This window comes from Marinobacter antarcticus, assembly GCF_011049865.1.
Taxonomy (GTDB): Bacteria; Pseudomonadota; Gammaproteobacteria; order Pseudomonadales; family Oleiphilaceae; genus Marinobacter; species Marinobacter antarcticus_A.
On the sequence record NZ_DRGY01000121.1, the window covers coordinates 1 to 55,220 of the forward strand.

41 protein-coding genes and 2 pseudogenes are annotated in these 55,220 nt (G+C 55.7%); 10 read left to right on the forward strand and 33 right to left on the reverse strand.

The window, feature by feature from the left end:
* The 22 genes and pseudogenes from ENI00_RS14945 to ENI00_RS15050 form a co-directional block, all read right to left on the reverse strand.
* A pseudogene (locus ENI00_RS14945) lies at positions 1 to 305 on the reverse strand (heteromeric transposase endonuclease subunit TnsA); the annotation flags it as partial.
* 139 nt (positions 306 to 444) lie between these two features.
* Positions 445 to 2,277, reverse strand: a complete 1,833-nt coding sequence (gene glmS / locus ENI00_RS14950; RefSeq protein WP_304104127.1) for a glutamine--fructose-6-phosphate transaminase (isomerizing) — start codon at positions 2,275 to 2,277, stop codon at positions 445 to 447.
* 27 nt (positions 2,278 to 2,304) lie between these two features.
* Complete coding sequence (glmU, locus tag ENI00_RS14955) at positions 2,305 to 3,672, reverse strand: bifunctional UDP-N-acetylglucosamine diphosphorylase/glucosamine-1-phosphate N-acetyltransferase GlmU (protein WP_304104129.1); 1,368 nt, start codon at positions 3,670 to 3,672, stop codon at positions 2,305 to 2,307.
* Between the two features lie 142 nt (positions 3,673 to 3,814).
* Positions 3,815 to 4,237 carry a F0F1 ATP synthase subunit epsilon gene (locus ENI00_RS14960; RefSeq protein WP_304104131.1) on the reverse strand — a complete coding sequence of 141 codons (423 nt, stop codon included), beginning with the start codon at positions 4,235 to 4,237 and terminating at the stop codon, positions 3,815 to 3,817.
* A 48-nt stretch (positions 4,238 to 4,285) separates the two neighbouring features.
* Positions 4,286 to 5,680: a F0F1 ATP synthase subunit beta gene (atpD, locus tag ENI00_RS14965; RefSeq protein WP_304104133.1), complete on the reverse strand. Its 1,395-nt coding sequence runs from the start codon at positions 5,678 to 5,680 to the stop codon at positions 4,286 to 4,288.
* Positions 5,681 to 5,736: 56 nt separating this feature from the next.
* The gene (gene atpG / locus ENI00_RS14970) at positions 5,737 to 6,600 is read right to left on the reverse strand and encodes a F0F1 ATP synthase subunit gamma (RefSeq protein WP_304104135.1); all 864 of its coding nucleotides are present in this window, start codon (positions 6,598 to 6,600) and stop codon (positions 5,737 to 5,739) included.
* 73 nt (positions 6,601 to 6,673) lie between these two features.
* A complete protein-coding gene (atpA, locus tag ENI00_RS14975) occupies positions 6,674 to 8,218 on the reverse strand; it encodes a F0F1 ATP synthase subunit alpha (RefSeq protein WP_304104136.1) in 1,545 nt (514 codons plus the stop codon).
* A gap of 28 nt (positions 8,219 to 8,246) precedes the next feature.
* Complete coding sequence (locus ENI00_RS14980; RefSeq protein WP_304104138.1) at positions 8,247 to 8,783, reverse strand: F0F1 ATP synthase subunit delta; 537 nt, start codon at positions 8,781 to 8,783, stop codon at positions 8,247 to 8,249.
* A 15-nt stretch (positions 8,784 to 8,798) separates the two neighbouring features.
* Positions 8,799 to 9,269, reverse strand: a complete 471-nt coding sequence (locus ENI00_RS14985; protein ID WP_304104140.1) for a F0F1 ATP synthase subunit B — start codon at positions 9,267 to 9,269, stop codon at positions 8,799 to 8,801.
* 63 nt (positions 9,270 to 9,332) lie between these two features.
* A complete protein-coding gene (gene atpE, locus ENI00_RS14990; RefSeq protein WP_304104142.1) occupies positions 9,333 to 9,590 on the reverse strand; it encodes a F0F1 ATP synthase subunit C in 258 nt (85 codons plus the stop codon).
* Positions 9,591 to 9,663: 73 nt separating this feature from the next.
* On the reverse strand, positions 9,664 to 10,536 hold the full coding sequence (gene atpB / locus ENI00_RS14995) for a F0F1 ATP synthase subunit A (protein ID WP_304104144.1): 873 nt from the start codon (positions 10,534 to 10,536) through the stop codon (positions 9,664 to 9,666).
* A gap of 19 nt (positions 10,537 to 10,555) precedes the next feature.
* Complete coding sequence (locus ENI00_RS15000; RefSeq protein ID WP_304104218.1) at positions 10,556 to 10,951, reverse strand: F0F1 ATP synthase subunit I; 396 nt, start codon at positions 10,949 to 10,951, stop codon at positions 10,556 to 10,558.
* Between the two features lie 269 nt (positions 10,952 to 11,220).
* Complete coding sequence (locus ENI00_RS15005) at positions 11,221 to 12,096, reverse strand: ParB/RepB/Spo0J family partition protein (RefSeq protein WP_304104219.1); 876 nt, start codon at positions 12,094 to 12,096, stop codon at positions 11,221 to 11,223.
* An 81-nt stretch (positions 12,097 to 12,177) separates the two neighbouring features.
* On the reverse strand, positions 12,178 to 12,972 hold the full coding sequence (locus ENI00_RS15010; protein WP_304104146.1) for a ParA family protein: 795 nt from the start codon (positions 12,970 to 12,972) through the stop codon (positions 12,178 to 12,180).
* 34 nt (positions 12,973 to 13,006) lie between these two features.
* Complete coding sequence (gene rsmG, locus ENI00_RS15015; RefSeq protein WP_304104148.1) at positions 13,007 to 13,651, reverse strand: 16S rRNA (guanine(527)-N(7))-methyltransferase RsmG; 645 nt, start codon at positions 13,649 to 13,651, stop codon at positions 13,007 to 13,009.
* Between the two features lie 8 nt (positions 13,652 to 13,659).
* Complete coding sequence (gene mnmG / locus ENI00_RS15020; protein WP_304104150.1) at positions 13,660 to 15,546, reverse strand: tRNA uridine-5-carboxymethylaminomethyl(34) synthesis enzyme MnmG; 1,887 nt, start codon at positions 15,544 to 15,546, stop codon at positions 13,660 to 13,662.
* Between the two features lie 340 nt (positions 15,547 to 15,886).
* Entirely contained in the window at positions 15,887 to 17,194 is a 1,308-nt protein-coding gene (locus tag ENI00_RS15025) for an MFS transporter (RefSeq protein ID WP_304104152.1), read from the reverse strand.
* Positions 17,195 to 17,232: 38 nt separating this feature from the next.
* Positions 17,233 to 20,346 carry an efflux RND transporter permease subunit gene (locus tag ENI00_RS15030; RefSeq protein ID WP_304104154.1) on the reverse strand — a complete coding sequence of 1,038 codons (3,114 nt, stop codon included), beginning with the start codon at positions 20,344 to 20,346 and terminating at the stop codon, positions 17,233 to 17,235.
* A 2-nt stretch (positions 20,347 to 20,348) separates the two neighbouring features.
* Positions 20,349 to 21,443 (reverse strand): efflux RND transporter periplasmic adaptor subunit, encoded by a 1,095-nt coding sequence (locus tag ENI00_RS15035; RefSeq protein WP_304104157.1) that lies wholly within the window; start codon positions 21,441 to 21,443, stop codon positions 20,349 to 20,351.
* A gap of 35 nt (positions 21,444 to 21,478) precedes the next feature.
* Positions 21,479 to 22,030, reverse strand: coding sequence for a DUF3833 domain-containing protein (locus tag ENI00_RS15040; protein ID WP_304104221.1), 552 nt, complete (start codon positions 22,028 to 22,030; stop codon positions 21,479 to 21,481).
* 217 nt (positions 22,031 to 22,247) lie between these two features.
* A complete protein-coding gene (locus tag ENI00_RS15045; protein WP_304104159.1) occupies positions 22,248 to 22,925 on the reverse strand; it encodes a DUF2959 domain-containing protein in 678 nt (225 codons plus the stop codon).
* Positions 22,926 to 23,032: 107 nt separating this feature from the next.
* Entirely contained in the window at positions 23,033 to 23,752 is a 720-nt protein-coding gene (locus ENI00_RS15050; protein ID WP_304104161.1) for a Crp/Fnr family transcriptional regulator, read from the reverse strand.
* Between the two features lie 292 nt (positions 23,753 to 24,044).
* On the opposite strand from ENI00_RS15050, the gene ENI00_RS15055 reads away from it, so the two are divergent.
* Positions 24,045 to 24,359, forward strand: a complete 315-nt coding sequence (locus tag ENI00_RS15055) for a BON domain-containing protein (RefSeq protein ID WP_304104163.1) — start codon at positions 24,045 to 24,047, stop codon at positions 24,357 to 24,359.
* Between the two features lie 11 nt (positions 24,360 to 24,370).
* Here ENI00_RS15055 and mnmE read toward each other — a convergent pair whose 3' ends face one another.
* The 5 genes from mnmE to rpmH all read right to left on the reverse strand — a co-directional run bounded on the left by mnmE (position 24,371) and on the right by rpmH (position 28,462).
* Positions 24,371 to 25,774 (reverse strand): tRNA uridine-5-carboxymethylaminomethyl(34) synthesis GTPase MnmE, encoded by a 1,404-nt coding sequence (gene mnmE / locus ENI00_RS15060; RefSeq protein ID WP_304104165.1) that lies wholly within the window; start codon positions 25,772 to 25,774, stop codon positions 24,371 to 24,373.
* 105 nt (positions 25,775 to 25,879) lie between these two features.
* Positions 25,880 to 27,607, reverse strand: a complete 1,728-nt coding sequence (gene yidC, locus ENI00_RS15065; protein ID WP_304104166.1) for a membrane protein insertase YidC — start codon at positions 27,605 to 27,607, stop codon at positions 25,880 to 25,882.
* A gap of 4 nt (positions 27,608 to 27,611) precedes the next feature.
* On the reverse strand, positions 27,612 to 27,905 hold the full coding sequence (yidD, locus tag ENI00_RS15070) for a membrane protein insertion efficiency factor YidD (protein ID WP_304104167.1): 294 nt from the start codon (positions 27,903 to 27,905) through the stop codon (positions 27,612 to 27,614).
* A complete protein-coding gene (gene rnpA / locus ENI00_RS15075) occupies positions 27,905 to 28,312 on the reverse strand; it encodes a ribonuclease P protein component (RefSeq protein WP_304104169.1) in 408 nt (135 codons plus the stop codon). Before rnpA ends, yidD begins: the two co-directional genes overlap by 1 nt.
* A 15-nt stretch (positions 28,313 to 28,327) precedes the next feature.
* Positions 28,328 to 28,462: a 50S ribosomal protein L34 gene (rpmH, locus tag ENI00_RS15080; RefSeq protein WP_008172542.1), complete on the reverse strand. Its 135-nt coding sequence runs from the start codon at positions 28,460 to 28,462 to the stop codon at positions 28,328 to 28,330.
* Between the two features lie 672 nt (positions 28,463 to 29,134).
* Here rpmH and dnaA point away from each other — a divergent pair.
* The 5 genes from dnaA (at position 29,135) to gyrB (ending at position 36,762) form a co-directional block, all read left to right on the forward strand.
* Positions 29,135 to 30,601 (forward strand): chromosomal replication initiator protein DnaA, encoded by a 1,467-nt coding sequence (gene dnaA / locus ENI00_RS15085; protein ID WP_304104194.1) that lies wholly within the window; start codon positions 29,135 to 29,137, stop codon positions 30,599 to 30,601.
* Positions 30,602 to 30,673: 72 nt separating this feature from the next.
* Positions 30,674 to 31,777, forward strand: coding sequence for a DNA polymerase III subunit beta (gene dnaN / locus ENI00_RS15090; protein ID WP_304104196.1), 1,104 nt, complete (start codon positions 30,674 to 30,676; stop codon positions 31,775 to 31,777).
* A 9-nt stretch (positions 31,778 to 31,786) separates the two neighbouring features.
* Positions 31,787 to 33,058, forward strand: a complete 1,272-nt coding sequence (locus ENI00_RS15095) for an ABC1 kinase family protein (RefSeq protein ID WP_304104198.1) — start codon at positions 31,787 to 31,789, stop codon at positions 33,056 to 33,058.
* Between the two features lie 61 nt (positions 33,059 to 33,119).
* Entirely contained in the window at positions 33,120 to 34,262 is a 1,143-nt protein-coding gene (recF, locus tag ENI00_RS15100; RefSeq protein ID WP_304104200.1) for a DNA replication/repair protein RecF, read from the forward strand.
* A gap of 85 nt (positions 34,263 to 34,347) precedes the next feature.
* Positions 34,348 to 36,762, forward strand: coding sequence for a DNA topoisomerase (ATP-hydrolyzing) subunit B (gene gyrB / locus ENI00_RS15105; protein WP_304104202.1), 2,415 nt, complete (start codon positions 34,348 to 34,350; stop codon positions 36,760 to 36,762).
* Positions 36,763 to 36,857: 95 nt separating this feature from the next.
* Here gyrB and ENI00_RS15110 read toward each other — a convergent pair whose 3' ends face one another.
* The 3 genes from ENI00_RS15110 to ENI00_RS15120 form a co-directional block, all read right to left on the reverse strand.
* Positions 36,858 to 37,586, reverse strand: a complete 729-nt coding sequence (locus ENI00_RS15110; protein WP_304104203.1) for a VC0807 family protein — start codon at positions 37,584 to 37,586, stop codon at positions 36,858 to 36,860.
* 97 nt (positions 37,587 to 37,683) lie between these two features.
* On the reverse strand, positions 37,684 to 38,964 hold the full coding sequence (gabT, locus tag ENI00_RS15115; RefSeq protein ID WP_304104205.1) for a 4-aminobutyrate--2-oxoglutarate transaminase: 1,281 nt from the start codon (positions 38,962 to 38,964) through the stop codon (positions 37,684 to 37,686).
* A gap of 90 nt (positions 38,965 to 39,054) precedes the next feature.
* Complete coding sequence (locus ENI00_RS15120) at positions 39,055 to 40,788, reverse strand: ABC transporter transmembrane domain-containing protein (protein ID WP_304104223.1); 1,734 nt, start codon at positions 40,786 to 40,788, stop codon at positions 39,055 to 39,057.
* 169 nt (positions 40,789 to 40,957) lie between these two features.
* Here ENI00_RS15120 and ENI00_RS15125 point away from each other — a divergent pair, with 169 nt between their 5' ends.
* Complete coding sequence (locus ENI00_RS15125) at positions 40,958 to 42,763, forward strand: ABCB family ABC transporter ATP-binding protein/permease (protein WP_304104207.1); 1,806 nt, start codon at positions 40,958 to 40,960, stop codon at positions 42,761 to 42,763.
* Here ENI00_RS15125 and recD read toward each other — a convergent pair.
* Genes recD through recC form a run of 3 tightly spaced genes read right to left on the reverse strand, consistent with a single transcriptional unit; the run spans position 42,757 to position 52,366 of the window.
* Entirely contained in the window at positions 42,757 to 45,042 is a 2,286-nt protein-coding gene (gene recD, locus ENI00_RS15130; protein ID WP_304104209.1) for an exodeoxyribonuclease V subunit alpha, read from the reverse strand. The genes ENI00_RS15125 and recD overlap by 7 nt on opposite strands.
* A complete protein-coding gene (gene recB / locus ENI00_RS15135) occupies positions 45,039 to 48,776 on the reverse strand; it encodes an exodeoxyribonuclease V subunit beta (protein WP_304104211.1) in 3,738 nt (1,245 codons plus the stop codon). Before recB ends, recD begins: the two co-directional genes overlap by 4 nt.
* The gene (gene recC / locus ENI00_RS15140; RefSeq protein ID WP_304104213.1) at positions 48,773 to 52,366 is read right to left on the reverse strand and encodes an exodeoxyribonuclease V subunit gamma; all 3,594 of its coding nucleotides are present in this window, start codon (positions 52,364 to 52,366) and stop codon (positions 48,773 to 48,775) included. The genes recB and recC overlap by 4 nt, the downstream gene beginning before the upstream one ends.
* Before the next feature lie 201 nt (positions 52,367 to 52,567).
* Here recC and ENI00_RS15145 point away from each other — a divergent pair, with 201 nt between their 5' ends.
* The 3 genes and pseudogenes from ENI00_RS15145 to ENI00_RS15155 form a co-directional block, all read left to right on the forward strand.
* Positions 52,568 to 53,089 carry a DUF4864 domain-containing protein gene (locus ENI00_RS15145; protein WP_304104214.1) on the forward strand — a complete coding sequence of 174 codons (522 nt, stop codon included), beginning with the start codon at positions 52,568 to 52,570 and terminating at the stop codon, positions 53,087 to 53,089.
* Positions 53,090 to 53,145: 56 nt separating this feature from the next.
* The gene (locus ENI00_RS15150) at positions 53,146 to 54,873 is read left to right on the forward strand and encodes a VRR-NUC domain-containing protein (RefSeq protein ID WP_349740432.1); all 1,728 of its coding nucleotides are present in this window, start codon (positions 53,146 to 53,148) and stop codon (positions 54,871 to 54,873) included.
* Positions 54,870 to 55,220, forward strand: a pseudogene (locus tag ENI00_RS15155) (ATP-dependent DNA helicase); the annotation flags it as partial. The gene ENI00_RS15150 and the pseudogene ENI00_RS15155, both read left to right, overlap by 4 nt.

Consider the following 55,220-nt stretch of genomic DNA (forward strand, 5'->3'; position numbering starts at 1 on the left):
CCGATTTCCGGGTGCCGTATGTTGGCTTCTCCGGCGAGGCGCAGCGTGTCTTCTACGCGGAGGGGAAATTGCTCTCGAATGTCACTGACCGTTGAGTTCCATTCAAGCAAAAAGAAAGTCGCCAGCTCCATGTCGGAGAGAAAGTGATGAGTACGTTGCGTCAGATGACCCATTACTCGGTGTGAACGGCCCTGGGAGGGTAAATCTCTGACAGTGAGCCAGGGGCGGTAGTCCTTACCACTTCCCTTGCCTCGTCCTTCTTTAATCCACTTCCTGGCACGGTTGTCGAGCTTATAGTCGGTCATTCCCTAGATTCCTGAGAAGAATGACCTGACTTTGCCACAACGATTGATAGTTACCAACTCTATTATTAAGTTACCGACTTTATTATTAAGTTACCAACTTTATTATGATCCCACAATGAAACGCACTCAGTGATCGGCGCTACTCCACCGTGACACTCTTCGCCAGGTTTCTGGGCTGATCCACATCCGTGCCTTTGAGCACGGCCACATGGTAAGACAACAGCTGTAACGGCACGGTATAAACGATTGGAGCCGTGATTTCGTGCACTTCCGGAAGCTGTACCACGTGAATATTTTCTTCCGGTTTCACATCCGCTGCGCGATCCGCAAACACGAACAGTTCGCCGCCCCGGGCGCGAACTTCCTCCAGGTTCGATTTCAGCTTCTCAGCCATGCCGTTGTTGGGCGCAACCGTAATCACCGGCATTTCACTGTCAACCAGCGCCAGGGGGCCGTGCTTGAGTTCGCCGGCCGGATAAGCTTCCGCATGAATATAGGAAATCTCTTTCAGCTTCAGCGCGCCCTCCATAGCCACCGGAAACTGCGAGCCGCGGCCCAGGAACAGGGCATGGTTTTTATCGATGAACCGTCTGGACATCTCTGCAATCTCGCCGTCCAGCGCCAATACATCGCTGACCTGACCGGGCACCAGATGCAGGGCTTTGACGATCTCGGCTTCGCGCTCTTCGCTCAGGCCATTTTTACGAGCCAGTGCCAGGGTAAAGAGGAGCAACGCTACCAACTGAGTGGTGAAGGCTTTCGTAGAGGCTACGCCGATTTCCGGCCCTGCCTGGGTCATGATCACCAGGTCGGATTCGCGCACCAGTGAGCTGCCCGGCACGTTACAGATCGCCAGCGCAGCGCGGAAACCGGCTTTTTTAGCCTGCCGCAGCGCCGCCAGGGTGTCGGCGGTTTCACCAGACTGGGAAATACACAGAAACAGCGTGTCTTTCTGGATCACGTGTTTGCGATAACGAAACTCGGAAGCCACTTCCACTGAACAGGGCACGCCTGCCAGATCTTCAATCCAGTATCGAGCCACCATCCCGGCGTGATAGCTGGTGCCACAGGCAATGATTTGCACGTGGCGGATATCTTTCAGCAGGTCATTCGCCCCGGTGCCGAGCGCTTGCTCCAGTACCCGCGATTCGGTCACACGGCCTTCCATGGTGGCCTTGATCACTCTTGGCTGCTCGTTGATTTCCTTGAGCATGAAGTGCCGGTACTCGCCTTTTTCTGCGGCGTCCTGGCTGTGCTCGAATCGATTGATGCTGCGCTCAACCTGCACACCTTCACGATCACGGATATCAATACGATCGCGGCGAATATCCGCAAGGTCGCCTTCTTCCAGAAACATAAAACGGTCGGTCACCGGCAACAATGCCAACTGGTCCGACGCAATAAAATTTTCGCCAATGCCCACGCCCACTACCAGCGGGCTGCCTTCCCGGCACACCACCATGTGGTCTGGTTCATCGGCGTGAACCACCCCAAGGGCGTAGGCGCCCCGCAGGCGGGTAACGGAAATCTTCACGGCATCGTAAAGTGAGCCCAGTTCGCGATAGTTCTTTTCGATCAGGTGCACCACGACTTCGGTATCGGTCTGGGACGTAAACTCGTAGCCGTCTGCTTTCAGTTCGTCGCGCAGGGCCTGGTAGTTCTCGATGATGCCGTTGTGAACAATGGCCAGGCGATCACCGGACATGTGCGGATGGGCATTGAGCTGCGACGGCTCACCGTGGGTTGCCCAACGGGTGTGAGCAATGCCCAGATAACCGGACAGCGGGTTGCTTTCGATGGTCGCTGCCAGGGAGGCCACCTTGCCTACTTCCCGGGCGCGCTGCACGGCGCTGTTGCCGTTCAGTATCGCCATACCGGCGGAATCGTATCCGCGATACTCAAGGCGGCGCAGGCCTTCAAGAAGAATACCCTGAACGTCCCGTTCCGAAACTGCACCTACAATGCCACACATGCTGTTTTCACCTGTCCATACGTTCGTTCAATTGGGTTTTTTGGGCCGTTCCCAGCCCTCGATATTGCGTTGGCGGGCACGAGCCACCGCCAATTCGTTCTCGTCGACATCCCGGGTAATGGTCGATCCGGCGCCAACGGTCACTCCGGCACCAATACTGACCGGTGCGACCAGAGACGTATTGGAGCCAACGAAAACGCCGTCTCCAATCACTGTCTGGAACTTGTTAACACCATCATAGTTACAGGTGATGGTTCCTGCACCTACATTCACGTTCCTGCCAAGGGTAGCATCGCCAACATAGCTCAGATGATTGATCTTGCTGCCCTCTCCCACCAACGTTTTCTTGGTTTCAACGAAGTTGCCTACCTTGGTATTCGCAGCCAGTTCCGTGCCTGGGCGGATCCGTGCAAACGGGCCAACCTGGGCATTGGCACCAATCGTGGCGCCCTCGATTACGCTGTGGGCGCTGATCTGCGCGCCCTCTGCGATGATCGCATCACGGATAACACAGCCCGGCCCAATCGATACATTATTGCCAAGGCTCACCTTGCCCTCGAAGACCACGTTCACATCAATCAGAATGTCGTTACCAATGGTCAACTCGCCGCGCACGTCGATACGGGCCGGATCGGCCAGGGTAGCACCGTCTGTCATTAACCGTTCCGCTTCGCGTTTCTGGAACCACCGTTCCAGCTCCGCCAGTTGCAGGCGATTGTTGACGCCCTGAACCTCGAACGGGTCTTCCGGCTGGGATACGGCAACCTTTAGGTTGTGCTCCACCGCCATGGCGATGATATCGGTGAGATAGTATTCGCCCTGCGCGTTGGCGTTCGACAAAACCGGGAGCCACGCCTTCAGGTGCCTGGCGGCAACGGCAAGAATGCCTGTGTTGACCTCGCGAATGGCCAACTGGTCTGCACTGGCATCTTTCTGCTCAACAATGGACGTTACCTTGCCGGCCCGATCGCGCACAATCCTGCCGTAGCCCTGGGGGTTATCGAGGGTTACCGTCAACAGGCCAAGGGTGTTGTCATCCAGCGCCTCCACCATGGCATTCAGGGTGTCTGCGCGGGTTAATGGCACGTCGCCGTAGAGCACCAGAACACGTGCGTCATCTGGAAGGTGCGGCAGTGCCTGCGCAACAGCGTGACCGGTACCCAGCTGCTGTTCCTGAACCACCCAGTTTACGAGGGGCTCGGTGGTTGTCTCACGCACCTTGCCACCGCCGTGGCCAATAACCGTGTGGATCGTCTCAGCGCCCAGTTGCTTCGCGGTGCCAATAACGTGATGCAACATCGGGTGGCCAGCCACACAATGCAGAACCTTTGGCAGGGCGGATTTCATTCTTGATCCCTGGCCTGCGGCCAGAATCACAACGTGTAACGGGTTCATGGCTACATCAGGCTCCCGGATAGTAAACGGTGTAGTGGTTCAACAAAAAAAGCCGCAGCCCTCAAAGCTGGAAGAACAGGCGTCTGTCTTCCCACTATTCAGGATACGGCTTCGGTGTTCGGCACGTCCGAAACAAAAATGCCTAGCGCATTTTGTTACGCAGCTGCTGAATAGTACGAAGCTGAGCAACAGCCTCGGCCAACTCTCCAGCGGCACGGAAATACTCGAATTCACCAGACTTATTGGCCAGTGCGTTCTCGGCGTCTTTTTGCGCTTCGAGCGCAGCGGCTTCGTCCATATCTTTTGCACGAACCGCGGTATCTGCCAACAAAGTCACCAGGTTAGGCTGAACTTCCAGATAGCCGCCAGACACGTAAAGAATTTCTTCTTCACCGCCCTGCTTGATGATCCTGATCGGGCCTGGTTTGAGCTGAGTCAGCAGCGGCGCGTGACCCGGGGCAATACCCACGTCACCCTCAGAGCCGGCTGCGATCAGCATCTCTACCAATCCGGAATAGATCTTTGTTTCGGCACTCACCACATCACAATGCACGGTTATACCCATGTCTGTTGCCTCTTTGATCGATCCGGAAACAAGCGCAATGGCTCAGAATTACTTCTGGGCCTTGCTCTTCATTTCCTTCGCTTTCTCAACCGCTTCCTCGATCCCGCCAACCATGTAGAACGCCTGCTCAGGCATATCATCATAGTCACCGTTCAGAATACCCTGAAAGCTGCTGATGGTCTCCTTCAGGGAAACGTACTTACCGGGTGAACCGGTGAATACTTCAGCAACGTGGAACGGCTGAGACAGAAAACGCTCGATCTTACGGGCACGGGCTACGGCCAATTTGTCGTCTTCTGACAATTCGTCCATACCCAGGATCGCGATGATGTCTTTCAGCTCTTTGTAACGCTGCAGGTTGGTCTGCACGCCACGAGCCACTTCGTAGTGCTCATCACCGATGACCAGCGGATCCAGCTGACGCGACGTGGAGTCAAGCGGATCGATGGCCGGGTAGATACCCTTGGACGCGATATCACGGCTCAGTACCACGGTCGCATCCAGGTGCGAGAAAGTGGTGGCTGGTGACGGGTCGGTCAAGTCATCCGCTGGTACGTATACCGCCTGGATGGACGTGATGGAACCTGTCTTGGTGGACGTAATACGCTCCTGCAGCTCGCCCATTTCCTGGGCCAGAGTCGGCTGATAGCCTACCGCTGATGGCATACGACCCAACAGAGCCGATACCTCAGTACCTGCCAGTGTGTAACGATAGATGTTGTCAACGAACAACAGCACGTCACGACCTTCATCACGAAACTTCTCTGCAATGGTGAGACCGGTCAGGGCCACACGCAGACGGTTTCCCGGGGGCTCGTTCATCTGGCCGTAAACCATGGCTACTTTATCAAGAACGTTGGAGTCCTTCATTTCGTAGTAGAAGTCGTTGCCTTCACGAGTCCGCTCACCCACACCCGCGAATACGGAGAGACCGGAGTGCTCTTTCGCGATGTTGTTGATCAGCTCCATCATGTTGACGGTCTTGCCTACACCGGCGCCACCGAACAGGCCAACCTTACCGCCTTTGGCGAACGGGCAGATCAGGTCGATAACCTTGATGCCGGTTTCCAGCAAGTCTGCAGACGCTGCCTGATCGGCATAGCCCGGAGCTTTGCGGTGGATACCCCAACGCTCTTCTTCGCCGATGGGGCCCTGTTCGTCAATGGGACGACCCAGAACATCCATGATACGGCCCAGGGTCTTGGTACCAACCGGTACCGAGATTGCCTTACCTGTGTTTTCTGCTTTCAGGCCTCGCTTAAGGCCGTCAGTGCTGCCCATGGCGATGGTACGAACGATTCCGTCGCCCAGCTGCTGCTGAACTTCCAGAGTTGTTTCGCCACCTTCAAGCAGCAGTGCGTCATATATCTTGGGCACGGAGTCACGTGGGAATTCCACGTCGATAACCGCGCCAATGATCTGAACGATTTGTCCGCTACTCATGCTCGGTTCCTCGTTATCTTAAGTAGTCAATAAAACCAGTAGGATTGCGGGCCGGGTCAGACCGAAGCCGCGCCGCTCACAATCTCCGAAATCTCTTGGGTAATCGCTGCCTGTCGCGCCTTGTTGTAAGCCAACTGAAGTTCGCTGATGATGTCACCCGCGTTATCAGTTGCACTCTTCATGGCGATCATTCGGGCTGCCTGCTCACATGCCAGGTTCTCTACCACACCCTGGTAAACCTGGGACTCTATAAAACGTGGCAGAAGACCATCGAGGATCTGCCTGGCATCGGGCTCGTAGAGATATTCCCACTGGTTCTTGAGCTCTTCTTCGTCTTTGCTCTCGGGCAGAGGCAGCAATTGCTCCACCGTCGGGCTTTGGGTCATGGTGTTTACGAACTCGTTGCTGACCAGATAAAGCCGGTCAATCTTGCCTTCCGAGAACGCATCCAGCATCACCTTGACGTTGCCGATGAGTTTTTCAGAGCTCGGGCTATCACCCAGATGGGTCAAAGCCGCCACGACGTTACCGCCGTAACTCCGGAAAAAAGAGGCACCTTTCTGGCCGATAGCGCACAGATCGATTTCTGCCCCCTTGTCCTTCCACGCTTTCATATCACGGATAAGCGCTTTGAACAGGTTGATGTTCAGACCACCGCAAAGGCCACGGTCAGTGGACACCACAATATAGCCCACGCGTTTCACATCACGATGAACCATGAACGGGTGCTTGTACTGAGCATTCGCCTTGGCAATGTGCCCGATCACCTGCCGCATCTTCTCGGCATACGGGCGGGTAGCCTGCATGCGCTCCTGAGCTTTACGCATTTTGCTCGCGGCAACCATTTCCATGGCGCTGGTGATCTTTTGCGTACTCTTGATGCTTGTAATCTGATTACGTATTTCTTTGCCGACGGCCATAACTCACTGCCTTCTCAAGTTAGACGCTCGTTGCTATGAAAGCGGCCCGAGACCTGTGTCGCGGGCCTGTTTCTTACCAGCTCTGAGTGGTCTTGAATTTCTCAAGTGCAGCTTTAAGGCCGGCAGCGATTTCGTCGTTGAAATCGCCTTTCTCGTTGATCTTGGCGAGCAGGTCTTTTTGCTCGGAGCGCATCCAATCGAGCATCTGCGCTTCGAAGCTCACGACCTTGTCGACATCAACGTCATCCAGGAAGCCTTCGTTGGCTGCGTACAGAACCGTACCCATTTCACCCACAGACATCGGGCTGTACTGGTTCTGTTTCATGAGTTCGGTAACACGCTGACCGTGCTCAAGCTGCTTGCGGGTTGCTTCATCAAGATCCGAAGCAAACTGCGCAAAAGCGGCCAGTTCACGATACTGGGCCAAGGCCAGACGGATGTTACCGCCAAGCTTTTTCATGATCTTGGTCTGGGCAGCACCACCCACCCGGGATACGGATACACCGGCGTTCATTGCCGGGCGAATGCCCGAGTTGAACAGGTTGGTTTCCAGGAAGATCTGGCCGTCAGTAATTGAGATAACGTTGGTCGGTACGAACGCAGATACGTCACCGGCCTGGGTCTCAATGATGGGCAGCGCGGTCAAAGAACCGGTTTTGCCCTTCACTTCACCATTGGTGAACTTTTCTACGTACTCTGCGTTAACACGGGAGGAACGCTCCAGCAGACGCGAGTGCAGGTAGAACACGTCACCCGGATAGGCTTCACGGCCCGGTGGACGACGCAGCAGCAAGGAGATCTGGCGATAAGCCACCGCCTGCTTGGACAGATCATCGTAGATGATCAGGGCGTCTTCACCACGGTCACGGAAATATTCACCCATGGACGTACCGGAGTATGGAGCCAGAAACTGCATCGCGGCAGGATCCGCGGCGCCAGCCGCAACCACGATGGTGTGATCCATCGCTCCGTGCTCTTCCAGCTTGCGCACCACGGCGGCAATGGACGACTGTTTCTGCCCAATCGCCACGTAGACACACTTGATGCCGCTGTCTTTCTGGTTGATGATCGCGTCGATCGCGACGGCGGTCTTACCAATCTGGCGGTCACCGATAATCAGCTCACGCTGGCCACGGCCAATGGGCACCATGGTGTCGATTGCAATAAGACCGGTCTGTACCGGCTGATCAACCGACTGACGCTCGATAACGCCCGGAGCAACCTTCTCAACTGGCGCGGTCAGATCGGTACCCAGATCGCCTTTGCCATCGATTGCGTTACCCAAACCGTCAACAACGCGGCCCAGCAATTCCGGGCCAACCGGAACTTCCAGAATGCGACCGGTGCAACGAACCTTCTGGCCTTCTGCCAGATCTTCGTAATCGCCCAGCACAACCGCGCCGACGGAATCACGCTCCAGGTTCAGAGCCATGCCAAACGTGCCGTTGGCAAATTCAATCATCTCACCGGACATAACGTCGGCAAGACCGTGGATCAATACAATGCCGTCAGAAACCGACAGAATGGTACCTTCGTTCTTTGCTTCCGAAGAGATATCGAGCTTTTCGATTCTCTTCTTGATGATGTCACTGATCTCGGATGGATTCAGTTGCTGCATGCCAATATCCTCAAACCTTGTGCTGAAATCAGGAGCCCAGAGCGTCGGCCAGCTTGGTCAGCTTTCCGCGTACAGATGCGTCTATCACCATATCGCCGGTGCGGATAATCACACCACCAATCAATGACGAGTCTAAAGACGCCGCGAGTGACACTTGCCGCTCGAGTTTCTTGGAGAGTGCCTGGGCGAGCTTCTGTTGCTGTTCGTCCGTCAGCTCAAACGCTGCGGTCACGTTGATATCAACAGTGCGTTCCAGATCAGCCCGATACATGTTGAAAAGCGCTGCAATCTCGGTGAGAAGAGCGAGCCGGCCGCTTTCAGCCAGCACAGCAAAGAAATTGCGTACCTGTTCCGAGTCGCCTGCTTCAACGACCTCCAGAATCATGTCTGCTTTTTTCTGCTCTTCCAGCCCCGGATTGGTAAGAAGCTGTCGAATCTCTTTGTTCGCGGTGACCTGTCCGGCAATCGTCAGTACCCGGGACCACTCAGCAAGCTGGTCGTGTTCCCGGGCGGCGGAAAATGCTGCCTTAGCGTAAGGGCGGGCCAGCGTTCTCAGTTCTGCCATGATGAACCTCGTCGTTTAAAGTTCTGCCGCCAGTTTTTCCAACATCTCGTTGTGCTTGGAGGCATCGACAGAGGCTTCAAGAATCTTCTCGGCACCCGCAATCGCTATTACGGCAACTTCTGCACGCAACGCTTCACGAGTCTGATTCCGCTCCTGCTCAATTTCGGCCCTGGCCTGCTCGATCAGCTTCTGACCTTCTTTGCGGGCGTCATCTTTGGATGCTTCCACAATCTGGGCAGCGCGCCTGTTAGCCTGCTCGATCAGGCCAGCGGCCTGTTGCTTGGCTTCACGCAGTTCCTGAGCTGCCTTGTCTTGCGCCAGTTCAAGATCACGTGCTGCGCGATCTGAAGCAGCCAGACCGTCAGCGATCTTCTTTTGTCGTTCCTGCATTGCTGCAATGACCGGCGGCCAAATCAGCTTCATGCAGAAAACGACAAAGATAAAGAACGCGATGGCTTGACCAAGGATCGTCAAATTAATGTTCACGTCTTCACCCCTCGCCTGTTATGTAAGAAAACACCAGTCCGGAACATTCCGGAGGCGAGTCGATTAACCGGCGACCTGGCCGACAAACGGGTTGGCGAAGGTGAAGAACAGTGCGATACCAACACCGATCATGGGTACAGCATCCAGCAGACCTGCAACGATGAACATTTTGACCTGCAACATCGGGGTCATTTCAGGCTGACGCGCGGCGCCTTCCAGGAATTTTCCACCCAGAATACCAAAGCCGATAGCGGTACCTAGTGCGCCCAGGCCGATCAGCAATGCAACAGCAATCGCGGTCATTCCAACTACAGTTTCCATGATAACTCCCAGTTTTCAGTTTGGTTTTCAGTTTAACGGTTACGTATTTAAAACAACGGTTTTCAATGCAAAATCAGTGATTGTCTTCGTGCGCCATGCTCAGATACACGATGGTCAGTATCATAAAGATAAAGGCCTGCAACGTGATGATCAGTATGTGGAAGATTGCCCAGGGCACGGACAACGCCCACTGTGCCCAGAACGGCAGCAGAGCAATCAGGATAAAGATCAACTCGCCAGCGTACATGTTGCCGAACAGTCGCAGCGCCAGTGAAACCGGCTTGGCCAGAAGGCTGACACCTTCCAGCAACAGATTGATCGGGATCAACAGGACCTTCAAGGCAATGTTGTCAGAAGAGAACGGATGCATGGTGAGCTCACCCACAAATCCGCCCACCCCTTTGATTTTGATGCTGTACACCAGAATCAACGCAAACACTGACAACGCCATGCCCAGAGCCACGTTAATGTCGGTGGTCGGAACAATTTTCATGTACGGGAAGCCTGCCAGCGTGAACAGGTGCGGTATGAAATCAACCGGTATCAGGTCCATCAGGTTCATCAGGAAAACCCAACAGAAAATGGTCAGTGCGAGAGGCGCAATCACGTCACTCTTGCCGTGGAAGGTTTCCTTGACGCTGTTATCAACAAAGCCAACCATTATTTCTACAAAGTTCTGAAGCCCACCGGGAACGCCGGAGGTTGCGCGCTTGGCGACGAGACGGAACAGAAACAGGAATATGGCACCCAGGCCGATAGCCCACGCCATGGAGTCAACGTGAATTGCCCAGAAGCCCATTTGTGTGGCTTCACCGGAGGTTTGGGCAATGGTCCAGGTGGCTTCGGAAAGCACAGTTCCGTCAGGACGTACAGAGTCTGCCGGCAACTGCCCATAGGTCAGGTTCTGAAGGTGATGCTGGATATATTCGGATGTTGTGCCTGCCATATTGTTCTCTCAGGTCCTGTTAGCGTCGCTGCGTGCTGCTTACCAGAAGCGGCGTCAACCAGTTGGTGACCAGCATGATCGCAAATGTTAAAAAAAGTGCCGCTATATCAAGCGGCCGAATCCATTTGAACACCATCGTAAAAAAGATGGCACACAGAATGAGTTTGCCGGCCTCACCCTGATAAAAAGAACTCATGATTTTCCCAGCAGACCGCGCACCGGAATAGCGGAATGCCTTGAGCGCAAAATAACCATGAGGCAGCAAAAAAATGAGACCACCCAAGAGCGCTGAATAACCCGAAACCTGACCGCGCAACAAAAACGCCAGGCTGACCAGAACAAGAACTACACTTTCAATTGCCAACCATCGTGCGATCGGCGGGCGCAGAATCCCGCCCGGAGCTGCTTTAACCATCATTGTCCTGGAACTCGGTGCTGTTAACTGGTGCCGTTTAAAAAGTGAACAGACACATCGACACAAGCGCCGCAGATTATATGTGTTCAACTCACATGAATCAACAATCCCGGAGTAGCCACAGGGCTTGAGACCCCCCAGAAACAACGGGATTGAGCGTTATAGAACGGAAATAGGCGTCAGCTCAGTTTTTAACCACTACATGTTGTGTGTAACAGGCGTGATAAACTTTCGCAGAACACTCGAAATGTGCAGAAAAATTCGAAGATTTACCGGATATGGCCCAAAATCCCATCCAACTCGTCCAATGAACTGTACTCGATCACCAACTTGCCCTTGCCACGCTGCCCGTGATCAATCGACACTTTTGCACCCAGGCGCTCGGCAAGATCGTCCTGCAGAGCTCGAATATTGGGATCAACCGCCCCGGACCCTGCAGGCTTGCCCACCGCCGACTCTTGTTGAACCCGACGCACAAGCGCTTCCGTCTGGCGTACCGACAGGGATTTGGCCACAACCTGTCGCGCGACTTGCATCTGTTGTTCCGGCGAGAGCGTTAGCATGGCGCGCCCGTGGCCCATTTCCAGATCACCGTGCTCCAGCATCAACCTGACATCTTCGGTCAGGCCAATGAGGCGCAACAGGTTAGTGATCGTCGTACGGGATTTACCAACCGCTTCCGCAACCTGGGCCTGGGTCAGGCCAAATTCCTCCTGCAGGCGCTGAAGGGCGAAGGCTTCTTCAATGGGATTGAGGTTTTCACGCTGGATGTTTTCGATAAGCGCCATGGCGATGGCGGCTTCGTCGGGAACATCCCGGATAATGGCGGGAATGCTGTCAAGTTCCGCCATTTGGGTGGCGCGCCAACGACGTTCACCTGCGATCAGCTCATAGCGACCTTCCGCAATGGGGCGCACCACCACCGGTTGCATTACGCCCTGCTGACGAATGGAATCCGCCAACTCCTGCAGGGCACCGGGGTCCATGTCACGGCGGGGCTGAAAGCGGCCGCGCTGGATCAGATCGATGGGAACCTGTCGCAACTCACCGTCGTGGTCTTTCAGTTCCTGATCCAGGTTAACCCTGGATCCGGCTAGCAAGGCTCCAAGCCCGCGCTCGCCCAATCCTCGTTTCTTCGCCGCCATGGTGTCAGTCATTCTTCCCGTTAGTAGTCGTTATGTACATTTAACGTCGTTGTGCACGTTTGGATCAGGCCCGTCGCCATGTTACACCGCAACCTGCGCCGGTGTCTTTGTTGCCCCGTGGCGACGCACCATTTCTCCGGCCAATGCCAGATAAGCAATCGCGCCCTTGGACGCCCGATCGTACTTCAGTGCTGGCAACCCGTAACTGGGCGCTTCGGCCAGGCGCACGTTACGGGGAATAACGGCGCGATAAACCTTGTCGCCGAAGTATTCGGTGAGCTGGCCGGACACATCCAGAGTAAGGCTGTTCCGGGGGTCGTACATCGTTCTGAGAATGCCCTCAATCTCCAGATTCGGGTTCACCGTTTCCTTGATCTGCTCCACGGTGTTCATCAACGCAGCCAGGCCTTCCAGGGCGTAGTACTCACACTGCATGGGAATAAGCACTGAGTCCGCCGCCGAAAGCGCATTCACGGTGAGCAAGCTGAGTGAAGGCGGGCAGTCGATGAGTATATAGTCGTAGTTATCACGAACCGTGTTGAGGGCCATTCTGAGCCGGTGCTCCCGGCCAATCTCGTTCATCAGCGCCACTTCCGCGGCGGTCAGGTCGCCGTTCGACGGCACGATGTCGAAACCGGAAGCCTCCGCCGGAATGATCACTTCCGCCGCTGAGGCCCGCTTGGTCAGCAGGTCATAACCGGAAAGTTCCAGCCCGCTTTTATCCACGCCGCTGCCCATGGTGGCATTGCCCTGTGGATCCATATCGACCAACAGAACGCGGCGCTTGGTAGCGGCTAGAGAGGCTGCAAGGTTGACGCAGGTGGTGGTTTTGCCCACACCGCCTTTCTGATTGGTCACTGCCATCACGCGCGCCATGTATCGCCTCCTTTTTGCAGAATATCGCTGCGGGTTACTGGGGTTCTTCTGTTCGGGCCACAACCAACAGGTTTCTGTCGCCGCCCGCACCGGGAACGCTCAGAGAATGGCTTGCGGATACCTGCCAGCCTGCCCGAAGGGCCGCTACTTCATCATCCGGATACTGACCTTTCATGGCAAGGAACTCACCCTTATTTGCCAACAGCTCGCCACACCAGCCTACCAGCTTATCCAGCGCGGTAAACGCCCGGCTGCTGATCTGGTTGAACGGTTGCTCCGGCTTGCCGTCTTCAGCGCGGCCGTGAATCACTTCCACGTTGTTCAGGCCAAGCTCCAGCACGCACTGATTCAGGAACCGGGTTTTCTTACCGTTGCTGTCCAGAAGGGTGAAACGCTTTTCGGGAAAGGCGATCGCCAGGGGAATACCCGGCAAACCGCCGCCGGCACCCACATCAAGCAGGTGTTTGGTGGTTACCCAAGGCAGAATGCTCAGGCTGTCGAGCAACTGCCGGGAAATCATCTCCCCCTCGTTACGCACGGCGGTCAGGTTATAGGCCTTGTTCCACTTGTTAAGCAGCGCCAGAAACGCCAGCAGTTGTTGTTGTTGGTCGTCAGTGAGGGACAATTGCATATCGGCCAGCCCTTCACGGAGTTGGCGGTGCCAGAGTGTGGGGGCCATAAGTCTGCTCAGGCGCTTTGCTTGTGCAGAAGATCACGCTTCTTCAGGCGCACCAGAATCTGCGAGATCGCAGCAGGCGTAACGCCCTGAATCCTCGACGCCTGGGCAACTGTCTCGGGGCGCACCTCTTTGAGCTTTTGCCTTATCTCGTTCGACAAGCCACCGATCACATCGTAATCCAGATCTATCGGCAATACGGTGTTTTCGTTCCGGCGCAGGCGTTCAATTTCGTCTGCCTGGCGAGAAATGTAGCCTTCGTATTTGATCTCGATTTCGACCTGCTCTGCCACCACGGGATCATCCGCCTGCCCTGCTCCGATATCAGCAATATGGCTGTACACAATCTCCGGGCGACGGAGCAATTCTGCCAGGGTGTGATCCCGGGTCATCGGCTGCTTGAGAAAACCGTTGGCGCGATCGCCCGCATCGGTTGACGGGTGAATGCGGGTGGATTCCAGCCGGTTACGCTCTGTGGCAATGGCTTCCCGCTTAAGGCTGAATGCCTGCCAGCGCTCGTCGTTCACCAGCCCCAGATTGCGGCCGGTTTCGGTCAGGCGCAGATCGGCGTTGTCTTCTCGCAGAATCAGGCGGTACTCGGCGCGGCTGGTAAACATACGGTAAGGCTCACTGGTGCCCATCGTGATCAGGTCGTCGACCAGCACACCAAGATAAGCCTCATCCCGGCGCGGGTACCATTCGCTCTTTTCTTGCGCGCGCAGGGCCGCGTTGATGCCCGCCAGCAAACCCTGGGCGCCGGCTTCTTCATAGCCGGTGGTGCCGTTGATCTGACCGGCAAAATAAAGTCCCTGAATGAACTTGGTTTCCAGGGTGTGGCGCAGGTCTTGCGGGTTCAGGTAATCGTATTCGATGGCGTAGCCGGGCCGGGTGATATGGGCGTTCTCAAAACCCTGAATCGTGCGCACTGCCGCAAGCTGAATATCAAACGGCAGGCTGGTCGAAATACCGTTCGGGTAGAGCTCGTTGGTGGTCAGGCCTTCAGGTTCCACAAAGATCTGATGCGAGTCCTTGTCGGAAAAACGATTGACCTTGTCTTCGATGGACGGGCAGTAACGCGGCCCTATACCTTCAATATTGCCGGCAAACATGGGCGAGCGGTCAAAGCCACTGCGGATAATATCGTGGGTATGTTCGTTGGTGCGGGTGACGTAACAGCATACCTGCTCAGGGTGCTGCGCCCGGCTGCCGGTAAACGACATCACCGGCGTGGGACTATCACCCCACTGCTGCTGCATGACCGAAAAATCAACGCTGCGGGCGTCAATGCGCGGCGGTGTGCCGGTTTTGAGGCGGCCCACGTTGAAAGGTAGCTCCCGTAAACGCTGAGCCAGCGCGTTGGCAGGCGCGTCGCCGGCACGGCCGCCCGAGTGCTGCTGCATGCCAATGTGGATAACGCCCCCGAGAAACGTACCGGTGGTCAGCACCACGGTCTTGGCGTTGAACCGGATGCCCGTCTGGGACACAACGCCGGTAACCTGATCGTTTTCCACAATCAGATCGTCTGCGGCCTGCTGGAACAGCGTGAGGTTAGGCTGGTTTTCCAACGCATGGCGAATCGCCGCTTTGTAAAGAACCCGGTCAGCCTGGGCACGGGTGGCCCGCACGGCCGGGCCTTTTCGGCTGTTGAGCACGCGAAACTGAATGCCCGCAAGATCGGTCGCTTGCGCCATGGCGCCGCCAAGGGCGTCAATTTCCTTCACCAGATGGCTTTTGCCAATGCCACCAATGGCCGGATTACAGGACATCTGGCCCAGTGTTTCAATGTTATGGGTCAGCAGCAGGGTTTGCGAACCCATACGCGCTGCCGCCAAAGCGGCTTCAGTGCCGGCGTGGCCGCCACCAATGACAATGACATCGAAACGCGTTGGAAAATCCACAGTTCACCTCGGTATTCGGGGGATAAAAACAGGGCGGGGAGTATAACGTTTCACTCGGGAAAATGCAGTCAGAATGTGCAAATTTTAACCAGCAGCACTCATGAATAAAAATCATCGGGGAGGGCGTCATCGGAAAAACTTCCGCCGCGTCGAAATTTCGTCATGTAATAAAACTGAAATTATCGGGTTTTCATAGGCTTGAACAACTCTTCTCACAAATCTTTTCAAGAAAGTTATCCACATTAAGAGCCGTCTGTTATGCACCTCTAAATTATCAATAACTAATTGTTTTTAATTATTTTTTAAAAATTCATTCAAAGCTTATACGCAGCTTATCCCACTAATTATCCACAGATTCTGATCGTGTGCTCTGCCTCAGGCGCCACACGGCGATCAGCGCCAGCCCGTTGGCCAAAGACAACATTAGGAAAAACCCCGGAATACCCACATCAAACACCCCGAGCACCAGAATTCCAGCCAATGCACTGACCACCATGAACAGCGCGTTGATCACATTCAGCGCGGCTATGATTCGCGCTCGTTTTATTTGCGGGGTTTCATGCTGGATAAACGCATAAAGCGGCACAATAAACAGACCACCGCAAATCCCGATACCGACCAGGTCGAGCAAAACGCGGAGATAAATCGGGTTTGTTATCAGCGTCCACCAGGTGGATGATTCCGGGCTCGCCGGCACCGCGAAAAACAGATCCACACCCAACAGACTCAGCCCTAACGCCCCCCAAGGCACAGGCGCCAGAGTGATGCGGTGCCGGGTGAGGCGCTCGCACATCATTGAGCCTATGGAAATACCCACAATGAACATGGCCAACAGCAGGGTGACAACGGTTTCGTCGCCTTGCAGATTGTTTTGGCCGAAGTTGGGGAACTGGGTGAGATAGGCGGCTCCGAGAAACCAGAACCAGGAAATAGCCAGAATGGCCCACAGCACCGACTTGCGCTCGGCCGCCAGGCTCATCAATTGCCAGGTTTCACGAATCGGCTGGAAGCGCATCGCCGGCCCGGTTCTGTCAGCACTGGCAGCACCGGTTTCCGGCACCTGGCGCGCAGCAAGATAACCCAGAACCGCCATCACCAGCACGCTTACCGCGGTGAGTTTCGCCGCCGCCTCAAGGCCCATCAACAAACCGGCAGCTATAGTGCCCAGCAAAATGGCAATAAACGTGCCCATGCTGACCAGACCGTTACCGCCCAACAGTTCATCATCGCCCAGTACTTGCGGCAAAATGGCGTACTTTACCGGCCCGAAGAAGGTGGACTGGGTACCCATCAGAAACAGCAACACCAGCAACCCTTCGTACCAGTCAAACCAGAGCGCCAGGGCGGCCAACGCCATGATGCCTATCTCCGCCAGCTTTACCTTGCGAATAATGGCGGCTTTCTCATAGCGGTCTGCCATCTGCCCGGCAACGCCGGAAAACAGAAAAAACGGCAGAATAAACAAAAAGGCGGCCAGATTGATCACCGTGTTCACTGAAAGCCCCAACAGACCGGTGGTCTGGTAAGCAATCAGCAACAGCAGCGCGTTTTTGTAGAGATTGTCGTTGAACGCGCCGGAAAACTGAGTGAGATAGAACGGCAAAAACCGCCGCTGCCCCAGTAAACGGAACTGACTGTGCTTGGCCATGAAAACATCCGGGTTGCTGGGTTACGCCAGATTGTTCATCAATCTGACGAGGGTGCCTGGAATAACGATGCCTGGCGTTCCAGCTCATGCTCGATTGCATTGGCCGATTTGGCAAATCCGGCAAGCAGATTGTATAGCACCGGGATGATAAACAGCGTAAGCGTGGTGGCAAAAATCAACCCGCCCAGGATAACCACACCGATTGCTGCCCGGCTCTCGGCACCCGCACCTGTGGCAATAACCAGAGGCACAGCACCAAAAATGGTGGATATGGTGGTCATCAATACAGGCCGGAACCGCAAGGATGCACCTTCAAGAATGGCGTCTTTTACCGCGTAACCTTCATCCCGGAGCTGGTTGGCAAACTCGACAATCAGGATCCCGTTTTTCGACATAAGACCAAGCAGCATAATAATCCCGATCTGACTGTATATGTTCAGGCTGATACCACTCCACCACAGGGCCAGTACTGCGCCGGTCAAGGCCAGCGGCACCGGTAGCATAATGATGAGTGGGTGTATCCAGCTCTCGAACTGGGCCGCCAGCACCAGAAATACGATAATAAAGGCCAGCCCGAAGGTGACATAAATAGCAGCGGAAGATTCCTGAAACTCCCGGGACAGCCCCCGGTAGCTCACTCGCGCCTCCGGTGGCAAATTATCCACAGACAGATTGTTCAGATAGGTGAGCGCCGAACCAAGATCATAGCCGTCCGCCAACGAGGCACTTATGACCACAGCCGGAAGACGATCGATTCGCCGTAAATCCGGATTGGCACCAACTTCTTTGACGGAGACCAGGGCCTGAAGGGGAATGAGCGTGCCACCCTCTCTGGGCCGCAGAAAAATCTGACCCAGATCGGCCGGAGTGGCGCGATCTGCTTCCGCCGCCTGCACAATCACATCGTATTCGCGACCACGATCCAGATAGGTGGTGACCTGCCGGGACGCTAGCATGGTTTGCAGGGTTAACCCGACATCTTCCACGGTTATGTCCAGATCGGCTGCTCGCTCACGATCAATGGTCAGTCGCAGTTCCGGCCGGGTCAGCTCAAAGTCGGATTTCACATTCAGCAGGTCCGGATTGTCCTTTGCCCGCTCAACAATTTCGTCGCTCCAGGCCTGCACCGATTCGTAATCCGGGCCGGCAATGACAAACTCCACAGGCTGGCTGAATCCTCTCTGGCCAAGCCCCGGGGGATTCACGGGTACAACCCGGATACCGGAAACCTCACCTAATTTTTCCCGTAATTCACTGGTGATCTGTTGTTGCTTGATGTCCCGCTCTTCCCAGGGCGCAAGGCCCATGATCATGAACGCGTTGTCTTCTTCACCCCGGAAACCGACGATTGAGAGCAAACGATTGGCGGCACCGGATTCAATGTAAGGCAAGAGCTGCTCTTCTGCTTTGCGTACATAGTGATCTGTGAACTCCACGGTCGCACCCCGGGGCGCACTGGCCGGCATGATGATAATGCCCCGATCTTCTGTAGGCGCAAGCTCTTGGGGTAGCTTCGGATAAACCACTACGGCAATGATCAGCCCTACAACGCCCAGGCCAATCAACAGGCCGGGCTGGTTCAGGGAAAAGCCCAACAGCCGCTCGTATCCCCGAGTAAGACCGTTCAGAACTTTCTCACTAGCGCCCCACAGGCGATGCCCCTCCAGGGATTCCGGGCTGTGCCTGAGCCATTTCGAACACAACATGGGCGCGAGAGTGAGCGCAACCAGGCTGGACACAACCACCGCAGCGGCAAGCGTGAAGCCAAATTCCGCGAACAGGCGACCAATATTTCCCCCCATGAATGAAATGGGCACAAACACCGCCACCAGCGTCAACGTGGTGGCAATAACGGCGAATGCTACCTGCTTGGCACCGCGATACGATGCCAGCAACGGGGGCTCGCCTTCGTCAATTCGACGCTGGATGTTTTCCAGCATGACGATGGCATCGTCTACCACCAGACCAATGGCCAAGATCACGGCCAGCAACGTCAGCACGTTGATTGAGAAGCCCAGAAACCCCAGGCCAATAAACGCACCGATGACCGACACCGGAATGGTCACAGCCGGAATCAGGGTGGCCCGCCAGGACCGTAAAAACAGGAAGATAACGAGAATAACCAGAGACACGGCAATGGCGAGCGTAATGATCACTTCCTTGATTGAGGCCCGGATAAAAATGGACTCATCATAACTCTCGGCGATCGATACCTCAGGCGGCAGGGTTTTCCGGATTTTCTCCAACTCTGCGCGAACGCCGTCAGACACGGCGACCGTATTGGCTTTAGACTGGCGAATAATGCCCATACCAATGGCGGTCTGACCGTTGGCGCGAAGGCGACTGACGTCGGATTCCACGCCCATCTGCACATTGGCAACCTCCCCCAGACGCAGCAAGTCGTTGTTGTTTCGACGGATCACCAGCTCGCGGAATTCCTCCACGGTGGAGAGCCGACCTTCGGCCCGAACGGTGAAGTTCCGGGTAGACGAGTCGACCGAGCCCGCTGGCAACTCCACATTGTTAGCGCGCAGGGCTCTTTCAACTTCCGCCACCGTGACGTTTCGGGCTGCCAGCCGTTCCCGGTCGAGCCAGATCCGAATGGCATAGCGTCGCTCACCGCCAATACGCACGTCGGCGACCCCGTCCAAAACAGACAAGCGGTCGGCCAGGGTGCGATCTGCAAAATCGCTCAGTTCAGCTGCATCCCACACATCGCTGCGCAGTGTGACCCACATCATCGGGCGGGCATCGGAGTCTGCCTTGCGCACCACAGACGCATCCGCTTCTTCGGGAAGCTGGTCAATCACCCGGGACACGGCGTCGCGAACGTCGTTGGCGGCGATGTCCACATCACGGGACGAGGAAAACTCGATACTGGTGCGTGATTCACCCTGTTCGGTAGACGACTCAATCGAGCGGATGCCTTCGATGCCGCTGATAGCCCCTTCAATCACCTGGGTGATTTGTGTATCCACCACTTCCGCAGCAGCGCCCCTGTAGTTGGTGGAAATGGACACCACCGGGGGATCAATATCCGGGTACTCGCGCACCGGCAAACCCAACAGGGCTGCCAGACCGAACACCACGATCAGCAGGCTCAGAACCGTTGCAAAAACAGGGCGTTTTATGGAGATATCTGAAAGGATCACGGTCAGGAATCCACAGACTGGGCGAAGCGGTTGTCCGGTATGGCCTTGTCCTCATCCATTACCCGGATACGATCACCACTGCTGAGACGGTCCTGCCCCGTAACGATCACCGCATCTTCAAGAGACAGGCCCTTGGCCACTTCCACCAGGCCGGGCATTCTTGAACCAAGCACCACGGAAACACGTCGCGCGATGCCGTCCTCGGCGACAAACACATATTGCTCATCTCCCCGGATCATCACCGCCTGCTCGGGAATCACCAGGGCTTGCCGTTCCCGCAGGGTCAGCGCTGTCGAAATAAACTGCCCGGGGCGCAGTTTGCCATCGGGATTATCGAGCAAAGCCCGCACCGGCAGAGTCCGGCTGAGTTCGTTAACGCGGGTGCCCAACTCGGCGAGTTCTCCGGAAAACCGGATATCAGGAAAAGCGGGCGACGTACCTCTTACCTGCTGGCCCAGGGCAACCTGACCCAAAAATCGCTCGGGGATCGAGAAATTAAGTTCCATGCGCGCCGTGTTATCGAGCGTGGTGACGGTAGTACCGGCGATAACGTAGGCACCGATGCTGATATCACTCAGCCCGACAACGCCGGTAAAAGGCGCTTCAATTCGATGGTTTTCCAGGCGCACTTGGGCCGCCTGGCGCTGAGCGTCGCCAACATCAACGGCGGTGCGCAGTTCATCCACCTGCGACTGGGAAATACTGTTGTTGGACCGGAGGCTCCGAGCGCGTTCCAGGGTTCGGCGGGCATCGGCTAACTGGGCCTCAATCACTTTGAGATCGGCCTGCGCCTGACGATCATCGAGCCGCAAAAGCACATCGCCCTGCTTTACCCGACGACCGGTTTTAAGGTTGAGTGCCACTGCGCGACCGCTGATTTCGGTGGTCAGCTCCACCGCATTCACGGCTTTGAGGTTGCCCACGGCCGTAACGACATCGCGCACGGTATCCAGTTTGGGAGTCCGTGTGTTGACAGCACTGGCAGGGCGTTCGCGATCACTCTTTGCCCCTTTTTCATTGTCCAGCGAACGATAGGTAACCGCAGCGCCTATGGCAACGGCAACCAATACCAGCCCAATCAACCATTGCTTCCACATAGATTTTCCAGTGTTCGTCACGTTTCGTCAGATCGTCATTGTTGTTTCTGGATAACCAATACCAATTCACCGACATCAACACCCCATTTGCTCATGGTGGTTTCATTGATCAGGGTGTCGGGTGTTACCAGGTACATCCAGTCGTCCATGCGCAAATCCAGGGTTCCATCACCATAGGCAACCTGAAGCACATAATTCATATTAATGGCGTTGCCACTCCAGCGCATGATTCCCGGCTCAACCACGTCGCCCGCGTTAGCGTGATAACCCGCGCCGCTTTGGGTCGGCGTCAGGGTCCAGACCCGGGTTTGCACTTCGCCATCATCAAAGTGGAATTCTTCGTCCAGCGTACCCACGCCCTCGTTGTCCCAGGTTGCCGAAATAGTCGCGTCAAACGTGCGGATGACTTCTCCGGACATGTCCTTGACCACACCTCTTGCTATAAGTTCTCCGCTAAAAAACTGCTCTGGCACCAGCTTGGGACCGCGCTTTGCGTAGTCGGTCACTGCCGGGCCGGAGCAGCCACTCAACAGCACCAATGCCGCGACCAGAAAGAGTATAGAGCGCCCACCGGCTTTGGGAATCATCGAACACAGGTTTTGCATCTTCTTTACATTCTTCATTTGGACTTTCCTTAAAGGGTACCCATTGAGGCTCACGACCAAACTTCGACGTTCAAGCTCGTTACTTGAATACGCCAAAGAGGGTCGCTTCGATCAAAAAACGGTTTTTGTCAGGGGAGATCCGAGCAGAAAGTCGCAAAAAAGGCGATTTTACGACGGTTATTTGGCAGGCATGCGACCGCTAAACGGTTCCCTCCCGGAACCGCTGTATAAAGGCTTCGGATTCTGCGATAGAGGCTTCCATATCGCGAATCAGACTGTCGACGTTCCGGCTGATTTGTCCCAGTTCGTTTTCCAACGCGCCGATCGCCTGGGCATTGAGATTGTGCTTCAGAAATAGCACCTGATCTTCAAACGCCGCCAGAACCGGGTCCATGCGTTTTTCTACCTGATGCATGCGCGCAATCAGGCTGCTATAGAGTTCACGGGTTTCGTCAAGCTTGCGCTTACTGGTGTTTCGCAATGATGCACTTTCATAGAGGTCCAGCTCGTCTTCCCATTCATCAAACAGCGCCTCCGATACGTCTTCAACGCCGTCGATACGATCCCGAACGTTATTGGCGGATTTCAGGCTGTTATCGTAAGCCTCGCTGACCACATCGTATTTTTCCTGCAACCCGGTTTCAGGTGTGTCTACCACACTCTGAAAGCGTTCGAGGGACGAACGAAACGTTTCGCGGGCATCGCTCTGGGCGTCACGGGCGTCACCCACCCTGTCCACCAGAATATCGCGCTTTTCCACACCAAGCTTTTCCATGGTGCTGTAATACACGGTGCTGCAACCGCCCAATACCAGCAACAGGCAGAACAGCCCGGTTAGCCGGGTGACAACAGAAACTGTGCGAGAGTGTGTAGACATAATTCAAATCAATCCTTTTGTATCTGGGCGCAGATCATTATCGAAGGCACTACTATCCCATACTGTCCAGCTCAATATCGACGTCAGTGTGTATTCGGGAAAATGGCCTAAACATTGTTGCCGTAGGAAGACAGGCGGTCCGTTTCCCGCTTGACCACGGCGTAACATTCACAGCAAAGCGCTTCGAGTACCGGTCTGTTGATCACAATTATCTCACCGCGATGGTATTGAATGGCGCCCCGCTTCTGCAGTTTACCGGCGGCCTCTGTGACACCCTCGCGGCGAACCCCCAACATGTTGGCAATGAGTTCCTGAGTCATTTTCAGATGGTTGCCCGGGATGCGGTCCAGCGACAGTAACAGCCAGCGGCACAATTGCTGATCAATGGAGTGATGACGATTGCACACGGCTGTTTGAGACATCTGGGTGATCAATGCTTGAGTAAAACGCAGCAGCAACACGCGCACATCGGCATGGGCGTTGAATTCATCTCTTAACTCCACCGAAGACATTCTGTAGGCGAAACCTTTACTCTGCACAACTGCTCGGCTGGGGGTGCTTTCACCACCCATGAACACAGTGACACCCACAATGCCCTCGCAACCCACCACTGAGATTTCGGCGGAGGCGCCGTCAAGCATCACGTAAAGCAGCGAAATAATGCAGTCGGTCGGAAAATAGACGAACTTAAGGGCTTGGCCCGACTCGTAAATCACATCCCCCAGGTTGAGTTCGACGATCTCAAGGCGAGGGAACATCCGTTTTTGAACATTGGATGGCAGCGCTGCCAGCAGATGATTCTGCTCAGGGACAGGACAAACGGTCATACCAGCCTCAATAGCGGATAACCACTATTTAAAATATTGGATTTTGACTGATTCTTGATTGCAAAATAGTTTTATAACACATAGTGACACTATTCAAACACAAAGTAACAAATTGGATTCAAACACTTCATATGCCAGATTGATAAAAACGGCGTTCCCAATGTGGGGTATCGAACAGACCCGGTGTCAGTACGCAACTAGACTTAAAAGTATGCGGCCAGATCAACCCTCGAGGCCCGCTTTTGCCTGGGTCTGCCGATTCCAGGCTTAGCCCAAAACAGGAGAAACGGATATGGACAAGATGATGCGGTTGTTCCCAACGCTGGCAATAGCGATGTTATTAACCCTATTCGCCGGTTGCGCCTCTACTCAGACCCAGTCAGGTACAGGTGAGTATCTGGATGACACGGTGATTACGACCAAAGTAAAGACAGCAATTTTTAACGAACCAACGCTGAAAAGCGCCGAAATCAATGTCGAAACCTTCAAAGGCGTTGTGCAGCTTTCAGGCTTCGTGAGCTCCAAGGCGGATATCAATGCCGCTATCCGGGTAGCTCGTGAAGTGAAGGGTGTTAAATCAGTCAGCAACGATATGGAACTGAAATAGCCTATAAACGTTCACTTACCAATACAAAAGGATCCAAAAATCTTCCCTAGCAGTTCGTCTGGTGTGAGCTGCCCGGTGATTTCTCCCAGTGCATCCTGTGCGGCGCGTAAATCCTCGGCCAACAGTTCGCCAGCGCCATAGCCCTCAAGCTGAGCCTGGCCTTGCAAGAGACAATCCCGGGCACGCTCCAGCGCATCCAGATGTCGACGGCGAGCCAAAAAGCCGCCTTCGGTGGTACTGGCAAAACCCATGCAGTGTTTGAGGTGATCCCTCAGCACGTCCAGGCCATTGGTGGATTTTGCCGCAAGGCGTATTACCGGTGCGTTCCCGATCGATCGCTCTTTATGTTGTTCTCCAGGTGCCTCTGAAAGGCTCACCGCTTCTCCGGTTAAATCCACCTTGTTACGAATCACCGTAATCGGCGCCGACGCCGGCAGTTGATCGATAAAATCCGGCCAGATCTCGTGAGGTGTGGTTTTATCCGTGGTGGTGGCATCCACCATCAGCAGGATGCGATCGGCCTGGCGGATTTCGTCCCAGGCGCGGGCAATGCCAATTTGCTCCACTTCGTCCGGGCTGTCCCGCAGACCTGCCGTATCAATGATGTGCAACGGCATCCCATCAATGTGGATGTGTTCCCGCAAGACGTCCCGGGTGGTGCCCTCAATGGCCGTTACGATGGCCGCCTCACGTCCCGCCAAAGCGTTAAGGAGGCTGGACTTACCAGCATTGGGGCGGCCAGCGATCACCACTTTCATGCCATCGCGCAAAATCGTTCCTTGTTGCGCTTCCCCCAGTACGGCTTCGAGCTGCTTCAGCAAGGTCTGCAAATCGGTAGCAACTTTACCATCGGCCAGGAAGTCGATTTCTTCTTCCGGAAAATCGATGGCGGCTTCCACATAAATTCGTAAGTGGGTTACCGCTTCGACCAGGGTCTCGATACGCCGTGAAAACACGCCCTGCATGGATCGAACGGCGCACCGTGCGGCCTGCTCCGAGCTGCTTTCAATCAGGTCTGCAATGGCTTCTGCCTGAGCCAGGTCCAACTTGTCGTTGAGAAATGCGCGCTCTGAGAACTCACCAGGGCGGGCCAGGCGAGCACCCAGGCTGCAGACTTCGCGCAACAACACATCCAGAATGACGGTACCGCCGTGGCCTTGCAGCTCGAACACGTCCTCGCCGGTAAAGGAGTTAGGATTCGGGAAGAACAACCCGATCCCTTCATCAATAAGATTACCCTTCTGATCAAGAAATGCCCCGTAATGCGCGTACCTGGGTTTTGGCGTGTGCCCTAGCATTGCCACTGAGATTGCCCTTGCCTTCGGGCCGGATACTCGAACAATACCTACACCGGCCTGTCCAGGAGCGGTTGCGATGGCCGCGATGGTGTCTTGAGTGCCGGCGGTCGGATTCATAGAGTGTGCCTCTCACACAGCATATTGTCACGCATCTGAAACAGTAAAGGCCCCTTCACGGAGCCTTTACTGAGCTTTCTATTCATTAAGAAACGGGGCCGCTAATCAGTGTTTTTTGGCCGCCATTTCCGCTTCAATCTTACGAGTAATGTACCACTGCTGACTGATCGAAAGAACGTTGTTCACCACCCAGTACAGAACCAGACCCGCCGGGAACCACAGGAAGAAAATGGTGAAGACGACAGGCATCAGCTTCATGATCTTCGCTTGCATGGGATCCGGTGGTGTCGGATTCAAATGCATCTGCAGCATCATGCTGGCGCCCATGATAATTGGCAGTATGAAATACGGATCCATGACCGACAAATCGTGAATCCACAGCATGAACGGCGCATGACGAAGCTGAACACTCTCGAACAATACCCAGTACAGAGAGATAAACACCGGCATCTGAACCAGAATAGGCAAACAGCCGCCTAAAGGATTAATTTTCTCTTTTTTATACAACCCCATCATTTCCTGGGACATACGTTGGCGGTCGTCGCCATACAGCTCTTTTAGCCTGGTTAACTGAGGCGCAACCGCTCGCATACGGCCCATGGAGCGGTAACTGGTTGCAGACAGTTTATAAAACAGGCTTTTGACCAATACGGTCAACAGAATAATGGAGACGCCCCAGTTTCCGACAATGCCGTGGAACCAGTTCAGAACAACGAAGAGCGGCAAAGAGATAAAGAACAACCAGCCGAAATCCACCGTGCGGTCAAGGTTCGGTGCAACCGTTTCAAGACGGTCGATAATTTTCGGCCCCACGTAGGCGCGAGCCCCGATTTCCGTGGTCTGCCCCGGTGCGACGGTTGTTGCCGGATACACAAAACCCATCACATACAAAGCGCCACGACGCGTGGTCTGGAACTGCGCGGGCTGGTCCCGATCCGGGATCCAGGCTGACAGGAAATAGTGCTGCAGAAACGCCATCCAGCCATTGGTAACGGTCTGATTAATTCGGGTTTCGTCCAGATCTCCGAATTTAAACTTTTCATAGGGGTCTTCTGGAGAGCTTATTACGAGACCGAGAAACGCTTTGATACCCATGCTGGGTCCGGACGTGGGATCCGGAGCCTGGTCGCGAACAATTTTGCCAGTAAAATTAGCCTGCCAGTTTTGGTCGGATTGGTTATCGATCAGATAACGCACGCCGATTTCATAGCTGTCACGTCCAAACTGATAACGTTTGGTGATACGAACGCCGTTTTCCATGGTGTGCACAAGGTCAACGGTAAGCTCATTGTCACCTTTGGCAAGCTCGTAATTGGTGGCATCTGCTTCGTAGACCGGGGCTTTGCCATTTTTTGCGCTGTCCGGCCCGTTTTGTCCGATGAGCCCGCTTTCCAAAACATAAAACCGATCTTCGGTGTTATTGAGCAGTCTCAGTGGTTCGTTACCCTTCAGCGTTTTGTCGTAATCCAGCAGTGAGCTTCTGACCAGATTGCCGCTGACACGATCAATAACCACATCCAGCACGTCCGTTCGAACGTCTATGTACTGATCGTTTACATTGACATCGGTACTGGAAGGACTGGCGACTGACGGGCCAGTCTCCGGGGTAGCGAACTCTTCATTTGCACCGCTCGCGATGGCTTTTTCCCGGGATTTTTCACCTGGAAGCACCATGGAATCAGACCCGGAAGAACTGTTGTCTGCCTTTATGCGAGCCGTTTGTGCGACTTGTTCGGTCGGGACCGGTTGGTGATAGTCATCATTCCAGGCTAGCACCATCAAATAACTGACAACAGCCAGGCCGGCGAATAATACGATGCGTTGAATATCCATAGAGTTACTGTCTGGTCTGGGTTGTTATTGAGGAAGGGTCAACCTGCGAACAGCACTTGCTTGCGTGTGCTGGTCCGGATTGTAAAGCATCCGGTACTGGATCATAACCACCTTCCGCCCATGGATGACACGTCATCAGGCGTTTTGCAGAAAGATACAGTCCTTTCAGCGATCCGTGACGAGAAATGGCTTCCAGCGCGTATTGTGAACAGGTGGGATAGTGTCGGCAATGACTGGCCATCATAGGGCTGATGGCATACTGGTAGAAACGGATAGGGAAAAGCAAAAAACGGCGCATTAACCTGTTCCCTCGCCGGCAGCGGAGAATGTCGCCGGTTGAGATGGGGGTAGCTGATAGTACTTTTTCGCCAACCGTTGCCAAAGATCGTTCAAAGACTTTCGAACTGTTTTATTATCCAGATTCGCAAGTCCTTGTCGCCCAAGGACGATTATATCCACGCCGGGAAATTCATGGTTGTGCCTGAACGTTTCCCTGACCTGACGCTTGATCCGATTGCGTTGTACCGAAAGCTTCAGATTCTTTTTCGCAAACACAAGACCAACCCTGGCATGCCCGAGATTATTCGGGGTTGCCAGGATCAGAAAATTCTTGTGCGGAACCTTCAGCTGAACGTCGTTGAAGACGCTGCCATAGTCGGCTGGTCGCAGAAGACGATGCGATTTCGGAAAATTCAAAGCCTTCATAAGACGATCGACACATTACGCAGACAGACGTGCACGGCCTTTGGCGCGACGGCGAGAAATGACTTTGCGGCCGTTGGCAGTTGCCATACGAGCACGGAAACCGTGAACGCGTTTACGCTTCAGTACGCTTGGTTGAAACGTTCTTTTCATGGTGATTATCTCACAATTCGTGTGTTTGACATTCGGGAGTTGGTTTAAACATTAATAACCAAAACAGGAGCGGCATTCTATGCAAATTCTGTCGTGGGTTCAACGTTTATTGGTAAACGCTTATGTCAAAGCGGTATAGGACTCTGTGGATGGACGGAGTGGGTCGAAATTTCAGGAGCGGGGCCGAATAACAGTATTAATAGGTCTTTTCTAAATTCTTTTAAAGACCTATTATTACTGTTATTACACAGGCGTTTTTCTGTGGAAAAGCTAATTAAAGTACTAAAAATCAGAAATTTATAGCATTCATAAACCTGAGTAGAAGTACCTCTGAGCCCTGTGAATAAGTGGATGACGGATTGTGGAGAAAATAGGAGTGTGATGAAAGCGGCGGTTATCCACTGAATAACCCGGGATTGCGCACAGGGTTGGCGGGTGGTTATACACACAGGTGTGTGGGTAACGTAATCTGAAGAATTTTCTGTACACAAGGCTGTACATAAGTCTGCAAAATATTGAATTATAATAATATAAGTTTCCACAGGCTGTTTATGATGCCGTGTTTTCCCTTTCACTGGCGGAGCCCGCAGGTTAGAATCCTCGGTCATCTTTCGGAATCGGACAGCCCTTGTCCGATTTGAGAAATTTTTGCGTTATCGGGAGCGGACGGTCGTGCCGAACAGTATGTGGCATCAATGTCTTGAAGTACTCCGGGACGAGTTTCCCGCACAACAGTTTAATACCTGGCTCAGACCGCTCCAGTCCGATCAACGCGAGGGGCATCTGATGCTGTTTGCGCCCAATCGTTTCGTTATGGACTGGGTGAACGAGAAGTATCTTCGCCGGATAGAGGAAGTTCTCAAGGAATTGAACGGTGGCCAGGCGCCAAGAGTGGCCATGAAAGTAGGATCAGCGCCTCGAGAGAGTGAGCCGGTCATGCGCTCGGAGCTGGCGCAGCAAGGAACATCCCGACGAACTCAGGATGAATCCGGCGGCAGAGTAACCGAAGAAGAGAAAGGCGTTGCGGCGACGGTAAGCAGCCATCGCTCAACGCAGCGGAGTGCCTATGGAACGAGCGCGTCACGCAGGTCGGTTCAGGTAGAAGGCGACATCAAGCATCAGAGTTTTCTGAACGAAGGGTTTACCTTCGATACGTTTATAGAGGGTAAGTCGAACCAGCTTGCCCGGGCAGCGTCCATGCAAGTGGCTGAAAACCCCGGTGGCGCGTACAACCCGCTGTTCTTGTACGGCGGGGTAGGTTTGGGTAAGACCCACCTGATGCACGCCATCGGAAACGATATCGTACGGCGTAATCCCAACGCAAAAGTGGCGTATCTGCGATCAGAACGGTTTGTTGCGGACATGGTGAAGGCGCTGCAGCTAAACGCTATCAGTGAGTTCAAGCGATATTACCGGTCTGTTGATGCCTTGTTGATCGATGATATCCAGTTCTTTGCGCGTAAAGAACGGTCCCAGGAAGAGTTTTTTCACACCTTTAATGCGCTGCTTGAAGGAGGCCAGCAGGTGATCGTAACCTGTGACCGGTTTCCCAAAGAAATTGTGGATATGGAAGAGCGCCTTAAATCCCGTTTCGGCTGGGGTCTGACCGTGATGGTCGAGCCGCCAGAGCTTGAAACCCGCGTGGCCATCCTGATGAAAAAAGCCGATCAGGTGAATGTGAAACTCAGTAGCGAAGCCGCATTTTTTATTGCTCAGAAGATCCGTTCTAACGTAAGAGAGCTCGAAGGGGCGCTTCGTTTGGTGATAGCGAATGCTCACTTCACAGGATCTGAAATTACGCCGCCGTTTATCAGGGAAAGTCTGAAAGACTTACTGGCTCTGCATGAAAAACAGGTGAGCATTGATAACATTCAGCGCACCGTGGCCGAGTACTATAAAATAAAGGTCGCAGACCTGCATTCCAAGAGGCGAACCCGCGTGGTCACCCGGCCGCGGCAAGTGGCTATGTCGTTGTCGAAAGAGTTGACCAACCATAGCCTGCCGGAAATCGGAGACGCGTTTGGCGGCCGTGATCACACAACGGTTTTACACGCGTGTAAAAAGATCGTGGAGCTGCAGGGCACAGACCCGGGTATCCGCGAAGACTATCAGAACTTTATGAGATTGCTGACCACCTGAACCCGGAGGGCAGCATTAGAGTAGCAACACGCAAGCAACATTCATCCTTCCAACAATAGAAAGCTGAGTGACATGAAACTGACGATCAGCCGTGAATCCCTGCTCACACCGTTGCAAAGCATTGCCGGTGTCGTTGAAAAAAAGCAGACCATGCCGGTACTGTCCAATGTGCTGCTGGTAGCCGAAGACAATACACTGACCCTGACGGGCACTAACATGGAAGTTGAGTTGGTGGGACGGGTTACCCCCGTTCACATCGACCAGCCCGGGCGGATAACCGTACCGGCTCGCAAACTTTCAGATATCTGCCGGGCATTGGGAGACGAATCCCCCATCGAACTGGTGCTCGAAGGCGACCGCTTGCACGTTCGATGCGGCGCGAGTCATTTTACGCTTTCCACTTTGCCAGCGGAGCACTTCCCGAACGTCGAGGATGAGCCTGAAAGTTTTCGGCTTGAATTGCCGCAAAAGGAATTGGCGCGCATGTTTGGTGCTACGGCGTTTGCCATGGCTCAGCAGGATGTTCGCTATTATTTGAATGGATTGTTGCTGGAGGTGGATAAGGATCACGTGCGCACGGTGGCGACGGATGGTCATCGACTGGCCATGGCCCACGTTGAGTTGAATACCGGTTGTGCCGAACCGCGTCAGGTTATTGTTCCGCGTAAAGGCGTGCTGGAATTGTCGCGCCTGCTGGATGATGTAGAGACACCGGTCACCCTGGTTATCGGAGATAATCATCTGCGAGCAACCGTCGGATCCTATACGTTTACCTCGAAGCTGATCGAAGGCAAGTTTCCAGACTACAATCGGGTGATTCCACGGGGTGGAGACAAGATTGTTCTGGCAGACCGTGCCACTATGAAAAACACGCTTCAGCGGGCCGGCATTCTCTCCCATGAAAATATTCGCGGCGTGCGTTTGAATCTGGCAACAAATGAGCTTCAAGTGTTCGCCAATAATCCGGATCAGGAACAGGCTGAAGACACACTGCCGGTTGATTATCAGGGCGAATCCCTGCAGATAGGTTTTAACGTCGGCTACCTGGTGGATGTGATGAATGCGCTGGACGAGGATCAGGTGAAAATCACCCTCTCTAATCCAAACAGCAGCGCGCTGCTTGAACCGTTGAACGACAGCCGCTGTCTTTATGTGGTTATGCCGATGAGGCTTTAGGAGAAATTGATGGGCACCGTAACGAACGGGATAAAAGGCGCTTTCAGGATCGGGCAAACGCTGTCTGTATTGGGCCGTACTGGCGTGAAGTGGGTCGGGGGTGATCGTCCCCCTACTCCGCGTTTACTGCGCCAGACATTCGAGTCGTTGGGTGCCACCTACATCAAGCTGGGACAGTTCATTGCAAGTTCGCCCACGTTCTTTCCGGAAGATTACGTAGAAGAGTTCCAACACTGTCTGGATCGAACCCCCAATCTGCCGTTCGGTGTGATAAAGGGTATTATCCGTGGCGAGTTGGATCGGCCTATCGAGCAGGTGTTCTCCGAGATCGATCCGGTTGCTCTTGCGTCTGCATCCATTGCACAAGTGCACGCGGCGCGGTTGGTCACCGGCGAAGACGTTGTGATCAAAGTGCAGAAGCCCGGCGTTGAAAACATTTTGTTAACCGATCTGAATTTTCTGTATTTGTCCGCTCGAATCCTTGAAACCCTGGCGCCAAAACTTTCCTGGACATCCCTGTCGGGAATTGTGGAAGAAATCCAGCGCACCATGATGGAAGAATGTGATTTCATCAAAGAGGCGAATAACCTCAAGGTGTTTCGCAACTTTCTTCACGACACTCACAACGAAGACGCCACGGTTCCCAAAGTTTACGAGCAGGCAAGCACCCGTCGAATACTCACCATGGAACGCTTCTACGGAGTGCCGTTAACGGATCTGGAAAGTATTCGAGGTTACGCAAAAGATCCGGAGCGAACCCTGATCACCGCCATGAATACCTGGTTTGCCAGCCTTACCCAGTGTGAGTTTTTTCACGCCGATGTGCATGCGGGCAATCTGATGGTCCTTAAGGATGGACGAGTCGGCTTTATCGATTTCGGGATCGTCGGGCGAATTCGTCCGGATACCTGGGAAGCGGTCAGCGAATTCATATCGTCTGTGATGGTCGGTAACTTTGACGGTATGGCCGAAGCCATGATCCGCATTGGGATCACCAACCATACGGTGCAGGCAGACGATCTTGCCGCCGATCTGCGCAAGCTGTATCGGCAGATGGACAAGATGGTACCGGACGATGTTGTGTACAGAGCTGACCAAGCGGAAGACGATGTAAACAGCATTCTCATGGATATGGTTAAGGTGGGCGAAAGTCACGGGCTGCACTTTCCGCGGGAATTCGCCCTGCTTCTCAAACAGTTTCTGTATTTTGACCGTTACGTTCATATTCTGGCACCGGAAATGGATGTGTTCATGGACGAACGCCTCAATATGCTTCATTGAGGCTGACTTTTTAGTCAATACGTTCCATTCCTCTTGCTGCCCGCGATGAGCTGTCCTTTCTATGGCGTTGGTAAAACTTCATACCGAATTTTTTCGCAACTTGTCCTCGACCGAGCCTGTTTCGTTTTCACCGTCTTTCAATCTGATTTACGGTGCTAACGGAAGCGGAAAAACAAGCGTGCTTGAAGCTATAGGTTATCTAGGCCTGGGGCGATCCTTTCGGATTAGCCGTCATCAGGCCATTGTTCAGCACGGGCAACAACGATTTACGGTATTTGGCGGCCTGGATCACGGGCTTGATAAGGAACGCAACGCTGAATCTCCTTCGGAAAAAAACCTGGCCCATCGTTTGGGGCTTTCCCGCGACGTTGCCCAGAAGGAGACCACACTTCGAGTTGACGGTGAGAGTGTGCGAAGCCTGTCCTCGTTGGCAATGCACTTACCGGTTTCCGTGATTGACCCAGGCGTGTTCGATATTGTGGCCGGCGGACCGGGGAAGCGCCGCCAGTTTCTCGATTGGGCGGTGTTCCACGTGGAACCTTCCTTTGCGGCAAGCTGGCAGCAATGTCAGAGAGTGACATCGCAGCGGAATCAAACGCTGAGAAATGGTAGACTAGACGAAACCATGTTACGCATCTGGGATGCACAGTACGCAACACTGAGCGAAAAGATCAGCGAAGCTCGAAAAGCTGCTTTTGAGCAATTCAAGAGTGCGTTTAATAGCCTGGTTCATCAAGTGAACGTGGACTGGATGGAGGGCATGACGCTGGAGTTCTATCCCGGGTGGGATACCAGTCAATCGTTAATAGACGTACTGGTCCGCCACAGGGAACAGGAAATCCGTATGGGGCACACGCTTTATGGGCCGAACCGTGCAGACATCCGGATCAAATTTCAGGGGAGACCGGTCGCAGAAACCTTTTCTCGAGGCCAACAGAAAACCCTCGTTATTTTGATGAAAATTGCCCAGAGCATGGTGTTGAACGATCTTGGGAAGCAGGTCAGTTTTCTGATTGACGATATCAATGCCGAACTGGATGAGGGCCATAGAACCATGCTGGCCCGTAAGCTACAGGAATTACGTTGCCAGGTATTTATGACCTCCATTGAACACCCGAATCCTGGGTCGCTATGGCGGGGTGAGACAATACCTGATTATCAAATGTTCCACGTGGAACATGGCAAATTATTGAAGGAAGAATAAACCCGGCTTATCAAATCCCCTTAGTGTCCGCCGTGATGCGGTTTTAAGGAGAGCGCGCTGGCCCTTACGCTTCAGGAGTTTCTTAATGAGTGAATCGACCTACAATTCAACCAGTATCAAAGTTCTGAAGGGGCTTGATGCGGTGCGAAAACGGCCAGGGATGTACATTGGCGATACGGATGACGGTACCGGCCTGCACCACATGGTGTTCGAACTGGTGGATAACTCCATCGATGAAGCTTTGGCAGGCCACTGCACCGAAATTGGCATTATCATTCATCCGGACGAGTCGGTGAGTGTTCACGATAACGGTCGGGGCATTCCCGCCGATATCCATGAAGAAGAAGGTGTATCCGCCGCCGAAGTTATTATGACCGTGCTCCACGCCGGTGGTAAGTTTGATGATAACTCCTACAAAGTTTCCGGTGGCCTTCACGGTGTAGGCGTCTCGGTGGTTAACGCACTGTCTTCAGCCTTGACCTTGACCATCCGTCGGGACGGCAAGGTGTATGAGCAGATGTACACCCACGGCGTGCCTAACGCGCCTTTGGCGGAAGTAGGCGACACAGAAGCATCTGGCACCCGGGTTCACTTTATTCCTTCGCCGGAAACGTTTACCCACATCGAATTTCACTATGACATCCTTGCCAAGCGCATCCGGGAACTGGCGTTTCTGAACAGCGGTGTGCGTATTCGCCTGACAGACGAGCGCAGTGGCAAAGAGGAGGTCTTTCAGTACGACGGCGGTTTGCGGGCATTTGTTGAGCATCTAAACGCAAACAAAACGCCTATCAATCGGGTGTTTCACTTCACCCGCGAGCGCGAAGACGGCATTGTGGTGGAAGTTTCCATGCAATGGAACGATGCGTTCCAGGAGAACATCTACTGCTTCACCAATAATATACCCCAGCGTGATGGCGGTACTCACTTGGCTGGCTTTCGTTCAGCCCTTACCCGTTCCCTGAACACCTACATTGAAAATGAAGGCTTGGGTAAAAAGGCCAAGGTAAGCACGTCTGGCGACGATGCACGGGAAGGTTTGACGGCTATCATCAGTGTGAAGGTGCCCGACCCCAAGTTTTCTTCACAAACCAAAGACAAACTGGTGTCTTCGGAAGTGAAAACGGCGGTTGAACAAGAGCTCTATCAGAGCTTTGCAGCGTATCTTCAGGAGCAGCCAAGCGAAGCCAGGCTCATTGTTAATAAAATGATTGACGCGGCCCGGGCGCGCGAAGCAGCGCGCAAGGCTCGTGATATGACCCGGCGCAAGGGCGCTCTGGATATCGCAGGGTTGCCGGGCAAGCTGGCAGACTGCCAGGAGAAAGACCCGGCCCTCTCCGAACTGTTCATAGTGGAGGGTGATTCAGCCGGCGGCAGCGCCAAACAAGGCCGAGACCGCAAAACCCAGGCGATTTTGCCGTTGAAAGGCAAGATCCTGAACGTAGAGAAGGCGCGCTTCGACAAGATGCTGTCCTCCGCCGAGGTGGGCACACTCATCACAGCGCTGGGGTGTGGTATCGGCCGGGAAGAGTTCAATCCGGATAAGCTTCGGTATCACTCCATCATTATCATGACGGACGCCGACGTGGACGGTTCGCACATCCGCACGCTGTTACTGACGTTCCTTTTTCGCCAGATGCGCGAAATTATCGAGCGTGGTCATGTGTTTATTGCAATGCCACCGCTTTACAAAGTAAAGCGCGGCAAGCAAGAACAGTACCTGAAGGATGAGAAAGCAAAAGAAGCGTATCTCACCCAAACCTCCCTGGAGGGTGCACAGCTGTACGTGAACCCGGAGGCGCCCGCGATCAAGGATTCTGCCCTTGAGACGATGGTGAAAGATTACCAGGCGGTGATGACAATGATTACCCGTTTGTCCCGCGCGTACCCTGCGAAAGTGCTGGAACAAATGCTCCACAACGACACCCTGAAGGCTGAGCATCTGAAGGATGAGCAAACCGTGGGAGCGTGGGCTCGTCGCCTTGGTGACGGGCTGGATGTGGATACCCGAACCGGAACCAAGTACACCTTCTCGGTTACCAGAGACTCCGAGCGTGGCCTTTATCTGCCCAAGGTGACCATCTACGTGCACGGCATTCCCCACGAGCACGTGTTCGGTCATGACTTCTTTGATTCACCGTCCTATGGCTCGATAGCGCGACTGGGCGAGACCCTGAACGGGCTGATAGAAGAGGGTGCCTACATTCAGCGGGGTGAGCGCAAGCAAACAATATTGTCGTTTGAGGGCGCGCTGGACTGGCTGATGAAGGAGGCCCAGCGAGGCCTGAACATTCAACGCTACAAGGGTCTGGGAGAAATGAATCCGGATCAGCTATGGGAAACGACCATGGATCCTGAAAGCCGCCGGATGATGAAAGTGAAGATTGATGACGCCATAGCGGCAGACCAGATTTTCACGACTCTGATGGGCGATGACGTTGAGCCTCGTCGTAACTTTATCCAGAGTAACGCGCTGGCAGTGAATAACCTGGATATTTGATGGCTCTCTTATAACGTGTTAATAAGTAATAAAAAAGCGGCCAGAGCATCATTGCTCTGGCCGCTTTTTTTTGATCTGAAAAGGCGTTTGTTGAACTACTGCGCTTTTTCCTTATCCGCGAGTTGAGGTGCCATCACCTCTTCCAGAGTAAAGCCGGTCAGGCGGCGTATGGTTCTCCAGAGGTAATAGAAGATAAGCATCATCATCACCATTGAAGGGATCGCGATCATTGGGTAACTCACCAGGGTCATTCGGCCCAGTTCTTCGTTAAACGCCTGAGTGCCAGAGGGACTGACCACAATCCAGCGCGCAAGCACGTAGTTCATTACCGATGAGAACAGAAAAGTGGCGGCAAAAAAGTAGCTGGCTTTTAATAGCCGCTCTTCAAACTGGCCAACACAATTCTTCGCTTCCAGTGCCCCGTGAATCTTTCCCACGTTTAGCACGTTCGGGTTATAGAGCAGTGTGCGAACTAACGGGTACTTCGTACGGGTAGAAACCAGCACAACCAGCCCGATAATCGCGGGGATCGCGGCTTCTTTTACGGCCAGCCAACCGGCGTCCAGCTCCAGCAAGCCAATGCCACCTGTAAGCCCGACACTCACCAAGCCCAGTAGCGCGATAAAATTTTTCTTTTTGTAGCGAATCAGCTCGAACAAACCCCAACCCAGGGGGAACGCCAGGCCCAATATCAGGGCGTTAACGCTGCCAAGGTATTGGTCGCCGCTGAGTTTCATCAGAATAACGGAGGGAATGACAATACTGACCAGCAGATCAACCCAGGGCCTGGGCTTGTGGTCGGACGCAGTCTTCGGTGAGGTCATGATTCTGCCTGGTTGTGAAACGACTAGAGGCAGTATACGACGAACGCCATAAAAAAACCGAACCCGGAGGTTCGGTTTTTGACAAGCGGTAAACGTATCAGGCGCCTGCTTCCTTCAGGCACTCCTCAACAATCGCCAGGCCTTCTTCAAGGATGTTGTCCTGGATAGTCACCGGCATCAGAAAGCGCAGACTGTTACCGTACATGCCGCAGCTCAGCAAGATAAGGCCTTTTTCTTTGGCCTTTTTGGTAATCGCAGCAGCCAGCTCTGGCACGGGCTTGCGGCTTTCCTTGCTTTCTACAAGTTCGAACGCAGCCATAGAACCGAGGCATCGAACATTGTCCACGTGAGCGAACTGCTCCTGCCACTTGTCAAAGCGCTGTTTCAGCTTCTCGCCCAAACGTTGGCTCTGGCCCAGGATGTCTTCTTCCTCGAACACTTCAAAGACCGCCAAGCCAGCGGCGCAGGCTGTGGGGCTACCGGTATAGGTGCCGCCCAGGGAATTCGGGCCTGAGGCATCCATGTGCTTATCCGTGCCCACAATCGCCGAAATGGGCATGCCGTCAGCCATGCTCTTGGCCATGGTCATCATATCCGGCTGCACGCCACTGTGCTCAATGGCAAACATCTTGCCGGTACGGCCGAAACCGCTTTGAACTTCATCGACAATCATCAGAATGCCGTGTTCATCGCATATCTCGCGAATTTTCTTGAGGAAACTCGCAGGCGCAGCGTAGAACCCGCCTTCACCCAGCACCGGCTCAATAACAATGGCTGCAGTGTGGCTTGGGGGAGAGTCTGCCTTCATGGCCATCATCAGACCGCGTATGGCTTCGTCTTCACTGACGCCGTGATAAGGCACCGGATAAGGCGCACGGTACACGGTTCCCGGCATGGGGCCGAAGTCGTTCTGGTACGGAGCTGCCTTGCCGTTCATGGCCATGGTCATGAAGGTACGGCCGTGATAGCCGCCATCAAAGCAGATAACGTTGGTGCGGCCGGTGGCAGCACGGGCAATTTTGATGGCGTTTTCCAGTGCTTCTGCGCCGGAGTTAGCCAGCATAACTTTGGCATGCCCTTTCACCGGTGCAACTTCGCTCAGCTTCTGTGCCAGGCGTACATAACCCTCATAGGGCATGACCGTCTGGCAGGTGTGCATGAGCTTATCCAACTGGGCTTTTATGGCTTCAACGACTTTTGGGTGCCGGTGTCCGATGTTCAGCACACCGATGCCCCCGGCAAAGTCGATCATGCGCTTACCGTCGGCATCCCACAATTCCGAGTTGGTTGCGTGGTCGGCAAATTGCTCATTAGGGCTTGCCACACCCGCTGCCACATAGCGTTCTTTGAGTGCTTGCAATTCTTTATTGCTGCTCACTTTGGCATTCTCCCTGTGTCTAAGATTCGTCAGTGTCACCTAGCATTGTAAGGAGTACCGTGTCGTGACACAAACTGTCGATGCTCAATGTCATACCGCTTGCTCCCGGAACTGCAGCGCTGCGAGGCGCCGGTACAGCGGGTTTTCCCTTATAAGCTCTTCATGGGTACCGATCGCCAACAGCCGACCCTGATCCAGAACGGCAATGCGGTCAGCATCGCGCACGGTGGCAAGTCGGTGCGCGATCACCAGGGTCGTTCTGTTGGCGGTGAGCGCCGGCATTGCCTGCTGGATCAGGTTCTCGCTTTCTGCGTCCAGAGCGCTGGTGGCTTCATCCAGCAGCAGAATGGGTGCATCGGCAAGGAGCGCTCGGGCAATCGCGAGTCTCTGCTTCTGGCCTCCTGAGAGCCCCAACCCGGCGTCACCCAAACGGGTAAGATAGCCTTCTGGCAGCTTTTCAATAAATTCATCGGCGTGGGCAATGCGGGCGGCCTGTTCAACGTCGGCCTGGCTGGCGTCAGGGCGTGCGTAACGGATGTTGTCCGCAACCGTGCCATGGAACAGGGCCGGGTTCTGGGGAACCAGTGAGAAGCAGCCGCGCAGTGCCGCCAGAGAGACAGCCGCGCTGTCTATGCCGTCAATATAAATGGCCCCGCTGTCGGGCTGATAAAAATGCAACAGCAGGTCAAACAACGTGGATTTTCCGGCGCCTGAGGGCCCGACCAGCGCAAGGGTTTCGCCGGCGCGGATCTCCAGGCAAACATCCGCCAGCGCGGGATGTTCGCGGCGCCCGGAGTAGGAAAAATTAAGGCCTTTAATCGAAATATTGCCCGCAATGACGTCCGGAAATACGCCTGTCGATTCTGCGGGTCGATCAAAATCGGGTTCTGTGTGCAGCAGCTCGAACAATCGAGCGGCGGAGCCCGCGGCCCGTTGCAACTCGCTGATCACTTCACTGATGGCGCCTGCGGCCAGGCCCACCAGCAGGCTGTAAAAGACAAACGCGGCCAGGTCTCCAGGGGTAATGCGCCCGTGAATCACATCAAGACCCCCAATCCAGATCACGATGCCGATTGCCCCCATCACCAGAGTAATCACCAGGGTGGTCAACCAGGCGCGCTGTCGGATGCGGTCGCGGGCGATGTCGAAGGCCAGCTCCGACACCTCCGCAAAAAAGCGCCGGTCATGGGGCTGGTGATTGAAAGCCTGAACGGTTTTGATCTGCGTGAGATTTTCGCCCACGTAACTGCCCACATCCGCCACTCTGTCCTGGCTGAGCCGCGACAGTTGCCGAACCCGGCGGCCAAAAAACAGGATGGGCACAATCACCAGGGGAAAACCCAGCAGAATGATCCCAGCGAGCTTGGCATTGGTGATAAACAGCAGCACAAGCCCACCCACCAGCATCAGCGCATTGCGCAGGGCAATGGAGACGGTCGAGCCGATAACCGATTGCAGCACCGTGGTATCGGCGGTAAAACGCGACTGTATTTCCAGGGCCCGGTTTTGTTCGAAAAATCCCGGGTGCAGATCAATCAGATGATTGAAAACCTGTTTGCGGATATCCGCCACCACCCGTTCGCCAATCCAGGACACCAGATAGAACCGGGCGAAGGACCCGAACGCCAAACCCAGCACCAGAATAAAAAACAGCCCGACCGCCCGAGCCAGGTTGGCCGGAGACTGGGTGGCCAGCCCCTGGTCGACCAGAATGCGCAGGCCCTGCCCCAGCCCCAGTGTGATACCGGCGGTGATGACCAGCGCGACCATGGCACCCGCAACCGCCCTGCGATAAGGAAGAATAAAGCCGATGACCAGTTTCAGGGCTTGCCGGTGACGAGTATTAATAATGTGCCTCCTGTCGTGACGGGGTGGTAAAACGCAGTGGTGATGCAGAACGTTGCGGTGCTGTAAACTCCGGTTGATATACGAATGCCGCTTTCAACAAGCCTTATCATACGCTTGCCCCCACAGTAAAAAGGAAGGAATTTCCGTGCGCGCTTATGCCGACAGTGATTACCCGGCCAACCACAAACCGGATTGGAAAGTGATTGCCGGCCTCTGGCCATATCTCGCCGAGTTTCGTGGGCGGGTGGCGCTGTCTGTTGCCTTTCTGATACTGGCAAAGTTGGCAACGGTAGCGACCCCGGTGGCCCTGAAATACATCGTTGATTACCTGGACCAGGGCCGCGAAGGCGAGTTGCTGCTGTGGATTCCCGTGGGGCTTGTGGTTGCGTACGGCCTGCTCCGGTTTGCCAGTACCCTGTTCAGTGAGCTGCGGGATGCGGTGTTTGCGCGGGTGGCCGAGCGCGCCATGCGGCGAGTGTCACTGCGGGTGTTCCGCCATCTCCACGACCGTGAGCTGGCATTCCACCTGGATCGCAAAACCGGCGGCCTGGCCCGGGACATCGAACGCGGCACCACCGGCATCAGCTTTCTGCTGCGCTTTACCCTGTTCAATATCGTGCCCACCTTGCTGGAAATCGTGATGGTGGCGGGCATTTTACTGGTCGCGTTCAACGCCAGCTATGTGTTTGCCATCGTGATCGCGGTAGCGGTGTACATCGTTTTTTCCATTGTGGTTACCGAATGGCGAACCCGCTTTGTGCGCGAGGCCAACGCCCGGGACAACCAGTCCAATTCCCGCGCAATAGACAGCCTGCTCAACTATGAGACCGTGAAATACTTTAACAACGAACAGTTTGAAGCGGATCTTTACGATCAGGACCTTGAAGGCTGGGAGCAGGCGCGCCTGAAGAACCGCCTGTCGCTGGCCGCGCTGAACACCGGTCAGGCGCTGATCATCGGCATGGCCATGATTACGATGATGGTGATGGCCGTGCGGGAAGTGGCCAGCGGCGCCATTACCCTGGGCGATTTCACCATGATCAACGCTTACCTGCTGCAGTTGTTCATACCACTGAACGCTCTGGGTTTTGTTTACCGGGAAATTCGCCAGTCCCTGGTAAACGTGGAGCGCCTGTTTGGTCTACTTGGGGAAAAGCCGGCGGTTGAAGACGCTGCTGAGGCGCCCGCACTGGTGGTGGATAAAGGCGAAGTGGGTTTTCATCACGTGCATTTTGCCTACCGTGCGGATCGCCCGATTCTGCAGGATGTGAACCTCTCCATACCGGCCGGGCACACACTCGCGGTGGTGGGGGCCAGCGGCGCCGGTAAATCTACCCTGGCCCGCTTGCTCTTCCGGTTTTTTGACGTGGAAAAAGGCCGTATAACCATTGATGGGCAGGATATCCGCGAGATCAGCCAGGACAGCCTGCGCGCGGCTATAGGTGTGGTGCCGCAAGATACCGTGCTGTTCAACGATACGCTATACCGCAACCTGGCCTATGGCCGACCAGAGGCCACAGAAGCCGAAGTACACTACGCTGCCCGTCAGGCGCATCTGGATGAGTTCATACGCAGCTTGCCTGATGGCTACGACACTAAAGTCGGCGAGCGCGGCCTGAAACTCTCCGGCGGCGAAAAACAGCGCGTTGCCATTGCCCGGGTGCTGCTGAAAAACCCGCCCCTGTTGATTCTGGATGAAGCCACCTCGTCGCTGGATTCCATTTCCGAGCAGGCGATTCTGGGCGCCCTCAACGAAGTCAGCCGCCAGCGCACCACGCTGGTCATCGCTCACCGCTTATCCACCGTGCGCGACGCCGATACGATTCTGGTGATGGATCACGGGCAGATTGTTGAAAGCGGCGGCCACAATGAGCTGCTGGCGCAAAATGGCTACTACGCCAGGCTGTGGCTGCAGCAACAGCGCGGCGATGATGACGACGAAAATCAGTAGGAAGAGGAAAGGCATACAGAAGCCAATCCTGAGGCGCGCACCACCCTCTGGCCGACGCTTTCGCTGAATACGCTGGCGTCGCCGGTAATCAGGCTGAACCAGTTTTTTGCGCGGGTGATGCCGGTGTAAACCAGCTCCTGTGTGAGCACGGGGCTCAGGCGATCGGGCAGCACCAGGCAGGTGTGATTGAACTCCGAACCCTGGGATTTATGCACCGTCATGGCGTATACGGTTTCCAGTTGCTGCAGCCGGCTCGGTGAGATCCAGCGGATCGCGCCACTGCCATCGCTGGCGGGGAACGCAACGCGCAAGACCGTTTGTGGGCTGTCACTGCTGTTTGGCGTGCTTTGAGAGCCAGCGCCCCAGGGCAGGCTGAAGGTAATGCCCACGTCGCCGTTCATCAGCCCCAGGTTGTAATCGTTGCCGGTAATCAGCACCGGACGCCCTGCGTACCAGCCTTCAGCTCTTGGAATCAGTCGTTGCGCGAGCAAGTGGTGGGCGATCAGCTCGTTCAACCCTTCCACGCCCCAAGGGCCGCGGCGCAGGGCGCACAGGATCTGAAAGTCGCTGAACGCCTGAAGTACCGATTTGGCCAGGTCGTCCCATTCGTCTTTCGTGCTGTTGTCGTTCAGGCCGTGACCTTGCATCCGTGACAAGTAGTGGCGGTAACCCACCGGTGGCTGCAGGGGCAGATTGTTGCCATCCACTCGCCCTTCCCCGTGGTTGCGGAACGCCTGGGGGCTGCCACTGACCGCATGGTCACAGATCAGCGCCTGAGTGTCTTCCAGCGCTGTTTTTTTGCTGTGGCCATTCAGCCACACCACATCCTCAAACCCGGCGTTACGGGCCTTCTGGAGTGTGTCAGCGTCCAGGGTGTTGGTGTTGACCGCCTCGGCAAGCTGGCGAATGCCGCTGCCTTCCGCGAAGCGGTAACTCTTACGCAGCATGGCCACCGCCTGATCCAGCGGTTGGCCTTCGGCATCTTGAAGGGTTAGCGGGATGTCGGTACCGGTTATCGCCTGCAACCACTGCACCGTCGCTGGCCGATAATGTCCGTCTGGCGCGCGCTGACACAGCTCCCCCAGCACCGCGCCGGCATCGACCGACGCCAACTGATCTTTATCGCCCAGCAGAATCAGTTGGGCGTTGGCGGGCAGGGCGTCGAATACCGACGCCATCAGGTCCATATCCACCATGGACGCTTCATCGATCACCAGAATATCCACGAGCAGCGGATTGTCCCGGTTGTGACGGAATGTGCGGGTATCCGGGCGGCTGCCCAGCAGGCGATGCAGGGTGGTGACTTTGGTGGGAATGTCCGCCAGCGCCACCTGCCCCGGCAACTGCGCCAGTGGCAGGCGGCTGACGGCACCGCCAATCGATTCGTTCAGCCGTGCGGCGGCTTTGCCAGTGGGGGCCGCCAGGCGAATGCGGTATTTGCGCCCGGCCCGTTCGGTGGATTCGCCGGCGACGGACTGCAGGGCTGCCAGTAAATTCACCACGGTGGTGGTTTTGCCGGTGCCGGGGCCGCCGGTAATGACGGCGAAACGGTTACGGGCTGCCAGGGCGCAGGCCAGCTTTTGATAGTCCACAGCTGAGCTCACAGAATACCCTGAAGAGCCCTGCGGTTTGAAGAGCGCATCCAGCGCCTGGCTCAGGGTTTTGGCTGCAGGCGAAGACGGGTCGGCCAGCACAGACGGCTGTGCCAAACGCTGCACAATACCGGCGGCAATCTGTTGCTCATAACGCCAGAAGCGGCGCAGATACAGACGCGTTCCGTTCAGCACGAGCGGCGTAGTATGTGAGCCATCACTTACTGCTAAGGCCCTGCCCAGAGCTGAAATGCATTCATCAGCCGACACGCGCGCGAGAATATCTCCGGGGCCCGGCTGCCGGGTTTGCACAGGCAGGATTCCGATTGGCTCCTCCGGTGGCAGCGATAACGTGCTATCCGCATCGGCCAGCAGAGTTGCCAAATCCACACATACGTGGCCCCGGCCCACCTGGTGGGACGTCAGGGCAGCGAGTAATAAAACCAGAGGCTGCAGTGCTTCCCTCTGCTCTTCTGACAGGTCTTGAATCAGCCGCGCAAAGCGCACATCCAGAGGGCGAATCCACCCGGCTTGCTGCCAGCTATCCAGCAATTCCAGAACCGTTTCTGTCTGGTTCAGCGCAAGGCTGCTGTCCAGGCTCGGAGAAGCCGACGCGGTTGTATCGATATCAACGGCGTCGTCCAGATCAAACGCAAACTGGTTGTCGGTATTTCGCGTTTTGCTCATGCCGCCACCTCCCCGAGGGCTGCCGTGCCGTCAAACATGGCATCCAGTTGTTCAATCAACTCTCTGGGCGGCTTGTCGGTAAACGCCCCCGCTCCAGGCGCATTCACGCCCCGTAAAAACAGATACACAGCGCCGCCCATGTGCCGATCGTAGTCGTAATCCGGCAGGCGTGCTTTCAGCAAACGGTGCAGAGCCAGCAAGTAAAGAACGTACTGCAGATCGTAACGCTTCTCCAGAATGGCTTCGCCCATGGCCTGATCTGTGTAGGCGCTGTCGTTATCACCCAGATGATTGGATTTGTAGTCCAGCACGTAATATTGCCCGTGGTGCTCAAACACCAGGTCGATAAAGCCTTTGAGCATACCGTTGAAGCGCCCGCCATCGACCCGCGGACGATCCGCGCCGTTGAGGGTGTACCGGGTAACAAGCTGGTCCATGGCCCGGGTGCTGACGTTGCGGCTTTCAAACCAGAATTCCAGTTCAGGTCGCAGTGTGCCAAGGCTCGCCAGGCTGGTGATTTCACCGCTGTCGCGGTTCAAAGGCAGCGGTTGGCGAATCAGCGCCAATATCCACCGCTCCAGTGTGTCTACCCAGTCGCTCCAGCCCCGCGTGCTGCAGCGGCGGATGAGCTGCTCACGCAGTTGCAACGGGTTGTCCACAATGTGTTGCAGGCCCTGTTGCGCGCACCATTCCAACAAATCGTGCAGAAACGTACCCGGCCCGGCGCCTTTGGGAAAATAATGCAGGCTGTGGCCAAGCGGAACGGTTACGTCTTCCTCATCGCGGTTGTGGGCGCCCTCTTCCAGCAGATTTTGGCTTTCTTCGTCTTCCACTTCGCCGGCGAACACAATGCCCGTGCCAGACAGCCCGGTGTATTCCAGGGAGGAGTAGCTGGCTATCCACCAGTCTTCCCGGGCTTCCCGGGTTGAGATCAGTGCGGGCCCGAGGGCCGCGGGCGTTTCTTCGGCGTAATGCACATTGGTTGCCGCCGGCAGCGGCTCGGCATACAGTTCCGTGTGGCCGCTAACCAGATGGCCCAGCGCGTCACTCAGCGGGAGTTGCGCCGCAGGTTCACCACCCAGCAGATACCCCAGACCGCTGAGGTGCCAGTTTTCAATGTCGGCAACGCCCACCCAGGTGGCGAATCGGGCGCGGGTCAGCGCTACGTAGAGTTTGCGGATGTCTTCGCCCAATCGTTCTTTGTCTGCCCGGGCAACGTCTGCCGGTGTTGGATCGAACACGGTGATCAGCTGTGAGTTGTCATCGTGATAGCGCACGAACGATTGTTTTTCGCTCTGGGCTCGGAACGCGGTGCCAAAGGGCAGGAACACCAGCGGGTATTCCAGGCCTTTGGATTTGTGCACGGTGATGACTTTTACCAGCCCGGCGTCGCTTTCCAGGCGCAGGGTACGGTGTTCGTCTTCTTCGTCTGCCGCCCGCAAAATCTGGGTAAAGTGATGCACCAGTGCGTGTTCGCCGTCCAGTTGCAGGCTGTCTTGCTGCAGCAGTTCGGCAATGTGCAGAATGTCGGTGAGCCGGCGTTCGCCGTCCGGGCGCTGCAGCAGTTGCCCGGGTACGGCAAAGTCCATCAGAAAGCTGCGCAGCATGGGCAGTACACCCTGGTTTTGCCACTGTTGCTGATAGCCCATAAAGCGCTCGATTTCCCGCTCCAGCGCCATTTCGTTGGTCAGCAGTTGGTCGAGATAACGCCAGGGTAAACCCAGCGTGGGCGTCGCGAGTGCGGCGCGGGCATAGGCCAGTTGCCGGGGTTCGGCAAAGGCTTTGAGCCAGCACAGCACTTCCTTCGCCTCCTGGGAGGCGAGTACCGAATTCCGGTCAGACAGGTACACGCTTTTGATGCGCCTTTGGCCAAGGGCATCGCGCACCGCAGCGGCTTCGTTGCGGTTGTTCACCAGAATGGCAATGTCTTTGGGTTCAATCGGCTCTATATCATCCGGGTCACTCTCCAGAGCAAAACCGGCTGATCCCTGCTGGCCAAGCGTCAGCAGGCGGGCGATTTCACTGGCGCAGGCTTCGGCTACATTTTTAGTGACGGTGCCTTTGGCGAGGCTTTTGCGATCGCCGTTTTTGTCTTCCTGATCACTTTCCAGCGACCACAGCGTAAGGCTGGGTTGGATATCGCCGTCAACCGACCACAGGCGTTTGGTGCCGTTGGCCTCCACGCCCTGAAACGGCAGCGGTGAGGTATCGCCTTTGCCGAACAGAAAGGCGCCCTCGGGGCTGTGCAAATCGCCGTATTCGAACACCCGGTTGACCGCGTTCACCATGGGTTTTGACGAACGGAAGTTGCGGCCCAGGGTCCAGGTGCGGTCGCACGCGCCGGCGCGTGCGTCCAGATAGGTATGGATATCGGCGCCACGGAAGCCGTAAATCGCCTGTTTGGGGTCGCCGATCATCAGCAGGCAGGTGTCCGGGTGATTCTCCGCAACCCGGTAAATGCGGTTGAAGATGCGGTACTGCACCGGGTCGGTGTCCTGGAATTCGTCAATCAGCGCCACCGGAAACTGGCGGCGGATGGTGGCCGCCAGTTGATCGCCACGGGGGCCATGGAGGGCGTCGTCCAGCCGGGTGAGCAGGTCGTCGAAGCCCATCTCCGAGCGCTTCTGTTTTTCTGATTCCAACCGCGCAGCAATCCAGCGGGTGGCGTGTTTCAGAATGTCGGCTTCGGCGCTGGGCAGGTTGTCTGCAAAGGCGATCAGCTCTTCGATGACATCAAAAGCAGGATGGTGGGGCACAGCGCCGTCGCCTTTGAGTTTGCTGGCCAGTATCTCTGGCGTCTGGTTCTGGAAGCCGGCTTTCTCCAGCCCGTCCGGGTAGAGCGCATCGGAAGCTGCCCATTCCAACAGCGTGTCCCAGGCCGCAATCATCGGTTTCATACTGCCGCCGTGCAGGCGTTTGTCCTTGTTGAGCCCGATCAGCAGGTCGGTTACTTCTGGTTTCCAGTCTGCCCAGGGGTGAGTTTTCAGAGACTGAGCCTGTCCCCTGCGCCGCTGCACAGTCACGTCGATGGCCTGCTTCACATCGCCGGAAGCAACGTCGAAAGAATCGGCGTCGCCAATCAGGTTGCGCACGGATGCCCGCAAGTTGTCCGGAGTTTTCCAGTGGCTCAGCACTTCGTCCATCAGCTCCGGTGACAGCGGATAAATAAACGTGCGCCAGTAATCCCGCGCTACTTCATCCAGAAGGTCGCTTTGGTCGGTTTCCAGTTTGAGGCGGAACAGGCTGCCGCTGTCGAACGCGTGCTCGGTGAGCATGCGGTTGCACCAGGCGTGAATGGTGGACACCGCCGCTTCGTCCATCCACTCGGCGGCCAGCAGCAGCTTTTTACGGCAGTCTGGCCAGGTGGCGGGGTCCGGGTAGCTGTTGTTGCGCAACGTGTATAGCAGCGCTGTTTCTGCGGAGGGCTGGGTGCTGTCGGTGGCGCCGGAAAACACGTCGGCGGCCTGGGTGAGCCGAACGCGGATGCGATCCCGCAGTTCCTTGGTGGCGGCGTCGGTGAAGGTGACCACCAGCAGGTTTGGTGGCAGCATGCCCGCGGCCAGCGCACTGCCCTCGGGCTGGTCGTGTCCGAGCACCAACCGCACGTATAAAATGGCGATGGTGAAGGTTTTGCCGGTACCGGCGCTGGCCTCGATCAGGCTGCTGCCGTTCAGGGGCAGTGCTAACGGATCAAGGTTCGGGTTGCGCTTTTTGTCAGATGTTTCAGCTGTCATGGCGTGCCCTCAAACTGGCCAGCGGCGGATTTGCCCTGTTCGGCTTCCCACAGAGGCACGTAAAGTTCGTGCAACAGCGCCTCAAATTCGCCGCTTTGCATTAACACGTCAGCACTTTCGAAGGCGCCTCTAAGGTAACCCGTGTCCCGCTCCAGCGCGGTGGTGTAGGCCTGTTGGGCATCGCTGATGGCGCGCTCGTGGTCACCGAGGAACTTCTTGCTTTGATAGAAGCTGTAAATCCAGGCAAAACCGGCGTCCACGTGCAGCGGCAAGGCCCGGGTGCTGGCGTCTATCCAGCGCGCCAGTATGGCATCCAGATGCTTGGCGGCGGTTTCCGGCTCTAGGGGCGCAAAGCGGACTTTACGGCCCTCTTCCTTGCCCAGAATCAGGGTTTCGAAAGGTTGCGATGTCAGCTGCCCCGCCAGATGAATGACCCAGTCGCGCATTAAATTGGCATAGCGCAGCTTTTTGGTTTTGCCGCTGCCGCTGAGCAGGCTGGAACCGGCGATCACTAACCGGCAGATCTTGCCGTCGTGGTTGCGGCGCAGGTTATCAATCAGGTCCAGCACCTCCACCGATCCTGCACTGTTGACCAGGCGATGTTCAAACGGCACGGGCTCGCTGAGGGCTTCGGGCCATTCGGCCAACGCGCCTTGATACCGTTGGAAAAGATCCGGCAGGCGACCGGAGAGCTCAGTGCGCAGCCGGTGTTCCGTAACGCCCATGCCCAGGTCGCCGCGCCGCGCCATGCGGTCGAGGGTGCTTTCAAGGCGTTCCTGCAGGTCTTGTTCATCGCCGGCTTTCAGCAGGCCTTGCGCAATCAGTTCGGTGTCTAACCGCCAGCGGTCGAGCCCGTTGAGGTCAAAATTTTCTGTGTCTGTGTCGTCGTCTTCCACATCCTCGAAGCGCACCTGCAGGCGGCGCTGGTAAAATGTATCCACCGGTTTTTTCAAAAAGCCGGCCAGATCGTTGAGGGTGATGGGTTCCTCGGGCTGCTGATACGGCAGGGCTGTTTGCGGGCTTTGCGGCTTGTTCTGCTGCTGTGCAGCTTCGTCGCCATGGGCGCCGCGCCATTCGTGTTCATAGGTGAACAGGCTGCGAGCGTGTTGCACCTGGGGGAAATAATCGCGGCTGAACGGTTGCAGCGGGTGGCAGGTGGTCAATGCTTCGGTCAAGGGAGCATCAGGCTGCCCAGCCACCTGCCAGAGGCTGTCCAGATGATCTTGCAACTGGCCTACCAGCACAGACGGGGGTCTTGGGGAATCGTCGCGAATACTACGCCCTACCCAACTGATATAAAGCTGTTCGCGTGCGGAGAGCATGGCTTCGAGAAACAGATAGCGGTCATCTTCCCGGCGGGAGCGGTCCCCGGGTCGATAATCCTGGGCCATCAGGTCAAAATCCACCGGCGGTCGCGAGCGGGGGTAGTCTCCGTCATTCATGCCCAGCAGGCACACGTTGCGAAACGGAATCGCCCGCATGGGCATCAGCGTGGCGAAGTTCACCTTGCCGGCCAGGAAGCGCTGGTTCAGGCCGCCTTCGTCGAGGCCTTCCAGCAAGACGTCCTTCACGATATTCAACGGCAGCGGTTGCTGATCCAGCCCGGCGGCGAGCGTGTCGTCCAGCCATTGCTCCAGTTGCCGACGGAAGCGGTTCAGTAACAGAAGGTCATGCCCTTCCACCTTGTGGAAAAACTGCTCGAGCATCGACGAAAACAGCACTTCCCATTGCTGGGGCGCGCGGCTGGCCTGTAACGTCTGCCACAGGGTTTCCAGGCGATACACAAACTCGCCAAGCCGCCCTGCAAGGCTGGCCTGCAGTCCGCCGATTTCGCCGTAGGGCTGAACGCCCGCCCAGGGCTCGTCGTCGCCCATGCCATAACCCAGCAGCATGGAGCGCAGGCCTGACTGCCAGGTGTTGCGCTCCAGATCGGCCGGCAGCTCCAGGCTTTCCCGGTGGGCACCGTGAAGGCCCCAGCGAATGTTGGCGCCCTCTACCCAGCGCCGGGCGAGGGGGATTTCGTCCTCGGCAATCTCGAATCGGTCGCGAATACCGGGTACTTCCAACAGGCTGATGATCTCACTCACTCCGAAACGGCTGCGGGGCAAAGACATAAAGGTTTCCAGTGCGATAAGCACCGGCTCATGGTGGCGCTGCCCCTGATCGGAAATGGTGAATGGAATATGGCGCTTGCGCCCTGATGGGTAGCGGCCAAACACCGCCTGGATATGGGGTGCGTAGACGTTGATGTCCGGCACCATCACCATCACGTCCCGTGGTCGCAACGTGGCGTCAGCGTTAAAGGCGGCTAGCAGTTGATCGTGCAGAATTTCCACTTCCCGCTGGGGACTGTGAGCATTGTGGAAGATCACCGAATGATCGCGGTTCAAATCCAACCGGCGCTGTTCATCACGAATCTCCTGCAGCGGCGTCAGGTTGTAGATGTCGTTCTGCAGTTGGTGCAGCAAACGGGGCGCCTGCCCTGTGCCGTGCTCGGAGAAAATGTCGATCTTTTGGTCCGGCGTCTGAAAGCTGGCGCGGTACTCGTCGGGATTGTCGAACTCGTCCAGCAGGCGGATGTAATCCCGGCCTTGTTTGCCCCAGGCCGCAAGCAAGGGGTTGGCGTGCTGGTGTAATTGGTCCGCATCCTCAATCTGCGACAGTGTGGGGTGAGTGGCACCGCGCTTGCGCTCGGCTTTCAGCAGTTCCCGGTCGCTGACAATATCCGCCCAGTAAAACTGCGAGGGGTTGTGGACGCACAGCACCACCTGGCTGAAACGGCTGAGTACATAGAGCGCTTCCAACGCCTGTCGTGGTAAAGACGAGACTCCGAACACCACAATGCGCTGGGGTAAGCGGCTTGGATGCGCGGGTGCGGCTATACGCTGGCCTTCGGCCATAAACCGGGTGTGAATCTGCGAGCGGCTGGTGTGGGCGTCAGCGCCTGTGTCCTTAACCAGTTTGCGCCACAGCATCGGCTGCCAGCGGGTGTCTTCCTCAATCGGCTTTTCACCGTTGCGGGTGCTTATTACTACATCCCGACCCTGCTCCCAGGCGGCCAACCAGTCGGCGCGGAACACCTGATACTGGTCGAATAGATCCGCCACTTTCTCAGCCAGTTGGAACGCCCGCAAATCCGGATCACTGCCTTCCAGAAAGCGCGCAAGCGGATTGAATACCTCGTCTGTGTGCACCAGTTCCGGTAGCAAGCGGTAGAGCCGCCACACCAACCGACGCTTATCGAAAGGGGATTGCTCCGGCACTTCGCCATCCGGCAGCACGGCGCGGTAGGCCTGCCAGATAAACCGCGCCGGGAACAGAAAATCCATACCGGCGGCGATGCCCAGGCCGCCTTCACTTCCATCGTCGGAGCGCTTTTCCGCCAGCGCCAGCTTCAGCCACTGGGCAATGCCGTTGCTCTGCACCAGAAAGGTTTCGCTCTGCAGCGGCGGCAATGGGTTCTGCTGACAGATAAACACCACCGCCCGACGCAGATCTTCCAGGTGGTTGGCGTGTATGGCGTGAAAGCCGGGGGTGATCTGGGTGTGGGCGTTTGTGGCACCTGTGGCACTTGTAGAGAGGGCAGCCATGGTTTTCCTTGTCTGGTACGCGGTTCAATCCTGATGCCTAAATTCTGATACTACTACTATCTGATACTACTACTATCTGATACTACTAAGGGTACCGTATGTGAGCACAGAAACGGATAGCCTGAAACGCTAGCATTGGGAGAGTCCGGAGCGTGCCTTTGCTCGTATTGATTAAAAAGCGTTCAATCAAGGGGTTTTGTCATGGGCCAGCAATCTATAAGCACCGGAAAGAGCGTTACTCTGTTTCTGATAATCACTCAGATGGCCATTCTGATGGTCATTCTGAGTGTCGCGATCGTCTGGCCACCCCGGGCTTTGGCCAGTGATGATGACAAACGCGTTGATAACAAAGTAGCCGAGGCTCGCGAAGCTGTCGGGAATCACGACATTATCGACATTCAAGACACCATCCTGCGTCAGATCGAAGCGTTTGCCAACAATGACCGTGAGCAAGCCTGGGCTTACGCTTCCGGGGGGATCAAGCGCCGCTTCGGGTCGTCACAGGTGTTTGTGGATATGGTCCGCGAAGCCTACCCCGCGGTGCACGACGCCACGGAGATCGAGTTCACCGAAAACGTGCATCAGGGTATTTTTTATATGCAAGGGGTGAAGTTTAAAGGCCCCGAAGGCAAACTCTGGGACGCCTATTATCAAATGATACAGGTTGAAGGTGCCTGGAAAATTGCTGGCGTGCGCTTGCAACCGGCAGAGACGGGCATTTGAAAAGGGCGATCTGAAATAGGGGTGTTTGAATTATTGTAAAACCTGCCCGTGATTCTATAAGCAAGTCCCACGGGGATTTCAGACCCGCAGCGGCGGATCTTGAAAACCCTTTGTATTATTTGGAGAACATGGAAACCGTGGTGGCCTGGGTAACCAATCACCACGCCGACCTGCTGTTGCGACCGGAATATATCTACCTGCGTGATTTCTTCGAGTTGTCCCGCCCTGCCCGTGCGTTATTGACCCGCATGGTGATGCGCGCTGGCGACCTATTCCGGGCGGACAAGCTGAATTACCCTGAACTGGGACGCCCGGTAGCGGACGCCTTGGAGGAACTGAGAGCTGCCGACTGGTTGGATACCGCCCCGCTGTTGACCCTGGACGAACTGTTTCGCCTGTTCACTCTGGCGGAACTGCGACCGGCGTTTGCGTCGGTTCTGGCGCAGTCGGGACATCCCAAAACCCTGCCTAAAGCCCGTATGCGCGAGGCTCTTCAGGACGCCCTTAAGGAAGCCCTTAAGGAGGGAACCTTCGCGGAAGCTCGCACGCTGACGGACTGGTTTGAGCGAGCAGAAGCCGTAGTGCGGGTCAACCGGATGGATCTGTTCGATCGTGTACGGCTGATGTTCTTTGGCAACCTGCGCCAGAGCTGGTCTGATTTCGTGCTGGTGGAGTTGGGTCATCACCGCTATGAACCGGTGGCGTTTACGCCAGAAGCCCGGGCCTTCTCCCGGCGCAGCGAGGTGGATACCTATCTGGCTATGCACCGCTGCCGCGAGCTTCTGGACGCCGGAATTCCCGCCGCAGACGTGTGGACCGAGGTGCCGCAGCCTTCGGACAACCCCTGGCTGACCAGCCGCCGTGATCGGCTGTTGCTGGAGCTGGGGCGACAGGCAGAACGCCAGGGCGAACGTGAGTTGGCGCTGCAAGCACTGGCGGCCAGTGGCCATCGCGAGGCAGGGTTGAAACAGCTGCGGCTGATGGAGCGGATGAAACGTTTCGAGCAAGCCTGGTGCATTGCGGCCAGTTGGCAAAATCAGGCGCTGAGCGACGCCGAAGCCCAGGGCCTGGCGCGCATTGTGAAGCGGCTGGCGGCAAAAACGGGTCAGCCGGCTCCGCTGGCGCCGCAGAACCCTGACATACATGAGTTCACGCTGACATTGCCGCCAACCGTTGGCTCTGTGGAGCGCGTGATTCGGGATCACCTGTCCACCCCTGAAGCGCCGGTGTTCTATGTGGAAAACACCCTGATCAACAGCTTGTTCGGATTGCTGTGCTGGCACGCGATCTTCAAACCAATACCCGGTGCTTTCTTTCACCCGTTCCACTCGGGCCCGGCGGATCTTGTGCGAGAGGACTTTCTGAGCCGCCGGCAAGCTGCCTTCGATCAGTGTTTTGCAGCGCTGCGTGATGGGCGTTATCGCCAGCAGATTCTGGATGTCTACGCGGCTAAACAGGGTATCACCAACCCCTTTGTGATCTGGCCGGCATTGAGTGAGGAGCTGCTGAATCTGGCGCTGGATTGTATTCCCACAGAAGATCTGCAGATTCTGTTCGAACGGCTTTTGCTGAATATCCGGGAACATCGTAGCGGCTTCCCGGATCTGGTGCGCTTTTATCCGGACGCCCCGGCCAACAAGCCGCGCTATGAAATGATCGAAGTGAAGGGCCCTGGCGACCGACTGCAGGATCACCAAATCCGCTGGTTGCACTTTTTTGCCCGCAAGGGAATCGCCGCCAGCGTGTGTTATTTGCGCTGGCAAGACAGCGGAGTCACCCCGTGAAAGTTGCGGTGAGAACCCTGTGTGAGTTCGCCGCCCGGGAAGGCGATCTGGACTTTCGCTACACGCCCGCGCCCAGTGCCGAAGAGGGCATTGCCGGCCACCAGGCCATTCAGGGGAAACGCGGTTACGGTTATAAAAGCGAGTATTCACTTACCGGTGAGTGTATGGGATTAGAGATTTACGGCCGGGCTGATGTGTATAATCCGCACGCCGGCTTGTTAGAAGAAATCAAAACCCACCGTGGCGACTTGTCCCGCATTCGGCCTCACCAGCGGGCGTTGCACCTGGCTCAGTTACGGGCATACGGGGCCCTGCTGTGTCGACAGGAAAAGCGCAAATCCCTGAAA

Bases quoted from the DNA above. Each gene is read 5' to 3' on its own strand.
- atpA (WP_304104136.1), bottom strand. From the start codon at position 8,218: ATGCAGCAACTGAATCCATCCGAGATCAGTGACATCATCAAGAAGAGA.
- ENI00_RS15110 (WP_304104203.1), bottom strand. From the start codon at position 37,586: ATGACCTCACCGAAGACTGCGTCCGACCACAAGCCCAGGCCCTGGGTT.
- ENI00_RS15055 (WP_304104163.1), top strand. From the start codon at position 24,045: ATGGACAAGATGATGCGGTTGTTCCCAACGCTGGCAATAGCGATGTTA.
- ENI00_RS15025 (WP_304104152.1), bottom strand. From the start codon at position 17,194: ATGGCCAAGCACAGTCAGTTCCGTTTACTGGGGCAGCGGCGGTTTTTG.
- atpG (WP_304104135.1), bottom strand. From the start codon at position 6,600: ATGGCCGTCGGCAAAGAAATACGTAATCAGATTACAAGCATCAAGAGT.
- atpB (WP_304104144.1), bottom strand. From the start codon at position 10,536: ATGGCAGGCACAACATCCGAATATATCCAGCATCACCTTCAGAACCTG.
- gyrB (WP_304104202.1), top strand. From the start codon at position 34,348: ATGAGTGAATCGACCTACAATTCAACCAGTATCAAAGTTCTGAAGGGG.
- recC (WP_304104213.1), bottom strand. From the start codon at position 52,366: ATGGCTGCCCTCTCTACAAGTGCCACAGGTGCCACAAACGCCCACACC.
- ENI00_RS15005 (WP_304104219.1), bottom strand. From the start codon at position 12,096: ATGGCGGCGAAGAAACGAGGATTGGGCGAGCGCGGGCTTGGAGCCTTG.
- ENI00_RS15035 (WP_304104157.1), bottom strand. From the start codon at position 21,443: ATGTGGAAGCAATGGTTGATTGGGCTGGTATTGGTTGCCGTTGCCATA.
- recB (WP_304104211.1), bottom strand. From the start codon at position 48,776: ATGACAGCTGAAACATCTGACAAAAAGCGCAACCCGAACCTTGATCCG.
- ENI00_RS15095 (WP_304104198.1), top strand. From the start codon at position 31,787: ATGGGCACCGTAACGAACGGGATAAAAGGCGCTTTCAGGATCGGGCAA.
- rpmH (WP_008172542.1), bottom strand. From the start codon at position 28,462: ATGAAAAGAACGTTTCAACCAAGCGTACTGAAGCGTAAACGCGTTCAC.
- glmU (WP_304104129.1), bottom strand. From the start codon at position 3,672: ATGAACCCGTTACACGTTGTGATTCTGGCCGCAGGCCAGGGATCAAGA.
- mnmE (WP_304104165.1), bottom strand. From the start codon at position 25,774: ATGAATCCGACCGCCGGCACTCAAGACACCATCGCGGCCATCGCAACC.
- ENI00_RS15050 (WP_304104161.1), bottom strand. From the start codon at position 23,752: ATGACCGTTTGTCCTGTCCCTGAGCAGAATCATCTGCTGGCAGCGCTG.
- yidC (WP_304104166.1), bottom strand. From the start codon at position 27,607: ATGGATATTCAACGCATCGTATTATTCGCCGGCCTGGCTGTTGTCAGT.
- rnpA (WP_304104169.1), bottom strand. From the start codon at position 28,312: ATGAAGGCTTTGAATTTTCCGAAATCGCATCGTCTTCTGCGACCAGCC.
- ENI00_RS15000 (WP_304104218.1), bottom strand. From the start codon at position 10,951: ATGGTTAAAGCAGCTCCGGGCGGGATTCTGCGCCCGCCGATCGCACGA.
- dnaN (WP_304104196.1), top strand. From the start codon at position 30,674: ATGAAACTGACGATCAGCCGTGAATCCCTGCTCACACCGTTGCAAAGC.
- ENI00_RS14980 (WP_304104138.1), bottom strand. From the start codon at position 8,783: ATGGCAGAACTGAGAACGCTGGCCCGCCCTTACGCTAAGGCAGCATTT.
- ENI00_RS15045 (WP_304104159.1), bottom strand. From the start codon at position 22,925: ATGTCTACACACTCTCGCACAGTTTCTGTTGTCACCCGGCTAACCGGG.
- yidD (WP_304104167.1), bottom strand. From the start codon at position 27,905: ATGCGCCGTTTTTTGCTTTTCCCTATCCGTTTCTACCAGTATGCCATC.
- rsmG (WP_304104148.1), bottom strand. From the start codon at position 13,651: ATGGCCCCCACACTCTGGCACCGCCAACTCCGTGAAGGGCTGGCCGAT.
- ENI00_RS14960 (WP_304104131.1), bottom strand. From the start codon at position 4,237: ATGGGTATAACCGTGCATTGTGATGTGGTGAGTGCCGAAACAAAGATC.
- ENI00_RS15040 (WP_304104221.1), bottom strand. From the start codon at position 22,030: ATGATTCCCAAAGCCGGTGGGCGCTCTATACTCTTTCTGGTCGCGGCA.
- glmS (WP_304104127.1), bottom strand. From the start codon at position 2,277: ATGTGTGGCATTGTAGGTGCAGTTTCGGAACGGGACGTTCAGGGTATT.
- ENI00_RS15145 (WP_304104214.1), top strand. From the start codon at position 52,568: ATGGGCCAGCAATCTATAAGCACCGGAAAGAGCGTTACTCTGTTTCTG.
- recD (WP_304104209.1), bottom strand. From the start codon at position 45,042: ATGAGCAAAACGCGAAATACCGACAACCAGTTTGCGTTTGATCTGGAC.
- recF (WP_304104200.1), top strand. From the start codon at position 33,120: ATGGCGTTGGTAAAACTTCATACCGAATTTTTTCGCAACTTGTCCTCG.
- ENI00_RS15010 (WP_304104146.1), bottom strand. From the start codon at position 12,972: ATGGCGCGCGTGATGGCAGTGACCAATCAGAAAGGCGGTGTGGGCAAA.
- atpD (WP_304104133.1), bottom strand. From the start codon at position 5,680: ATGAGTAGCGGACAAATCGTTCAGATCATTGGCGCGGTTATCGACGTG.
- atpE (WP_304104142.1), bottom strand. From the start codon at position 9,590: ATGGAAACTGTAGTTGGAATGACCGCGATTGCTGTTGCATTGCTGATC.